The organism is Promicromonospora xylanilytica, from assembly GCF_054782895.1.
Map to the genome: position 1 here is coordinate 1 of NZ_BAAGRP010000064.1, position 51,997 is coordinate 51,997.

General features: G+C 71.9%; 39 protein-coding genes and 1 pseudogene. 27 read left to right on the forward strand and 13 right to left on the reverse strand.

What is annotated here, in order from left to right; all coding sequences use genetic code 11:
* Positions 1-80: 80 nt before the first annotated feature.
* Entirely contained in the window at positions 81-1,121 is a 1,041-nt protein-coding gene (locus tag ACYVK7_RS18690) for a hypothetical protein (RefSeq protein WP_460889218.1), read from the forward strand.
* Between the two features lie 182 nt (positions 1,122-1,303).
* On the opposite strand, the gene ACYVK7_RS18695 is transcribed toward ACYVK7_RS18690, so the two are convergent.
* Positions 1,304-2,059 (reverse strand): hypothetical protein, encoded by a 756-nt coding sequence (locus tag ACYVK7_RS18695; protein WP_460889219.1) that lies wholly within the window; start codon positions 2,057-2,059, stop codon positions 1,304-1,306.
* 209 nt (positions 2,060-2,268) lie between these two features.
* Between ACYVK7_RS18695 and ACYVK7_RS18700 the strand changes: the two genes are divergently transcribed.
* Positions 2,269-2,616, forward strand: a complete 348-nt coding sequence (locus ACYVK7_RS18700; protein ID WP_460889220.1) for a hypothetical protein — start codon at positions 2,269-2,271, stop codon at positions 2,614-2,616.
* A 389-nt stretch (positions 2,617-3,005) separates the two neighbouring features.
* Here the strand turns inward: ACYVK7_RS18700 and ACYVK7_RS18705 are convergent, their stop codons facing one another.
* Together ACYVK7_RS18705 and ACYVK7_RS18710 are read right to left on the reverse strand one after the other, a co-directional pair.
* A complete protein-coding gene (locus ACYVK7_RS18705; RefSeq protein ID WP_460889221.1) occupies positions 3,006-3,812 on the reverse strand; it encodes an ABC transporter permease in 807 nt (268 codons plus the stop codon).
* Positions 3,809-4,843, reverse strand: coding sequence for an ATP-binding cassette domain-containing protein (locus ACYVK7_RS18710; RefSeq protein WP_460889222.1), 1,035 nt, complete (start codon positions 4,841-4,843; stop codon positions 3,809-3,811). The genes ACYVK7_RS18705 and ACYVK7_RS18710 overlap by 4 nt, the downstream gene beginning before the upstream one ends.
* A gap of 237 nt (positions 4,844-5,080) precedes the next feature.
* Here ACYVK7_RS18710 and ACYVK7_RS18715 point away from each other — a divergent pair, with 237 nt between their 5' ends.
* From ACYVK7_RS18715 to ACYVK7_RS18725, 3 genes are all read left to right on the forward strand, one after another.
* Entirely contained in the window at positions 5,081-6,499 is a 1,419-nt protein-coding gene (locus ACYVK7_RS18715) for an MFS transporter (protein ID WP_460889223.1), read from the forward strand.
* Entirely contained in the window at positions 6,496-7,704 is a 1,209-nt protein-coding gene (locus ACYVK7_RS18720) for an FAD-dependent monooxygenase (RefSeq protein WP_460889224.1), read from the forward strand. Before ACYVK7_RS18715 ends, ACYVK7_RS18720 begins: the two co-directional genes overlap by 4 nt.
* Before the next feature lie 194 nt (positions 7,705-7,898).
* Complete coding sequence (locus ACYVK7_RS18725; protein WP_460889225.1) at positions 7,899-8,627, forward strand: LuxR C-terminal-related transcriptional regulator; 729 nt, start codon at positions 7,899-7,901, stop codon at positions 8,625-8,627.
* Positions 8,628-8,685: 58 nt separating this feature from the next.
* Here ACYVK7_RS18725 and ACYVK7_RS18730 read toward each other — a convergent pair whose 3' ends face one another.
* Both ACYVK7_RS18730 and ACYVK7_RS18735 read right to left on the reverse strand, forming a co-directional pair.
* Positions 8,686-9,213, reverse strand: coding sequence for a phosphoribosyltransferase (locus ACYVK7_RS18730; RefSeq protein WP_460889226.1), 528 nt, complete (start codon positions 9,211-9,213; stop codon positions 8,686-8,688).
* Between the two features lie 131 nt (positions 9,214-9,344).
* On the reverse strand, positions 9,345-10,331 hold the full coding sequence (locus tag ACYVK7_RS18735) for an FKBP-type peptidyl-prolyl cis-trans isomerase (protein ID WP_460889227.1): 987 nt from the start codon (positions 10,329-10,331) through the stop codon (positions 9,345-9,347).
* Between the two features lie 139 nt (positions 10,332-10,470).
* Between ACYVK7_RS18735 and ACYVK7_RS18740 the strand changes: the two genes are divergently transcribed.
* From ACYVK7_RS18740 to ACYVK7_RS18750, 3 genes are read left to right on the forward strand one after another with little or no spacing between them, the layout of a single operon-like run.
* Positions 10,471-10,770, forward strand: coding sequence for a hypothetical protein (locus tag ACYVK7_RS18740; protein WP_460889228.1), 300 nt, complete (start codon positions 10,471-10,473; stop codon positions 10,768-10,770).
* 48 nt (positions 10,771-10,818) lie between these two features.
* Positions 10,819-11,592, forward strand: a complete 774-nt coding sequence (locus ACYVK7_RS18745; RefSeq protein WP_460889229.1) for an alpha/beta hydrolase — start codon at positions 10,819-10,821, stop codon at positions 11,590-11,592.
* 28 nt (positions 11,593-11,620) lie between these two features.
* Positions 11,621-12,439, forward strand: coding sequence for an alpha/beta fold hydrolase (locus ACYVK7_RS18750; RefSeq protein ID WP_460889230.1), 819 nt, complete (start codon positions 11,621-11,623; stop codon positions 12,437-12,439).
* 101 nt (positions 12,440-12,540) lie between these two features.
* On the opposite strand, the gene ACYVK7_RS18755 is transcribed toward ACYVK7_RS18750, so the two are convergent.
* Positions 12,541-14,103: a DivIVA domain-containing protein gene (locus ACYVK7_RS18755; protein WP_460889231.1), complete on the reverse strand. Its 1,563-nt coding sequence runs from the start codon at positions 14,101-14,103 to the stop codon at positions 12,541-12,543.
* A 339-nt stretch (positions 14,104-14,442) separates the two neighbouring features.
* Here ACYVK7_RS18755 and ACYVK7_RS18760 point away from each other — a divergent pair, with 339 nt between their 5' ends.
* The 3 genes from ACYVK7_RS18760 to ACYVK7_RS18770 all read left to right on the forward strand — a co-directional run bounded on the left by ACYVK7_RS18760 (position 14,443) and on the right by ACYVK7_RS18770 (position 17,988).
* Positions 14,443-15,831 (forward strand): hypothetical protein, encoded by a 1,389-nt coding sequence (locus ACYVK7_RS18760; RefSeq protein ID WP_460889232.1) that lies wholly within the window; start codon positions 14,443-14,445, stop codon positions 15,829-15,831.
* The gene (locus tag ACYVK7_RS18765) at positions 15,831-16,838 is read left to right on the forward strand and encodes a hypothetical protein (protein ID WP_460889233.1); all 1,008 of its coding nucleotides are present in this window, start codon (positions 15,831-15,833) and stop codon (positions 16,836-16,838) included. The genes ACYVK7_RS18760 and ACYVK7_RS18765 overlap by 1 nt, the downstream gene beginning before the upstream one ends.
* A gap of 187 nt (positions 16,839-17,025) precedes the next feature.
* The gene (locus ACYVK7_RS18770) at positions 17,026-17,988 is read left to right on the forward strand and encodes a co-chaperone YbbN (RefSeq protein ID WP_460889234.1); all 963 of its coding nucleotides are present in this window, start codon (positions 17,026-17,028) and stop codon (positions 17,986-17,988) included.
* A 65-nt stretch (positions 17,989-18,053) separates the two neighbouring features.
* Here ACYVK7_RS18770 and glgB read toward each other — a convergent pair whose 3' ends face one another.
* The 4 genes from glgB to ACYVK7_RS18790 form a co-directional block, all read right to left on the reverse strand.
* Entirely contained in the window at positions 18,054-20,315 is a 2,262-nt protein-coding gene (glgB, locus tag ACYVK7_RS18775) for a 1,4-alpha-glucan branching protein GlgB (RefSeq protein ID WP_460889235.1), read from the reverse strand.
* A gap of 56 nt (positions 20,316-20,371) precedes the next feature.
* Complete coding sequence (locus ACYVK7_RS18780; protein ID WP_460889236.1) at positions 20,372-21,832, reverse strand: maltokinase N-terminal cap-like domain-containing protein; 1,461 nt, start codon at positions 21,830-21,832, stop codon at positions 20,372-20,374.
* Positions 21,829-23,598 carry a maltose alpha-D-glucosyltransferase gene (gene treS / locus ACYVK7_RS18785; protein ID WP_460889256.1) on the reverse strand — a complete coding sequence of 590 codons (1,770 nt, stop codon included), beginning with the start codon at positions 23,596-23,598 and terminating at the stop codon, positions 21,829-21,831. Before treS ends, ACYVK7_RS18780 begins: the two co-directional genes overlap by 4 nt.
* 86 nt (positions 23,599-23,684) lie before the next feature.
* Entirely contained in the window at positions 23,685-25,790 is a 2,106-nt protein-coding gene (locus ACYVK7_RS18790) for an alpha-1,4-glucan--maltose-1-phosphate maltosyltransferase (RefSeq protein ID WP_460889237.1), read from the reverse strand.
* A gap of 134 nt (positions 25,791-25,924) precedes the next feature.
* Between ACYVK7_RS18790 and glgP the strand changes: the two genes are divergently transcribed.
* Together glgP and ACYVK7_RS18800 are read left to right on the forward strand one after the other, a co-directional pair.
* Positions 25,925-28,510: an alpha-glucan family phosphorylase gene (gene glgP, locus ACYVK7_RS18795; protein ID WP_460889238.1), complete on the forward strand. Its 2,586-nt coding sequence runs from the start codon at positions 25,925-25,927 to the stop codon at positions 28,508-28,510.
* A gap of 67 nt (positions 28,511-28,577) precedes the next feature.
* Positions 28,578-28,775 (forward strand): ferredoxin, encoded by a 198-nt coding sequence (locus tag ACYVK7_RS18800; RefSeq protein ID WP_460889239.1) that lies wholly within the window; start codon positions 28,578-28,580, stop codon positions 28,773-28,775.
* Here ACYVK7_RS18800 and ACYVK7_RS18805 read toward each other — a convergent pair.
* Positions 28,750-29,052 carry a DUF6725 family protein gene (locus tag ACYVK7_RS18805; RefSeq protein WP_460889240.1) on the reverse strand — a complete coding sequence of 101 codons (303 nt, stop codon included), beginning with the start codon at positions 29,050-29,052 and terminating at the stop codon, positions 28,750-28,752. The genes ACYVK7_RS18800 and ACYVK7_RS18805 overlap by 26 nt on opposite strands.
* A gap of 138 nt (positions 29,053-29,190) precedes the next feature.
* On the opposite strand from ACYVK7_RS18805, the gene fdxA reads away from it, so the two are divergent.
* The 13 genes from fdxA (at position 29,191) to ACYVK7_RS18870 (ending at position 49,179) form a co-directional block, all read left to right on the forward strand.
* Entirely contained in the window at positions 29,191-29,508 is a 318-nt protein-coding gene (gene fdxA, locus ACYVK7_RS18810) for a ferredoxin (RefSeq protein WP_460889241.1), read from the forward strand.
* Between the two features lie 12 nt (positions 29,509-29,520).
* Positions 29,521-30,639: a succinyldiaminopimelate transaminase gene (gene dapC / locus ACYVK7_RS18815; protein ID WP_460889242.1), complete on the forward strand. Its 1,119-nt coding sequence runs from the start codon at positions 29,521-29,523 to the stop codon at positions 30,637-30,639.
* 112 nt (positions 30,640-30,751) lie between these two features.
* Positions 30,752-32,059 carry a citrate synthase gene (locus ACYVK7_RS18820; RefSeq protein ID WP_460889243.1) on the forward strand — a complete coding sequence of 436 codons (1,308 nt, stop codon included), beginning with the start codon at positions 30,752-30,754 and terminating at the stop codon, positions 32,057-32,059.
* A 164-nt stretch (positions 32,060-32,223) separates the two neighbouring features.
* A complete protein-coding gene (locus ACYVK7_RS18825) occupies positions 32,224-35,496 on the forward strand; it encodes an FtsX-like permease family protein (RefSeq protein WP_460889244.1) in 3,273 nt (1,090 codons plus the stop codon).
* A complete protein-coding gene (locus ACYVK7_RS18830) occupies positions 35,496-38,306 on the forward strand; it encodes an FtsX-like permease family protein (RefSeq protein WP_460889245.1) in 2,811 nt (936 codons plus the stop codon). Before ACYVK7_RS18825 ends, ACYVK7_RS18830 begins: the two co-directional genes overlap by 1 nt.
* 39 nt (positions 38,307-38,345) lie before the next feature.
* The gene (locus ACYVK7_RS18835; protein WP_460889246.1) at positions 38,346-39,374 is read left to right on the forward strand and encodes an ABC transporter ATP-binding protein; all 1,029 of its coding nucleotides are present in this window, start codon (positions 38,346-38,348) and stop codon (positions 39,372-39,374) included.
* Entirely contained in the window at positions 39,371-40,072 is a 702-nt protein-coding gene (locus ACYVK7_RS18840; RefSeq protein WP_460889247.1) for an ABC transporter ATP-binding protein, read from the forward strand. The genes ACYVK7_RS18835 and ACYVK7_RS18840 overlap by 4 nt, the downstream gene beginning before the upstream one ends.
* Before the next feature lie 249 nt (positions 40,073-40,321).
* Positions 40,322-42,001: a peptide ABC transporter substrate-binding protein gene (locus ACYVK7_RS18845; protein ID WP_460889248.1), complete on the forward strand. Its 1,680-nt coding sequence runs from the start codon at positions 40,322-40,324 to the stop codon at positions 41,999-42,001.
* Between the two features lie 155 nt (positions 42,002-42,156).
* Entirely contained in the window at positions 42,157-43,083 is a 927-nt protein-coding gene (locus ACYVK7_RS18850) for an ABC transporter permease (protein ID WP_460889249.1), read from the forward strand.
* A complete protein-coding gene (locus tag ACYVK7_RS18855; RefSeq protein WP_460889250.1) occupies positions 43,076-44,035 on the forward strand; it encodes an ABC transporter permease in 960 nt (319 codons plus the stop codon). Before ACYVK7_RS18850 ends, ACYVK7_RS18855 begins: the two co-directional genes overlap by 8 nt.
* Complete coding sequence (locus ACYVK7_RS18860) at positions 44,032-45,774, forward strand: dipeptide ABC transporter ATP-binding protein (RefSeq protein WP_460889251.1); 1,743 nt, start codon at positions 44,032-44,034, stop codon at positions 45,772-45,774. The genes ACYVK7_RS18855 and ACYVK7_RS18860 overlap by 4 nt, the downstream gene beginning before the upstream one ends.
* A 237-nt stretch (positions 45,775-46,011) precedes the next feature.
* A complete protein-coding gene (typA, locus tag ACYVK7_RS18865) occupies positions 46,012-47,955 on the forward strand; it encodes a translational GTPase TypA (RefSeq protein ID WP_460889252.1) in 1,944 nt (647 codons plus the stop codon).
* A gap of 96 nt (positions 47,956-48,051) precedes the next feature.
* The gene (locus tag ACYVK7_RS18870) at positions 48,052-49,179 is read left to right on the forward strand and encodes a PIG-L family deacetylase (RefSeq protein WP_460889253.1); all 1,128 of its coding nucleotides are present in this window, start codon (positions 48,052-48,054) and stop codon (positions 49,177-49,179) included.
* A 23-nt stretch (positions 49,180-49,202) separates the two neighbouring features.
* On the opposite strand, the gene ACYVK7_RS18875 is transcribed toward ACYVK7_RS18870, so the two are convergent.
* Positions 49,203-49,772, reverse strand: a complete 570-nt coding sequence (locus ACYVK7_RS18875; protein ID WP_460889254.1) for an LURP-one-related/scramblase family protein — start codon at positions 49,770-49,772, stop codon at positions 49,203-49,205.
* Positions 49,773-49,830: 58 nt separating this feature from the next.
* Between ACYVK7_RS18875 and ACYVK7_RS18880 the strand changes: the two genes are divergently transcribed.
* Positions 49,831-50,229, forward strand: a complete 399-nt coding sequence (locus ACYVK7_RS18880) for a hypothetical protein (RefSeq protein ID WP_460889255.1) — start codon at positions 49,831-49,833, stop codon at positions 50,227-50,229.
* 412 nt (positions 50,230-50,641) lie between these two features.
* On the opposite strand, the pseudogene ACYVK7_RS18885 reads toward ACYVK7_RS18880, so the two are convergent.
* Positions 50,642-51,997, reverse strand: a pseudogene (locus ACYVK7_RS18885) (hypothetical protein); the annotation flags it as partial.

Consider the following 51,997-nt stretch of genomic DNA (forward strand, 5'->3'; position numbering starts at 1 on the left):
GCATCACCGAGATCGCCGCAGCTGCACTCGTCCTGCTCCACCTTCAACGCCCCGTCAGCGAATGAGGCGAGAAAACCTCAGTGTCCGGCTTGTCGGCGGAGGACGAGCGCGAGTTGGCCTACCTCACGAACCTCAATTGGGAGGACTGGTGTGCTCAGCTCCGAGTCGCGATCGAGCGTGGTGATCGACTCGAAGAGTGGTGGGGGCCTCAGGAGCCTCGGGGAACCGCCTCGCGTTTGTTGGACATCTGGGATTACGAGCTGGAGGAAGGTGACTCCCGATACCGGCTCCGCAGCATCCTGGAGGTCCTGCCGGACGACGCCCAAATCACGTTGAATCTCGCAGACTTGATCGACGGTGGTTGGCTTGAGAATGCCGCCGAGCTCCACGAGGCTGACGACGGAAGATCAGACAGCCGTCAGCGAGTTGAACCTATCGACCCTCAAGCCGTCGGGCTACGGCAGGTTGTGGAGAACACGACGGGCCTACTACCGCCAGTGGTTCTCGTCGAGGGCAAGTTCGACGTCGAGGTCCTGACTGCAGCGCTTCGGATTCGTCGTCCGCATCTGATTCCTTACTTCCGGTTCCCCGACTTCAGTCACAAGAACGAAGGCGGGACCGGAGCTCTGCGTCAGACGATCCGTGCGTTCGCTGCTTCGGGGATCCCGAACCGGGTTCTTGCCCTGTTCGACAACGACACCGCGGCCCGGGACATGCTGCGGACCATCGACATGTCGCTGCTGCCGTCCAACATTCAGATCACCTGCCTGCCCGACCTCGATCTCGCCCGGCGGTACCCCACGATCGGTCCTCAAGGCGAGCACGTCATGGACGTCAATGGACTGGCAGCCTCGATCGAGATGTTTCTCGGCACGGACGTCCTGACGGTCGATGGCGCGCTCGTGCCTGTGCAGTGGAGCGGATACAGCAAGGGAGTGGGCGCGTACCAGGGCGAGTTGGCGGACAAGTCCGTCGTGCAAGAGCGCTTTCGACAGAAGGTGGCTCGGGCCAGCGGTTCTCCGCGGGCGCAAGACGCCCAGGACTGGTCGGCGCTCGACCTCGTGCTCGACCACATCGCCCAGCTCCTGGCGCAGTCACCCCTCCCGGAGGGTCAGGCCTGATGGGCGCGGGCACGTCTACTACTGACGCCGGCGGCCATGGACTGGTAACCACCTGGTTGTCGCCTAGGGCACTGGCGATATTGCCGTGGATGCGAACGGGAGGCGAGCAGATCGAGAAGGCGCTTGACGGAGCTTGACCAGAACTGGCAGCCACACCGGTGCCGCTCTCCGGGCGGACGAGTTCACAGGTTCGTGCCTTCCACCTTCGGAGCCCCGGGTTGCTCGACGAACGCGGGCACAGCGTTCGGAATCGGGACCGCCGCGGGCTGGCTTGCCGGTAGTTGCCGGCGTGTGAGACGCGCGGGCCCAGCGGCCTCGGCGTAGGTGCAGGGCACAGCGGTCCCGTGGTGCATGCCGGTGCAGGAGATATCACTGACTATGCGGTCCTCGCACGTCAGCGTGTGCCGGCTGGCGGCTTCTAGGGCGTCAATCGAGGAGCCGTCGAGCGCTTCGTGGTGTTGGGTGCGGTCGGTGATCGGCGGCATGTCGGGAAACGCAGTTTCCCACATCCGGAAGTAGAGGCCGGCAGCGGTCGAGTTCAAGGGAGCGGCCAGGCTGGCTTCGGATAACGCGCAACATACCTCGGCCGCCGTACCGGGGCGTGTGTCCATGCCGGTCGCCAGCCTGTCGAGGAGTTCTCGGTAGTGCGAGCGGCTCACGAACTCCGTGGCCATTAACCGATGCGTGGGCCTTAGGAGTCCGAACGCGTGATACAGGAGATCACCTTGGTCCGGGTGTCGGGTGATCGCGGCGTCGATCTCGCTCTCGGCCCACTCAATCTGTTCCAGTGTGGTGCCGATGAGGTTGGTGGACTCCTGCAGGATCGCGGACAGTGGATCGTTCTGGCTCGCTTTGACCATGACGGTCGACCTCTCTGGGCGGCGCCAGGACGCGGTGGCCGTGGTGGTCCCGTCCTCGGCGCAGTCGGGCTTTGTCATCCCAGAGGTGTCTGTCCTGCGCCACCGATCTGATCCATGCTTCGGCAGAGCAAGGGCGGTCGTGCTGATCTATGTGCCACCGCGGCACCGGGACTGCTACACGGATAGGTGACAACTGACGCGGTCGGGGCGGAGGCAGTACAGGGCGCCTACCGTTCATCGTCCGCAGATAGGAAGCGAGCGGGCGCGGGTGGTGGAATCGTTGCGCTATGACGCTCACACCCCGGCAGCCGGTCTCCGATAGCGCTGGCGTGGACTACGTTGGCGGGCTCGCGCAGGCGTGGGTCTCGCTCGAGGCCGTACAGCGGTGGTCCGACGACGTGCCTGACAGTCCTCGCACCCTGGACGAGATCGTGGGCGACTTCCTGCAGAGCGAGGATCCGTACCCGGCGGGCACCGCGGTGTTCGCGGCGCGCTGGCGGCCGGGGCGGTGGGGCCCGGGCATGATCATCGCGCGCGTCGACGTCGACGAGTGGGCGGTGGAGTATCTCGACGAGAACGGCCCCGTGTTCCGTGACCATGCCGAGCTGTGCCCCGCCCTCGGGCCGGCCATGTGACCTCATCGGGCGACCACGGGCATTGCGCGAGCCGAGCCCAGTGGCCCACTGCGCCGAGGGCGGCAGGCAGGCATATCATGATTTCGATCTATCCGGGCCCAGGATTGAACGGTCCGGACTTCAGCGAGAGTGGCACGTAGATGGCACGGCGCCCGATGGGCCTCCGCTGGATCTGCGGATTCACAGGCATCGAAGGGCCGTAGGGCGATAACTGGGACTTCTGACCTCGTGTCGGGAGCCCCTGGCGGCTGACGAGAGGCCCGGAACGCAGAATCCTGCGGATCCGGGCCTCTTTTCACGCCCGCTCCTCAGCTCCCTCACTACGAGGCCGACGGCGTCATCACCCTCCTGCTGGACGGGCTGCGCGTGCCGCCCACGGACGGCGGTCCTCAGGTCCTGGTGCGGTAGATCCGCATCGCGATCGGGCCCAGCACCGCCGTCAGGACGACGGAGGCGATCAGGACCCAGACGATCTCCGTGGTGTCAGGGTTGCCCGCCATCAGGCCGCGCACCGCGGTGACCAGGTGGCTCACCGGGTTGACGTCCACGAACGCGCGCAGGCCGGACGGCATGGTGGCCGGGTCCACGAAGACGTTGGAGGCGAACGTGAGCGGCATGAGCACCATCATCGACACGCCCATCACGGCGTTGGGCGAGCGCACCAGCAGCCCGAGGATGATGAAGGTCCAGCTCAGCGCGAACGCGAACACCAGCAGGAGCAGCACGCCGAGCAGCACGCCCAGGAAGCCGCCGTCGGGCCGGAACCCCAGCACGAGCCCCAGCGTGATGGTGATGATCGACGCGATCGTGTAGCGCACCGTGTCACCCAGCAGCGCGCCGACGACGGGTGAGGGCCGCCAGATGGGCAGCGAGCGGAACCTGTCGAACACGCCCTTGGAGATGTCGGTGTTGAGCGTGTAGCCGGTGTAGATCGTCACGAACAGGATGGTCTGCACAAGGATGCCGGGCAGCAGGAACTGGATGTACGCCTGCGTGGAGCCGGCCAGCGCCCCGCCGAACAGGTACGTGAACATCAGCGTGAAGATGATCGGGGAGACCAGCACGTCGAACAGCTGCTCCGGCACGTGCTTGATCTTCAGCAGCGCGCGCCAGCCGAACGTCAGCGTGGTCGACAGGGGAGAGGGTCGTGAGGGCCGATCCGTGAGGGCGACCGCGTCGCGCAGGCTGGTGGTCATCGGGGCACCTCCGTCGTCGCACGAGTGCCCGGCTCCGCGGGCGTCCCGTCGGCGCCCGGCGCCTCGTCGTCGGGCAGGGGCTGGCCGGTCAGGGCGAGGAACACCTCGTCGAGGCTCGGCTGGCCCAGGCTGAACTCGGGCACGCTGATCCCCGCCTCGGCCAGGGCGGGCAGCAGACCGGGCACGGCGCCGGCGCCGGCGTCGGGCACGCGGGCGGAGACGGCGTGCGGGTCGGAGCCGAAGGTGACCTCCGCGCCGAGCAGGCGTTCGGTGATCTCGGCGGCCCGGGCACGCTCCGCCACCTCGGCCACACGCAGGTGCACGGCCCCCTCGCCGACCGACCGCTTGAGCTCGCTCGACGTCCCCTCGGCGATGGTGCGCCCGTGGTCGACGACGGCGATGCGGTCGGCGAGCTGGTCCGCCTCGTCGAGGTACTGGGTGGTCAGCAGCACGGTCGCGCCGTCCTCGACGAGCACGCGGACGATGTCCCACACCTGGTTGCGGCTGCGCGGGTCCAGACCGGTGGTCGGCTCGTCCAGGAACAGCACGCGCGGGGCGAGCACCAGCGAGGCGGCGAGGTCGATACGCCTGTGCATGCCGCCGGAGTAGGTCTTGACCTGCCGGGACCCGGCGTCGGCCAGGTCGAACGCCTCCAGCAGGCCCTGGACGCGCCGCCGTGCGGCGGCCGGCGTGAACCCGTACAGCCGGGCGAGCATGAGCAGGTTCTCGGTACCGGTCAGGTCCTCGTCCACGGAGGCGTACTGGCCGGTGAGCCCGACGGCGGAGCGCACGGCGTCGGCGTCGCGCACCACGTCGTGCCCCAGCACGCTGGCGGTGCCCGCGTCGGGCCGCAGCAGGGTGGCGAGCATGCGGACCACCGTCGTCTTGCCGGCGCCGTTGGGGCCGAGCAGGCCGAAGACGCTGCCCTCGGAGATCGAGAGGTCGATGCCGTCGACCGCCTTGGTGACGGACCGACGGCTGGTGAAGTGCTTGACGAGGCCGTGCGCCTCGACAGCGAGCGAGCCGGACATGTGATTCCTCCTCGCTGTTCACTGTCGCACCGGAGGCGCCGACGCTCAATCCGATTCGACCTCGGTCGAATCGGCGGCACCGGCCACGGGTGCGGCCCAGGGAGGAGGAAAACCCCCGCACTGACGAGGGAGGGCACCCTTCCTGAGCCCAGCGCCCGAAATCTAGGTTCGAGGACATGGAGATGAGACCCGCCTCGTTCGTGTTCCTGTCCGCAACCACCTCCGAAAGGCCCTGAGATGTCCGTCGTCCTTGACCTCCCGGGCCCCGTCGAGAGGCCGGCGCCCGCACGGATCGGAAAGCCGGCGGTCGCCGCGCTGGGCGTCCTCGCGCTCGCCCTGGGCACCCTGCAGACGGTGGTCGACCCGGCGCGTCCGCTGCTGGAGCGCGAGCTCGGCGTCGACTCGGCAGCGGCGGCGCTCATCGCCAGCACGCTGCTGATCACCGGCGCGGTCGTCGCCCCCATCGCGGGCAAGCTCGGCGACCGGTACGGCGGCAAGCGCGTCCTGCTCGTCCTGATGGCGCTGGTCTCGGCGGGCGGGCTGCTGTCGAGCCTCGCGCCCAACCTGCCCGTGCTGCTGGTCGGCCAGATGCTCCAGGGCGCGATGGTGGGCGCGCTGCCCCTGTCGTTCATCCTGGTGCGCAAGAACTTCCCGAAGAGGCAGACGCAGGTGGCCATCGGGGTGGTCAGCGCGCTGTTCACCGCAGGAGGCATCGTCGGGACGCTGGTCGCCGGGCCACTGGCCGAAGGACTGTCCTGGCACTGGATCTTCGCGGCGCCGACGATCGTGATCGTCGCGGCGACGCTGGTCGTGCTCCGGCTGATGCCGAACGACCCGCCGAGCGAACAGCAGACCGCCATCGACTGGGCGGGGGTGGCCCTCCTGAGTGCCACGCTCGTCGCGCTCATGCTCGGCCTCCTCGTGGTGACCGGCGGCGGTGTACCGCCGCTCGCGGTCGGCGGCATCGTGCTGGTCGTCGCGGCGCTCGCCACGGCCTGGGTCGCCGTCGAGCGCCGAGCGGTCTCGCCGATGGTCGAGCTGCGCATGCTGGCGGCGCCCGCCCTCTGGAGCGCGGCTCTGCTCACGGTGGCCATCGCCGCCATCTCCGCGATGCTCCAGACCCTGGTCCCCAAGCTGTTCGAGGTCTCGGGCGACGGCTACGGCCTGGGGCTCGGCACCACCGACATCGGGCTGCTCATGATGCCCGCCTCCATCGCCGGCGTGCTCGCAGGCTCGATCGGCGGGCTCGCCGTGCAACGGTACGGCGCACGTGCCGTGGCGACCACGGGCGCCGTCGCCACCGCCGGCATCCTCGTCGCTGTCGCGGCGCTGCACGACACCGCCTGGCAGCTCGTCATCGCGCGGGCCCTGGCCGCCTTCGTCGGCGGCCTGATCACCACCGCGCTGCTCGCCAGCACCGCCACCGCCGTGGCGGCCAAGGACACCGGGATCGCCACCAGCCTGCTCGTGGTGATCCGCCTGATCGGTGCCGTCGCCGGAGGGCAGGTCGCCGGCTCGATCCTCGACGCCGGGAACGACCCGGCCTCGGGGATACCCGCCGAGTCCGCCTTCGTCACCGGCTTCGTCGTCGCCGGCCTCCTGGCCGCACTGTCCCTGCTCGTCGTCCGTCACCTGAAGAAGGAAGTCCAGTCATGACATCTCAGTCGAACGCCGCCCGGCGCACGGTCCTGATCGCCGGAGCGAGCCTCGCCGGCCCCACGCTGGCGTACTGGTTGCACCGGTACGGCTTCGCCGTCACGGTGGTCGAGAAGGCGAGCGCGCCCCGCGGGGGCGGCTACCCGATCGACGTCCGCGGCACCGCCGTCGACGTGGTCCGGCGGATGGGCGTCCTGCCGCAGCTGCAGGCCGCGCACATCGACACCGGACGCTTCACCTTCCTCGATGCGGACGGCGGCGAGGTGGCCTCCCTCCACCCCTACGCGGTCGCGGGGAGCGTCGAGGGCCAGGACCTCGAGGTGGGCCGCGGGGACCTGACCGCGGCCCTGTACGCGACGGTCCGGGACGACGTGGAGTTCCTGTTCGACGACTCCATCGCCACCCTCGACGAGCACGACCACGGGGTGGACGTCACCTTCCGCGGCGGCACGCAGCGCACGTTCGACGTGGTGGTCGGTGCCGACGGTATGCACTCGGGCACACGAAGGATCCTGTTCGGGCCCGAGGAGCAGTTCCACCGGTACCTCGGCTACGGCTTCGCCGTGTTCACGATGCCCAACACCTTCGGGCTGTCGCGCGAGCTCATGATGTGGAACACCCCTGGCAGGGCCGCCGCGTTGTACGCCACCGGGGACACCGACGACGAGCTGCACGCGTTCCTGAACTTCCACCAGCCGGAACAGCCGCTCGACGTGCTCCGCGACCCGGAGGCCCAGCGAGACCTGGTCGCCCGGACCTACGCCGGCGCCGGCTGGGAGGTCCCGGGCATCGTCAAGGCCATGGAGGAGGCCGACGACCTGTTCTTCGACACGGCGGGCCAGATCCGCATGCCCTGGTGGTCGAGCGGCCGGACCGCGCTCGTCGGCGACGCCGCCTACGCGCCGTCGTTCCTGACCGGACAGGGGTCCAGTCTCGCCCTCGTCGGTGCCTACATGCTCGCCCGGTCCTTGGCCACCTCCGGGGACCACGCCGAGGCCTTCGCCGCCTACGAGCGGGACACCCGCGAGTTCGTCACGGTGAACCAGGCGCTGGTCGACAAGGGCGGCGCCAGGCTCTTCCCCACCACCGCCGAGGCGCTGGAACAACGCAACGTCATGCTTCGTGACCTCGTCGCCATGCCCGCGACGACACCCCAGCCCGCCCACTCCGCCCTCGTGCTGCCGGAACCCGCACCGACACGGTGACCTCGGCCCGTGGCTCCGGCCCGGCACCCGGAGGAGCGCTCGACCACGCCCGGCGGTCGAGCGCTCCTCCGCGGAGGAATTCCCTACCGTCTCCGGAGGTACGCACCCTGTCCTGGCGGGGCCGCCCCGCGGGAGCGTGACGGCATGACGACGACGGCGCGCGACCCCATGGATCCACAGCCCGGGACGCGGCGATGACCGGGCCGGCGGCGACCGGGCCGGACGAGACGCCGCAGGGCGGTCTGCGGGTGGTGCTCGCCGAGGACTCCGGGATCCTGCGCGACGGGCTGGTCGCCCTGCTGACGCGCCGGGGGCACGACGTGACGGCCGTACGGGACGGCGAGAGCCTGGAGGGCGAGGTGGTGCGCCTCGCGGAGGAGTCGCTGCCCGACGTCGTCGTCGCGGACATCCGCATGCCGCCCACGTTCACCGACGAGGGTCTGCGCGCCGTGGCCGCGTTGCGGGAGCGGTTCCCCGCGCTGCCCGTGCTGCTCTTCTCGCAGTACGTCGAGACGCGGTACGCCGGCGTGCTGCTCCAGGGCGACGCACGCGGCGTGGGGTACCTGCTCAAGGACCGCGTGGTCGACGTGGGGGAGTTCACCCGGGCGCTCGCGCGCGTGGCCCGTGGCGAGACGGTGCTCGACCCGGAGGTCGTCTCCCAGCTCATGGGCGCGTCCGAGCGGGGCGTCGGCCGCGCGGGGCTGTCGAGCAGCGAGCTGTCCAGCAGGGAGCGCGAGGTGCTCGACCTGATCGCGCAGGGCCGCTCCAACGGTGCCATCGCGCGGACGCTGTTCCTCTCCCAGGGCGCCGTGGAGAAGAACGTCGCCGCGATCTTCCAGAAGCTGGGCCTGCCGCACGACGCCGCGGACAACCGCCGGGTGCTCGCGGTGCTGCGCTACCTGGGGGTCCGGGACGGGGCCTGAGATGGGGCCTGAGGCGGGGCCTGACGTCGGCCACGGCCGGGCAGGTGCCCTCAGCGCGTCACGCGTCGATCGACCTCGCGCCGGTCACCGGGGGCTCGGCGGACCACGGGAAGGTGATCCACAGATCGGTGTCCTTCCACGAGTAGTCCGGCTGGATGATCGTGCGCGGCTTCGTGAACAGCACCGCGGAGCGCGCCTCGGCCCCCTGCTTCTCCAGCAGGTCCATGACCAGGGCCAGGGTGCGGCCGGAGTCGGCGACGTCGTCCACCACCAGGACCTTCGCGCCGGGGAGCTCGGACGTGTCCATGAGCGGCGGCAGCACGCGGGGATCGTCGAGCGTCTTGCCGATGTCCGTGTAGAACTCGACGTTCAGCGTCCCGACGCCCTTGGTGCCGAGCGCGTACGCCATGGCACCGCCGGGCACCAGGCCCCCGCGCGCGACGGCGATCACCACCTCGGGCACGAACCCGCTGTCCACCACCTGGTGGGCCAGGTCGCGCACCGCATCGGGAAAGGTCTCCCAGGTAAGCACCTCGCGCTCCGGCACAGGAACGGACCCAGCGGCCGGGAGATCTGTCGATGTCATGGGATGACACTACGAGACGTGGCGGGCACCCGGCTCGGGTACCCGCCACGTCGAGGCCGTGACCAGCGGCGATGCGCACGTCGAGTGCGCGACATCTCAGCCGGCCCGCCGGGCGGGCCGAACGGGGAGGGTCAGGCGGCCTTCGCCTCGAGGATGTCGACCACGAACACGAGCGTCGAGTTCGCGGGGATGGCGCCGTTCGCCTGGTCGCCGTAACCCTGGTCTGCCGGGACGACGAGCAGCACCTGGCTGCCGACCTTCTGGCCGGCGATGCCGTTGGTCCAGCCCGGGATCACGCCGTTGAGCGGGAACGAGGTCGGGGTGCCGCGGCTCCAGGAGGAGTCGAACGACGTGCCGTCGAGCAGGCAGCCCGCGTACTGGACGGTGACCGTCTGGTCCTTGGTGACCTCGGCTCCGTCGCCCTCGATGAGGGGCTGCACGACCAGCTCGCTGGGCTCCTTGTAGTCCTTGGGGATGGTGACGGTGGGCTGGCCGTCGTCGGCGAGCTCGACGGTGGGCAGGCCCTCCTTCGGCGCGACCTCGGAACCCTCCGCGCGGTTCGGGGTCTCCTTCGGCGCCTCGGCCTTGGCGACCTCGACCATCGTGACCTGGATGGACTGGTCCATCGCGGTGCTGGCCATGAGCAGTCGCGTGCCGACCTTCTGGCCCATGAGCTGGTCGTTCAGCAGGTCGTACTGGGCGTCGCCGAGCTCGAAGGTCTCGGGCTCCTTGGTCTTCCAGGTGGACGCGGCCTGCGAGCCGTCCTTGCCGGCGATCACCACGTAGTCGATGGTGACCTGGTCCTTCTCCTTGAGCTCCGCGCCGGTGCCCTCGTCGACGACGCGGAACGTCGGCGCGCTGACCTCCAGCGGCGTCTTGAAGGAGACCTTCGGCTCCTTGCCGACCGGCCCGGAGACCTCGATCGCGTCGACGGCCTTGACGTCCGCCTCGGAGGGGCTCGGCGCGGGCGACGGCTCGGCGGCCGGCGTCACCTCGCAGACGTTTCCGTTCGAGGCGGCAGCACTGCCGTCCGCGGTGTCGTCGCCGCTTGCGCAGCCGGTGAGCGCGATGGATGCCAGCGCGACGGCTGCCAGGCCGGCAGTGGTGCGGTGCTTCACGAGTAGTCCTTCGGTCGGGTTTGCGCCTTGCTGGGGACCGCCACACTCTAGCGGGCGGAGGTGAGTGCGGTTCCCAGGTTCTGAGCAGGTTCGGGCAGGGATCGAGCCATGAGCTCCGCCCTGCGGAAGAATAGATGCCATGCCGTCAAACCGCCGCTCCAGCAAGCGTCCGTATGCCGCGGGCCACGTCCCGCTCGATGTCGACCGGGCGACGGGTGGCCGCCGCAGCGAGTCGGCGGCCGACGGCGAGTGGGTGGTCCAGCGGATCCGGTCGTCGGACAAGACCTACATCTGTCCGGCCTGCCGGCAGGAGGTCACTCCGGGCACGGCGCACGTCGTCGCCTGGCAGACGGACCTGCTGGGCGGTCCGGAGGCGGGCCTGGACGGCCGCAGGCACTGGCACAACAGCTGCTGGCAGCGGCGCGCGAACCTGAGATGACCCACCAGCGGGCGACGGGGGAGACGGACGGGGGAGACAATGGGACCGATGACCACCGAAGCGACGCCGGACGAGGCCTCCGGCCAGACGACCCATCAGATCCGCTCGCTCACCGTCCTGCCCGCGCAGCGTGAGGACATCGAGCTGCACACCGCCGACGGCCTGACGCTCGTCGGCGACCTCGCGCTGCCGGTGGACAGCGAGCCGGCGGCCACCCTGCTGACGTTCCACCCGCTGCCGACGCACGGGGGTTTCATGGACTCCCATGTCTACCGCAAGGCGGCCTGGCGCCTGCCCGCGCTGGCGAACCTCGCGGTGCTGCGGTTCAACACGCGCGGCACCTCGTCCCCGCGAGGCACGAGCGAGGGCGCGTTCGACGGCGGCGAGGCGGAGCGGTACGACGTCGCCGCCGCGATCGAGCTCGCCGAGTTCCGCGGGCTGCCGCGGCCGTGGCTGGTCGGCTGGTCGTTCGGCACGGAGCTGGTGCTCAAGCACGGCGCCGACCCGAGCATCGAGGGGGCGATCCTCCTGTCGCCGCCGCTGCACCGCGCCACCGACGAGGACCTGGACCGGTGGGCGGCGTTCGGCAAGCCGCTCGTGGTGCTGGTGCCGGAGCTCGACGACTACCTCCGGCCCGACGAGGCCCGCCGGCGTTTCGCGCGCGTCCCGCAGGCCGAGGTGATCGGCGTCGACGGCGCGAAGCACCTGTGGGTCGGTGAGCCGGCTGTCGCCCGCGCGCTGAACGAGATCGTCGCGCACGTTCTGCCCGACCATCCGCTACCGCTGCCGACGCACTGGGACGGACCGCTGGGCGATTCCTGAGAGTTCACCACCCACGAGGAGGACGACGATGACCTCACCAGCCCTGGCCACCTTCACGCTGCACGAGGGCGGCGGAGTACCGCTCGTGCTGCTGCACGGCTTCCCGCTCGACCACCGGATGTGGGCCTCCTGCGCCCAGCACCTGCCGCCGGGTGTCCGTGCCATCGGCGTCGACCTGCCCGGAGCCGGGCACAGCGATCTCGACGGGTACCAGCCCAGCATCGAGCACGCGGCGGACTGGGTGTACCGGACGATGGTCGCGGGTGGCGAGGGCAACGCGGTGGTCGTCGGTCACTCGATGGGCGGGTACGTGGCGCTCGCCCTCGCCGAACGGCACCCGGGGTTCGTCGCCGGACTCGGGCTCGTGAACACCAAGTCCACGGCGGACACGGAGGAAGCGCGTGCCAAGCGCCTCCGGATCGCCGCGGCCGTCGAGTCCGACCAGACCGTCGCCGCCGTGCTGGGCATGCCCGCCGACCTGGTCGGCAGCACGAGCACCGAGCACCGCCGCCACCTGTTCCCGCTGCTGGACTCGTGGATCCGCGCGCAGTCGCCCGCAGGCGTCGCATGGGCCCAGCGGGCGATGGCAGCCCGGCCCGACCGGACAGCGGTGCTCGAACGCTTCGACGGGCCGGTCGCCGTCGTGGTGGGGACGGAGGACACCATCGCGCCGCTGACCGAGGCCGAGCACATGGTCCTGGCCGCCGGGGCGCCCTCGACCCTGTCCGGCGGAGACGCGGCGCTCACGCTCGTGCCCCGAGTCGGCCACCTGAGCGTCGTCGAGGAGCCCCAGGCCGTCGCCGCGGCACTGGGCCTGCTGCACGCCCAGGTGGTGGCTCACCACTGATGCCGAGGTAGGGCCAGGGCGCGAGGTAGGACCAGGACGACAGAGAGCCGGGGCGGGACGAACCGTGTGGTTCGTCCCGCCCCGGCGCTGTCTCGGCAGCGTCAGCTCGAGGCGCCGGCCTTCTCGGCGACCTGCTCCTCGGCGTCCTCGCTCTCCGCGGGGGAGGACGCCGAGTCGGCGGCGTTCTGGCCGGCCTTCGTGCTCGCCTTGGTGCCCTTCACCGACGGGATGACGACGGTGGCGGTACCGACGGGCACGGGCGTCGGGTTGCTCGGCGGGATCGACGCGGGCATCGAGCCCGTGTCGGTCGACTCGGTGACGTCGGGCTCTGCCTCGGTGCCGTCGCCGACGACGGCGAAGCGCGCCTGCTGTGCGGGCGTCGCGCCCGACAGGCCCGCCGGCTTGGCCGGCGGGGTCGGCACCGGTGCCGACCCGGCAGCCGGGGTGGCCGGCGTACCGAGCATGCCGCGCAGCTCGTCCAGGTAGGAGTTGATGGAGTCGTGCTGCCGCGTGAGGTCCTCGAGCTGGTGCTGCGCGGCCGACCGGCTGGACTCCGCCTCGGCACGGGCGTCATCGATGGTCTGCTCGGCGAACTCCCTGGCCTCGGCCACGATGCGGTCCGCGGACTTGCGGGCGTCGGCCACGAGGTCCTTGACGTAGACATCGGACTCCGAGCGGATCTTCTCCGACTGCTCGAGGGCCACCGCGACGCGCTTCTCTGCCTCCGCCGCGTGCTCCTCCGCCGTGCTGACCAGCTTGGCGGTCTCCGCCTTTGCCGTCTCGTGCCGCTCGGCGAGCTCCTTCTCGACGCTCTCCTTGCGGGTGACGATGTCGAGCTCCGCCTGGGCGAGCGCCGCACGGGCCTGCTCACGCAGCTCCTCCATCTCGCTGGTGACGGCGTTCGCCGCCTCGGCCGCCTGGCGGCGTGCCTCGGAGAGGATCTGCTCGGACTCGGCACGGGCGCTGGCCAGCATCGCGGACGCGTCGCGCTCAGCGGTCTCCCGCTGCTCGGTCGTCTCGGCGTTGACCTTGGCGCGGAGCTGTGCGGCCTCCTGCTCGGTGCTGACCCGCAGCTCCGTGGTCTCGCGCTCGACCGTCGAGCGCAGGGTGCCGAGCTCGCGCTCCAGGCTGGCCCGGCGCTCGCTCTCCTCCGCGCTGATGGCGCTCGCGATCTGCGCGGACTCGCGCTCGGCGGAGCCCACGAGCTCCTCGGCGCGGCGCTGGGCGGCGAGCAGGTGCCCCTCCGCCTCGGCGGACGTGGTGGTGCGGATCTCCTCGGCCTCGCGGCGGGCGCTGGCGAGCATCTCGGCTACCTCGGACTCGGCGCGCGAACGCACCTGTCCCGCGGACAGCTTTGCCCGTGCCATGATGTCCGCGGCCTGCTGGTTGGCCTGGTTGATGATGTCTGTCGACTGGTCCTCGGCGGAGCGCAGCAGCAGCTCGATACGGGAGCCGAGGCCGGCGTACGACGGCTTCTCGGTCTCGCGCAGGTTGCGCTTCGCGTCGCTGAGGTCCTGTGTGAGCTGCATGGCGCGGCCGTCGGAAGCCTCGACCTGGCGGCGGGCTTCTTCGAGGGCGTGGTTCAGTCGATCCAGGTGGGCATGCACCTGGTCGCGGTCGTATCCGCGCATGGCAGTCGGAAAGAGCGAGCGCTCGTCGGACACGGTGCAGACCTCCAGTGTCGGGACTTGGTGAGGCGCGGGTCAGGCTCCCCCCTGGGACGCGGCTTATACCGCCCGTCCGGCGCCCAGGATACGTGCCTTGTGCGGATGTGGATACTCCGCGACAGGATGCAATGTACGTAATGCCTGGGATACTCTCCGCTGGCTCCAGCGGCCCGGGCCATGGTGGCGGTTCCGGCACACCCCAGTGAAGGAAGGGTGAGAATCCCGACCGAACCGCACAAGCACGCCCGTCATTGGACAGTGCTCCTCGTTCGGTCCCTATGCTGGAACATCCACCTGATCGACGGGCACGCGCCCAATATTCGAAGGGAATCGGTGGTGCAACGCATTCTGGCGACTCTCCTGATCCTCGCCGGCCTCGGCGGGATCGGTTACGGGGTCGCGACGGCGACCGTCCTGCGCGAGTCCGACACGGTCGTCGCGACCGCTACCCCCAGCGGCGACGGAACCATGGTCGTGACCGAGCCCGGTGTGCTCGGCCTGGTCGACGACCAGGTGACCGTGCGAGCCACGGTCCCGGAGGGGCAGAAGGTCACGCTCGCGCTCGGGTCCGACGTCGACGTGCTCGGCTGGGTGGGCGACGACCCCTACGACTCGGTGTCCGGTCTGTCCTCCTGGGAGACGCTGAGCGTCGCACCGGGTACCGGTGCCCCGACCGAGGGCGAGGAGGCCGACGACGCGCCGGCCAAGAAGCCCGGCTCCGGCCCCGACCCCGCGGGTTCCGACATGTGGATCTCCGAGGTGAGCGGCGAGACGACCGTCTCCATGCGCTGGACCGAGGAACCCGGCCGTGTGGTCCTGCTGGCCGCAGGCGTCGGCAAGGACGCGGAGGCGCCGACCCTCGAGCTCACCTGGCCGCGCCCCGTGACCACCCCGTACCTGTGGCCGGGCGTGCTGGGCGGTGGCTTCCTCCTCATTCTCGGTGTCTTCCTCGCCATCGGCGCACGCCGCAAGAAGAACCGCGGCAGCAAGACCCGCACTCCGTCCGAGGTCCGCACCCGCAAGCCCGACTCCGAGCTGCCGCGTCGCGACGCGGTCTTCGGGGTGGACGGCGAGCAGCCCGGCCCGTCCGAGCCCGTCGGCGGCTTCCCGCCCGCGCAGGGCGCACCGGTCGAGGGCGGCACCGCGGTCCTGCCCCCGACGGGTCCGGAGGCGCCCGGCCGTAGCCAGCCCACGCCGGGCGCGGCCGCCCCGGAGCCCGAGCAGCAGGAGCAGGCACGGTCCTGGGGGGCGCCCGCACCGTTCGGTGGTGCCGCGCCGATCACCCCGCCGCCGGCCGAGCCGGCTCCCGGACCGGTCGTCGCCCCAGCCGCGTCCATCCGTGGGATCCGCCGGCGCCGCGGCCAGGCCTCCGGAACGGCACCCGCCGCTCCTGCCACGCCCGCCACACCTGCTGCACCCGCTGCTCCCGCCGAGCCGGCTGCCCGGCCGGCACCCTTCGGCGGCGCCGCACCGGCTCCCGCGGCCCCCGCAGCCGCCCAGGCAGCACCCGCACCGGCGGCGTCGGACAAGCCGCTGACCCGGCGCGAGATGCGCATGCGCGAGCAGGCGCAGCGGCGGGCCGCGACGGGCGCGATGCCCGCCGTGCCCGCGTCCGAACCAGAATCCGAGCCCGCTCCAGAGGCTGAGCAGCCGCAGACACCCAGCAGCCGAGCTGCCGCGTGGCGCCAGACCTGGGGCGTCACCGGGAACGACGGAGGTAACTGATGAGACGCTCCACGACCCGCACCACGGCCGTGGTAGCAACCGTGCTCGCCACGGGTCTGCTCGCCGGCTGTGCCGAGGAGCTCCCGACGCCCAAGCCGGAGGCCCCGGTCGCGGCGGCGGTCGTCACCCAGTCCCAGGAGCGCAAGATCCTGGACAAGGTGGCCGGCGTCGTCGGCGAGGTGGAGAAGCCCAGCGACGCCGACAAGCTCGGCGCCCGGCTGACCGGACCCGCGCTCGACATCCGCGAGACCCAGCTCGACGTCGCCGCCGCACGTGGCGACAAGGAGCCGCTGACCGACCTGACCATGGAGATGCAGCAGGTCATCCTGCCGTCCGACCAGGAATGGCCGCGCAGCAGCTTCGCGATCACGGTGCAGCCCAAGGACCTCACCACGCCGGTGCTCATGGCCTTCGACCAGGCCACCGCACGTGATCAGTACAAGCTGTGGGGCTGGGTGCGCCTGCTGCCCGGGGTGACCATGCCGCAGTTCGCGGAGGCCGACCTGGGCAGCCCTGCCGTCCCGGAGGAGGACGAGAGCCTCAAGGTGACGCCCAAGGCGGCGATCCAGCAGTACGCGTCGGTGCTCACCGTCGACAAGGACTCCAAGCACGCCGGCAACTTCGCCGACGACGACCTGCGCCAGTTCTTCCGGGACTACGGCAAGCTCCAGGTCGACGCGATCAACAAGGAGGAGTGCGGCGGCGACTTCGAGGTCGCGTACGAGCCGACCAAGGAGCCGGTCAAGGCCGTCCGCACGGCTGACGGCGGCGCCCTCGTGCTCGCCTCGATGATCAGCAAGGAGACGATCACCGCCAACGAGGAGGGCTGCGAGATCGGCCCGCCGACCAAGACGACGCAGGCGCTCTGGGGCGATGCCGACGTCAGCAACGTGGTCGAGGTCAACTACAAGGACATGGTGGCGATGTACGTGCCGCCCAAGGAGTCGGACGACGAGATCAGCCTGGTCGGCTACGAGCACGTGCCGAGCTCCGTCTCGAACGGCTGACCCGCACTCGACGACCGACCGGTCGTCCCGCCGCTGGGGTGGCCCCCGTGAACCCACGGAGGCCACCCTTGCCGCGTCTCGACGAGGCGGGCTCGCTGGCGGCGTGCTTGTCCGGCCCGGCGCGGGCCGCGTCACGCCGAGAGCGGAGTCGACGGGTGCGCGGGCTGATGGTCATTAGGATTACCCCATGAGCAGTGCCACTCCTCCACCCGGGCCCGCCCGGAGCGCCCAGCCCGAGTTCGCGGTGCGCGGCGCCGTCGACCTGTCAGCCCTCAACCGTCCTCAGGCGCCACCGCCTGGTGAGCCCGGTGGCGCACCCCAAGCCGGTGGCTTCGTGGTGGACGTCAGCGAGGCGAACTTCGAACAGCTGGTCCGTGACTCGTCCACCTACCCGGTGGTCATGCTGGTCTGGATCCCGACCGACCAGGCGAACGCCGAGCTCGGCGCCACGCTGGGCCGCCTCGCCGAGGAGTACGGCGGGCGGTTCGTCCTGGGCCGCGTCGACGCGCAGTCGTCGCCGCAGGTCGCCGCCGCCTTCCAGGTGCAGGGCGTGCCCACCGTCGTCGCGGTGCTGCAGGGGCAGCCCCTGCCGCTGTTCCAGGGCGCGGCGGAGGAGCAGCAGATCCGCGGCGTGCTGGACCAGGTCCTGGCCGCCGCCGAGCAGAACGGTGTCACGGGCCGTGCCCCCGGCGCGGCGCCCGCGGCCGACGAGCCCGAGGCGGAGGCCGAGCAACCGCTGCCGCCGCTGCACCAGGAGGCGTACGACGCCATCGAGCGTGACGACCTGGAGGCCGCAGCCGCCGCCTACGCCAAGGCCCTGCGGCAGGATCCCAAGGACTCCGACGCGACGGCCGGCCTCGCGCAGGTGCACCTCATGCAGCGCACGCACGACACCGACCTCGCCACGGTGCGCCAGGCCGCTGCCGACGCGCCGTCCGACGTCGACGCGGCACTCGCCGTCGCCGACGTCGACATGCTGGGCGGCAAGGTGGACGACGCGTTCGCCCGCCTGCTCGACCTGCTGCCCGACGCCGACGCGGAGGGCAAGGAGAAGCTCCGCGTCCGGCTGCTGGAGCTCTTCGAGGTAGCAGGCACGGGTGATCCCCGGGTGAGCAAGGCCCGCAAGCGCCTGGCGATCAGCCTCTACTGACCGTCCTCCGTTGAGTGCTGGCTAATCGCCCCTGTCGAGGCGTCAGCGGGGCGAAAAGCCAGCACTCAACGAGGTTCCGGGATTAGGACCAGGGCGCCCAGGGGCGGGACCCGGACCGCGGCCGACCAGGCGCGGCCGTGGTGCGGCACCGGTTCGGCCTGGACGCGGCCCATGTTGCCGACACCGGAGCCCCCGTATACGTCCGCGTCCGTGTTCAGCGCCTCCCGCCACACGGACGAGGCGGTCGGCGTCGTCGCCGCCGACCCGGCGGGTGTGACCACCACGTCGGGCTCGGCCAGCGGCAGCGTCGGCAGCGGCAGCCGGTAGCCCTCGTGCGGCACACCGGCGAAGTTCACGACCACCACCACCGGGTCGCCGGAGCGTGACCGGCGCACGTAGGCGAGCACGTTGTGGTCGGCGTCGTCCGCCGTGAGCCACTCGAAACCCGCGGGGTCGAAATCGAGCTCCCACAGCGCGGGCGTCGCGCGGTAGAGCGCGTTCAGGTCCCGGACCAGGTGCTGCACGCCCGCGTGCCCGGCGTCGCCGAGCAGGTGCCAGGGCAGGCCGTCCGACTCGGACCACTCGCTCTCCTGCGCGAACTCGCACCCCATGAAGAGCAGCTGCTTGCCGGGATGGGTCCACTGGTAGGCGAGGAAGGACCGTACGCCGGCGAGCTGCTGCCACCGGTCCCCGGGCATCTTGCCCAGCAGGGACCCTTTGCCGTGCACCACCTCGTCGTGGCTGATCGGCAGCACGAACTGCTCGGTGAACGCGTACACCAGCGAGAACGTGAGCTCGCCGTGGTGGTAGCGACGGTTGTACGGGTCCTCCGCGAGGTACCGCAGGGAGTCGTTCATCCAGCCCATGTTCCACTTCAGGCCGAAGCCGAGCCCTCCGCTCGACGTCGGGCCCGTGACCTGGGGGAAGGCCGTCGACTCCTCGGCGATCATCATGACGCCGGGAGTACGGCGGTAGGCGGTCGCGTTCGCCTCCTGGAGAAAGGCGATGGCCTCGAGGTTCTCCCGCCCGCCGTGGACGTTGGGCGTCCACTCGCCGTCCTTGCGGGAGTAGTCGAGGTAGAGCATGGAGGCGACGGCGTCGACACGCAGCGCGTCGACGTGGAACTCCTCGAACCAGTAGGTCGCGTTCGCCACCAGGAAGTTGCGTACCTCCCGCCGGCCGAAGTCGAAGATCAGCGTGCCCCAGTCCTGCTGCTCCCCGCGCCGCGGATCCGGGTGCTCGTACAGGGGCGCGCCGTCGAAGCGCGCGAGCGCGAACTCGTCGCGCGGGAAGTGCGCGGGGACCCAGTCGAGGATGATGCCGACGCCGGCCTGGTGGAGCCGGTCCACGAGATGCCGGAAGTCGTCGGGCGAGCCGAACCGCGCGGTCGGCGCGTAGTAGCTGGTGACCTGGTAGCCCCACGAGCCGCCGTACGGGTGCTCCGCGACGGGCATCAGCTCGACGTGCGTGAACCCCTGCTCGGTGACGTACGCCGTGAGCTGCTCCGCGAGCTCGCGGTAGCCGAGGCCGGGCCGCCAGGAGCCCAGATGCACCTCGTACACGCTGAGCGGCGCCGAGTGGGGGTCGCCGGCCGTCCGGGCGGCGAGCCACGCCTCGTCGTGCCACTCGTGGACGGAGTCCGTGACGACGCTCGCGGTGGCGGGCGGCTCCTCCGTCGCCTTGGCGAGGGGATCGGCCTTGGCCCGCCAGACGCCGTCGGCCCCCAGGATCTCGTACTTGTACCGCAGGCCAGGGCCGACGTCGGGGACGAACAGCTCCCAGACCCCTGTCGCGCCGAGCGACCGCATGGGGTGGGTGCCGCCCCAACCGTTGTGGTCGCCGACGAGGCGCACGCCGCGGGCGTTCGGCGCCCACACGGCGAAGGCGACTCCCGCGATGTCGCCGGTGGCGCTGGGGTAGCGGCGCAGGTTGGCGCCGAGCACCTGCCAGAGCTGCTCGTGCCGGCCCTCGCCGATCAGGTGCAGGTCCACCTCGCCCAGGGTGGGCAGGAACCGGTACGGGTCGTCGGACGTCCAGGTGTCCGTGCCCGAACGGGTGCGGATGCGGTAGTCGGGAGCGTGCCGGGACCCGTCGGGATCCTCGGTGGCGGGCACGACGGCCGCCCAGACCCCCGCGCCCTGGTGGGTCGCGCTCGCCTCGCCGTCCGAGGTGGTCACCACCACCTCGTCGGCGAGCGGGCGCAGGGCGCGCACCACGGTCCAGGGCCCGTCGAGCAGATGGGGGCCGAGCACGGTGTGCGGATCATGGTGGGTTCCGGACGCGATAGCTGTCAGAACCTCGAGGTCGACGTCGGGCAGGTCTGCCATGGGTTCACCATTCCATGGGGGGCAGGTGACGTGCGACACGTCGGGGCTGGTCGAGGTCACGAGGTGAGCACTCGCTCCACGGCCGTCAGCGGGATGTGCATCCACGCGGGACGGTGGCGGAACTCGTAGACCACCTCGTAGAGCGCCTTGTCCACGACGAGCGCGCGCAGCAGGAGCTCCGCCGTGGCCACGTCGAGCTCGCTGCCCGCCGCGGCCGCTCCGGCCACCGCGTGCACCGGTCCGTCGTGTCCCTCGCCGCTGGCCTGGCGGTAACCCTCGAGAAAGCTGACCTGGGCGTGCGCGGCCCATTGGGGGTCGGCGGCCTGCCCTACGGCGGCCGCGTAGTCCAGCGAGCGGAGCATCCCGGCGACATCGCGCAACGGCAGGTCCGGGGCCACGCGCTCGGCGACCGGGCGTTGCGGCTCGCCCTCGAAGTCGAGCACCTTCCAGCCGCTCGGCGAGTGCAGGGCCTGGCCCAGGTGCAGGTCACCGTGGATCGGCTGCAGCGGGACGACGCCGCCCGTGCGCTCGGCGACGGCGGCAAGCCGCGCGCTCACGGCGTCGAACAGGGCGGTGACGCCGGCGCGCTGCGGCGCGAGGTCCGGGACGTCGGCGAAGGCCTCGGCGGCGCGGCGGCGCAGCACGCCCATGAAGCCGGCGGGCTCGAGCGGGGGTCCCGGGCCCAGCGCCTTGCGCAGGGCCGCGTGCAGGTGCGCGATCGTGGCGCCGAGCTCAGCGGCCGGCTCGCCGAAGTCCTCGTCGCGGGCGGCGTACGCGCAGGCCAGCTCGAACCCGTCGGTGGCGTCCGCGACGAGCTCGGAGAGCACGGCGAGGTGGGCCACGAGACCGCCGTCGTCGGGTGACGGCAGCTCGACGGCCCCGAGGAACCGGGGTACGCCCGCCCAGCCGGCCCTGGTCAGGGCCGCCGGGATCACGACGTCGGGGTGCGGGCCCAGCGCGACGGTCCGCAGGATCTTGAGCATCCCGCCGTGCCTTCGGGGTCCGTGGCCGGTTTCGTGCGTCATCGCGGGGAGCACCACCGAGGTGTTCGACTGCTCCCCGGAGATGCGGCCCGCTCCGGCGAGCGTGTCGCAGACCTCCGGCCCGCCGGCGTCGGGCAGCGCCGTGGCGAGGTAGGCGTGCCAGGCGGCCGGGTGCGCCCCGCCGTCGTGCACCGTGACGGTGCCCGACGCCGTGGTCACCGTGCCGATCAGCCCGGCCGCCTCCGTGTCGGCGGTGTCGGCCGTGGGCTCGGCGGTGGGCGTCAGCACCAGCGGCACCTGGATCACCAGCGACTCGTCGCCGGCGGCCAGCCCGGGTCCGTGCAGCCGCAGGAGCGCGACGACGACGTCGGCGACGCCGGGGAACGTGACGGTGAGCCACGGCTCGTGTGCCACGCCCTCCGTGGGCACCGGGTACCAGCGCTGCTCGGGCAGCCACGCGTCCAGCAGCCGCAGCACCTCGGGGGCGAGGTGCGCGGCTCCGGGGGATACGTGGACGTGTCGCGCCGCGCTCACACCTCTCGCGCCTGCCCGGCCGGCTCCGCCTCTGCCCGCACCGGTGGGGCCAGCACCAGCCAGTAGAAGTCCCTGGCGCCCCAGGTCATGGTCAGGATCCCGTCGTCACCGACGCTCGGGAACCCGGCCCCACCGAACACGTCGGTGAGCGTCCAGCCGGCGTAGCCGGGCAGCTTGATCGTTGAGGACCGTGCGGTGGCCGACAGGTTGGCGGCCACCAGCAGCGTCTCCTCGGACGAGGTGCGGGTGAACGCGATGATCGACTCGTCGTTGCAGTCGAGCGCCGTGAAGTCGCCGGTGCCGAACGCCGGATGGAGCCGCCGGAACGCCAGCATGTTGTGCGTCCAGTGCAGCAGCGACGTGGGCTGCGCGAGCTGCGCCTCTACGTTGGTGTGCTGGTAGTGGTGCACCAGCGACTGCACGAGCGGCAGGTAGAGCTTGCCAGGGTCGGCGGTCGAGAAGCCGGCGTTGCGGTCCGGCGTCCACTGCATGGGTGTGCGCACCGCGTCGCGGTCGGGCAGCCAGATGTTGTCGCCCATGCCGATCTCGTCGCCGTAGTACAGGCAGGGCGTGCCCGGCAGCGAGAGCAGCAGCGCGTTGGCCAGCTCGATCTCCTTGCGAGCGTTGTCCAGCAGCGGCGCGAGCCGCCGCCGGATCCCCACGTTGGCCCGCATCCGGGGGTCGGGCGCGTACCAGCCGTACATGCTGGCGCGCTCCTCCGTCGACACCATCTCCAGCGTGAGCTCGTCGTGGTTGCGCAGGAACGTGCTCCACTGACCGCCCGCGGGGATCGCCGGGGTGTCGGCGAGGATCTCCAGGAGCTGGCGTGCCCGCTGGTCGCGGATCGCGTAGAAGATGCGCGGCATCACGGGGAAGTGGAAGCACATGTGGCACTCGGGCTCGTCCTCGGTGCCGAAGTACTCGACCACGTCCGCGGGCCACTGGTTCGCCTCCGCCAGCATGATGCGGCCGGGGAACTCGGTGTCGAGCATCCGGCGCACCTTGCGCAGGAACCCGTGCGTCTCGGGCAGGTTCTCGCAGTTGGTGCCCTCTGCCTCGAACAGGTAGGGCACGGCGTCGAGCCGGAACCCGTCCACGCCGAGCTGCAGCCAGAACCGCCCGACGTCGAGCATCGCCTCGACGACGCGCGGGTTCTCGAAGTTCAGGTCGGGCTGGTGGTTGAAGAACCGGTGCCAGAAGTACTGCCGGCGCACGGGGTCGAACGTCCAGTTCGACGTCTCCGTGTCCACGAAGATGATGCGCGCGCCCTCGTACTGCGTGGGGTCGTCGCTCCACACGTAGAAGTCGCCGTACGGGCCGTCGGGGTCGGCGCGGGAGGCCTGGAACCACGGGTGCGCGTCGCTGGTGTGGTTCATGACCAGGTCGATCACCACGCGGATGCCGCGCTCGTGGGCGGCGGCCACCAGGGCGCTGAAGTCCGAGATGGTCCCGTACTGCGGGGCCACCGCGGTGAAGTCCGCGACGTCGTACCCGCCGTCGCGCAGCGGCGAGGGGAAGAACGGGGGCAGCCACAGGCAGTCGACGCCGAGCCACTCCAGGTAGTCGAGCCGTTCCGTCAGGCCGACCAGGTCGCCGGACCCGCCGTCGCCCGAGTCGGAGAACGACCGGATCATGACCTCGTAGAAGACCGCCTTCTTGTACCACTCGGGGTCGTCGACGAGGCCCTTGCGCCGGGCGTCGAGGCGCGGCTGGCGTCGCGGCGGCAGGGCCTGGACGGGTACGGGCACCGATGGCGGGTTGGGCATGCTGGGCCGCTCGGGCTGCGCGCCCACGGCCGGCTCGGGGTAGCCCTCCGGCGGCCCGACGGCGGGACCGCCCGGTCCGAACGTCGTCATGCCGGGCCCACCTGGAGGATGTGGGCCACGCGAACCTGCGGGTCGAGCCGGACCCAGGGATGCGCTCCCCAGCCGTACGTCTCGCCGGACAACAGGTCGTGCGCGACGAAGAACGGGGCATTCTCGTCGCCCTCGGGAGCACTGAGTCCGAGGGCTGAAAGGTCCAGGTGCACTACTGACTCCTGTGCGTTCCGCGGGTCCAGGTTCAGCACGACCACGATCACGTCGTCGTGCCGCGGGGCACGTCGATCGTTACCCCCTGCTCTCATGGTGCGGCCACGAGGCTTCGCTGTCGCGTCCGGCAGGTGATCAGCAGGGATCCGGCGGGAGAACGCGACAACCTGGTCGTTCGTCGTCGGGTGGACGGTCAGGTTCCGGAGCTGCTGGAGGGCCGGGTGCGCGCGGCGCACCTCGTTCAGCCTGCCCAGCAGGAGCGCGATCCCGTACTCGTCGGCGGCCGCCCAGTCCCGGGGCCGGTACTCGTACTTCTCGTTGTCGATCTGTTCCTCGGCGCCGGGCCGGGGGGTGCTCTCCACGAGCTCGTAGCCGGAGTAGATGCCCCACGTGGGCGAGCCGGTGGCGGCCAGCACGGCCCGCGCGGCGAACGCCGCGACGCCCCCGTCGGTCAGGTACGGCGGCAGGATGTCGTGCGTGGTGGGCCAGAACGAGGGGCGCAGCACGGAGCCCTGCGGGCCGCTGACCTCCGCCAGGTACTCCTCGACCTCCTCCTTGGTGTTGCGCCACGTGAAGTAGGTGTACGACTGGTGGAAGCCGATCCGGGCCAGCGTCTGCATCATCGCCGGCTTGGTGAACGCCTCGGACAGGAAGATGACCTCGGGGTTGGTCGCGTGCACCTGCGCGAGGAGCCACTCCCAGAAGTCCAGGGGCTTCGTGTGCGGGTTGTCGACCCGGAACAGCGTGACGCCGCGGTCGATCCACGTGCGGATCACGCCGAGCACTGCCTCGTACAGCCCGTCCGGGTCGGTGTCGAAGCTCAGCGGGTAGATGTCCTGGTACTTCTTGGGCGGGTTCTCCGCGTACGCGATGGACCCGTCCGCGCGCACCACGAACCACTCGGGATGCTCGGTCACCCAGGGGTGGTCGGGGGAGCACTGCAGGGCGATGTCGAGCGCGACCTCCAGGCGCTGCGCCCGTGCGGCGGCGACGAAGTCCCGGAAGTCGGCCTCCGTGCCCAGGTCGGGGTGGATCGCGTCGTGCCCGCCGTCCGCCGACCCGATCGCGTACGGGCTGCCCGGGTCGCCCGGCTGCGCGTCGAGCGTGTTGTTGCGTCCCTTGCGGAACGTGGTGCCGATGGGGGAGACCGGCGTCAGGTAGACGACGTCGAACCCCATCGCCGCGATGCCGGGCAGGCGCTTCGCCGCCGTGGCGAACGTGCCGGACACCCAGGTGCCGTCCTTCCTCTGGTACGCGCCCTCCGAGCGGGGGAACATCTCGTACCAGGAACCGGCCAGGGCCAGCCGCCGCGACACCCGCAGCGGGTACGTGTCCGACGCGGAGACCAGCTCGCGCAGCGGCGCGCGCCGCAGGGCCTCGGTGACCTCTGGCGACGTCGCGGCGGCGAACCGGGCCTCGGCCGGGCGGGTGGCGTCACCCAGGGCGCGCCGGGCGGCCGACAGCGCACGCGCGGCGCGGGTGGTCCGGCCCGGGGCGACCAGGGTGTCGTCCGGCACGTTCCGGCAGATCCGGTCGAACAGCCGCACGCCCTCCGCGAGCATCAGCTCGGTGTCGATGCCCGCCGCGATCTTGATCCCCGCGTCGTGCACCCACGTGGCGTACGGGTCGGACCAGCCCTCGACCCGGAACGACCAGTCGCCCTCGGCGTCCGGCTGCAGAAAGCCGCGGAAGTGGTCCAGGCCGGGCGCGATGTCGGTCATCGCGGCCCACGAGTGGTCCGAGCCGTCCGGGGCCACGAGCACGGCCGTCGCGGAGACGGCGTCGTGGCCCTCGCGGAAGACCGTGGCGTCGATCGGCACCACCTCGCCCACGGCGGCTTTCGCGGGCCACCGGCCGCCCTCCACGACGGGCGCGACCTCGAGGACGGGGATGCGGCCGATCCGGCCGGATGTCGTGTGCTGGCTCACCCGGACCACGCTATCGACCGGCCAGGGGGACGTGCGCGCCGGGCGCGCCGGAGTCTGGTGAACGTCGGCGGACCGGCCGGTGAAACCCTTGGCAACAGGTGTGCTCGCCAGGACATGTGCGTAGTCTTCCTCCAGTGAGAGCGATCCGCAGATTCACCGTCCGCACGGTCCTCCCCGAGCAGCTCGCCGCGCTCGACGAGCTGGCCCAGAACCTTCGCTGGTCCTGGCACGCGCCGACGCGCGAGCTGTTCGCGAGCATCGACCCCGAGCTCTGGTCCGACGTCCGCGGCGACCCCGTCGCGCTCCTCGCGGCCCTCGGCTCGGACCGCCTCGCGGCGCTCGCCGCCTCCGACGAGTTCACGGGCCGCGTCCGCGCCCTCTCGGACGACCTGCACCACTACCTGCGGGATCCGCAGTGGTACCAGGGCCGCACGACGGAGTCGGGGAGCGAGCTGCCGCGCGCGATCGCCTACTTCTCGCCGGAGTTCGGCATCACGTCGGTGCTGCCGCAGTACTCGGGCGGACTCGGCATCCTCGCCGGCGACCACCTGAAGAGCGCCTCCGACATGGGCGTGCCCATCGTGGGCGTCGGGCTGCTCTACGGCGCCGGCTACTTCCGGCAGTCGCTCACCCGCGACGCCTGGCAGGTGGAGACGTACCCGCTGCTGGACCCGGACGGTCTGCCGCTCGCGGTCCTGCGCGAGGAGGACGGCACGCCCGCCGTCGTCTCGCTCGACCTGCCCGGCGGCCGCACGCTGCACGCGCACGTCTGGGTGGCGGCCGTGGGCCGGGTGCCCCTGCTGCTGCTCGACTCGAACGTGCCGGAGAACGACGAGAACGCCCGCAAGGTGACCGACCGCCTCTACGGAGGCGGCGGTGAGCACCGCCTGCAGCAGGAGCTGCTGCTCGGCGTCGGCGGCGTACGGGCGCTGCGTGCCTGGTCCCGCCTCACCGGCGCGCCGGAGCCGGAGGTCTACCACACCAACGAGGGCCACGCGGGCTTCCTCGGCGTGGAGCGCATCCGCGAGCTCGTCGGTTCGGGCCTGAGCGTCGGCGAGGCGCACGAGGCGGTGCGCGCCGCCACGGTCTTCACCACCCACACGCCCGTCCCCGCCGGCATCGACCGGTTCCCGAAGGATCTGGTCAGCGCCTACTTCGGTGGCGACAACGCGATGGAGGGCGTGCCGCTGGAGAGCGTGCTGGCACTCGGCTCCGAGGACTACGACGGCGGCGACCCCACCGTGTTCAACATGGCGGTGATGGGCCTGCGGCTCGGCGGCCGGGCGAACGGCGTCTCGCTGCTGCACGGCCAGGTGTCGCGGGAGATGTTCGAGGGGCTGTGGCCAGGGTTCGACGCGCGTGAGGTGCCGATCAGCTCGGTCACCAACGGCGTGCACTCGCCCACCTGGGTGGCGCCGCGGCTGGCCGCCGTCGAGGCGGAGCGCATGGGGCTGGACCAGATCACGGCGCCGGACGCGTCGTCGGGCTGGCTGGACGCGACCAAGGTGTCCGACGCCGAGCTCTGGGCCCTGCGCGGCGAGATGCGCGGCGAGCTCGTGGCCGAGGCGCGGCGCCGCGTGCGCAAGTCCTGGCGCGAGCGCGGTGCGTCCCCGGCCGAGCTCGGCTGGATCGACGACGTCCTGTCGCCCGACGTCCTCACCATCGGGTTCGCCCGGCGGGTGCCCACGTACAAGCGGCTCACGCTCATGCTGCGCGACCAGGACCGCCTCAGGGCGCTCCTGCTCCACCCCGAGCGGCCGGTGCAGCTGATCGTGGCGGGCAAGTCGCACCCGGCGGACGACTCCGGCAAGCGGCTCATCCAACAGCTGGTCCGGTTCGCCGACGACGCGGAGGTGCGCCACCGCATCGTGTTCCTGCCGAACTACGACATCGGTATGGCGCAGTCGCTGTACCCGGGCTGCGACGTCTGGCTGAACAACCCGCTGCGTCCCCTGGAGGCGTCCGGGACGTCCGGGATGAAGAGCGCGCTCAACGGCGGCCTGAACCTCTCGATCGAGGACGGCTGGTGGGCCGAGTGGTACGACGGCGAGAACGGCTGGGGCATCCCGACCGCCGACGGCGTCGAGGACGCCGACCGCAGGGACGACCTCGAGGCCGCCGCGCTGTACGACCTGGTCGAGTCGCAGGTGGCACCGGCGTTCTACGACCGGTCCGCCGACGGCGTGCCCGGCCGGTGGCTCGAGATGGTGCGGCACACGCTCGCCACGCTCGGACCGAAGGTCCAGGCCACCCGGATGGTCTCCGAGTACGTGCACGGGCTGTACGCGCCGGCGGCCGAGGCCGGCCGGCTGCTCACGGCCGACGGGTTCGCCGCGGCGAAGGACCTGGCGGGCTGGAAGGCGCACGTGCGCGGTTCCTGGCCCCAGGTGCGCGTCGACCACGTGGAGTCGGCGGGGATCGGCGAGGCGGTCCAGGTCGGCGACCGGCTCACGGTCCGGGCCTACGTCTCGCTCGGCTCCCTGTCGCCCGACGACGTGGACGTGCAGGTGGTGCACGGCCGGGTCACGGAGGCCGACGTCATCGAGGAGTTCGCCGCCGAGCCGCTCGCGCTCACCGAGTCCTACGAGGCGGGGCGCCACGCGTTCGGCGGGGAGGTCGACCTGGACACGTCCGGACCGTTCGGCTACACCGTCCGGATCGTGCCGAGGCACGCGCACCTGGCGAGCGTCGCGGAGCTGGGCCTGGTGGCCAACGCCTGACCGGTCGTGGCTCGACCGTCCGTGGCTCGATTAGGAGAACTGCCCCTCGGGTAGGGAGAGTGGCCCCATGAAGATCAACGTGGACCGTGACGCCTGCTGCGGCGCCGGCCAGTGCGCCCTGCTCGCTCCCGACGTGTTCGGGCAGGACGACGACGACCGGGTCGTCCTGCTCGACGAGCGACCCGGCCCGGAGCACGACTTCGCGGTGCAGGAGGCAGTGAGCATGTGCCCGACAGGTGTCATCTGGGTGGACCAGAACGCCTGACGGGCCTCGGGGGGATCGGCTTGGCGGTCTCGATCTCGGCGGCCGGCACGGAGACCTCCCGCGGTTCGCCGCGGCCGGGCGCCGGATCGGTGCGCAGCCGCAGCCCGGCGTCGGAGACCTCCACGACGAAGCCGATCAGATCCGTCCAGCGGAACGCGGTGCCGCCCTCCGACACGACGGGGCCGGCGGGTGCGAGCCGGCGCCGCACCATCACCCGGGTACCGGGTCGGAGGGCGCGCCAGCCGCCCGCCGGGACCGGCGGTGTAGCGAACGTCACGTCGATTCTCCTTCCGCTGCGTGAGACCGGTGGGGATCTGCCGGTCTTCCGGGAGATACTAGGATCGCGCCGCAGGGCCCGTCCCGCGGACCGCATCGTGCATCATCCTCAGGCCTGAAGTGGAAGGACACCCTCGAAGTGACCTACGTGATCGCTCAGCCGTGCGTCGACCTCAAGGACAAGGCGTGCATCGAGGAGTGTCCCGTGGACTGCATCTACGAGGGCAGCCGCTCCCTCTACATCCACCCGGACGAGTGCGTCGACTGCGGTGCGTGCGAGCCGGTCTGCCCGGTCGAGGCCATCTACTACGAGGACGACGTCCCCGACGAGTGGAAGGACTACTACCGCGCGAACGTCGAGTTCTTCGACGACCTGGGCTCGCCCGGCGGCGCGGCGAAGATGGGCGTCATCGAGAAGGACGCCCCGATGATCGCGGCCCTTCCGCCCCAGGCCTGACGGCCCGCCGGCATGGGGCTGCACGACCTTTCGGACCTTCCGTACCCCTGGGACTCGATCGCCGACCTCTCGGCGACGGCGAGGGCCCATCCGGGCGGCCTGGTGGACCTCTCCATGGGTACACCCGTTGACCCGACGCCGGAGGTCGTGCGGCACGCGCTCGAAGCGGCGTCGAACGCGCCGGGCTACCCGCTGACGGCGGGTACGCCCGCGCTGCGCGAGGCCGTGGCGGGATGGTTCGCCCGACGCCGCGGGGTGCCCGGCCTCGATCCCGCCGCGGTGGTGCCGACGATCGGCTCCAAGGAGCTGGTCGGCCTGCTGCCCTCGCTGCTGCACCTCGGCCCGGGGGACGTCGTGGTGCACCCCGCCGTCGCGTACCCGACGTACGTGGCGGGGATCCGCGCGGCCGGCGCCACGCCGCTCGCGGCGGACGACGTCGCGGACTGGGCGGGCCGGGACGACGTGCGCATGGTGTGGGTCAACTCGCCCGGCAACCCGACGGGCCGGGTGCTGGACGTCGCGGCGCTGCGCGCCGTGGTCGCGGCCGCCCGCGACATCGGTGCCGTCGTGGTCTCCGACGAGTGCTACGCCGAGCTGGCCTGGGAGGCGCCCTGGGCAGACGGCGGGGTCCCGTCCGTCCTCGACCCGCGCGTGTGTGACGGTTCCCACGCCGGGCTGCTGGCGGCGTACTCCCTGTCGAAGCAGTCCAGCATCGCCGGCTACCGCGCTGCGTTCCTCGCGGGCGACGCCGCGGTGATCGCGGAGCTCACGCAGATCCGCAAGCACCTCGGCCTCATCGTGCCCGCGCCGGTGCAGGCGGCGATGACCGCCGCGCTGTCCGACGACGAGCACGTCGCCGCCCAGCGGGCGGTCTACGGAGCCCGGCGCCGGGCGCTCGCCGCCGCGATCGCGGCCGCTGGGCTCACCGTCGACGAGTCCGGTGCCGGTCTGTACCTCTGGGTGGCGGCCGGGGACGGCCGCTCCGGGCAGGAGGTCGCCGAGTGGTTCGCCCGCCGCGGCGTGCTGACCGCGCCAGGGCACCTGTACGGCGACGACACGCACACGCGGGTGGCGCTGACCGCCACTGACACGCAGATTGCCGACGCTGTGTCACGCCTCACAGAGGCTTGACCGACGGATTGGAAAAAAAAGAGCAGGGCGCGATACTGTCGTGCCCCAGGTCGACGCTGCCCGACAGCCTTTCTTCAGCAGCGTCCCTCGTGCGCCATCCAGGAAGGAACACATGACCTCCACACCGGTGGACGGCTCGAGCCGCGTCGAGCTCGCCGTCAACGGAACCTCTCACACCCTGCCTGTCGTTGCCGCGAGCGAGGGCAACGACGGCATCGTCGTGTCGTCGCTGCTCAAGGACACCGGCCTGGTCACGGTCGATCCGGGCTTCATGAACACGGCGTCGTGCGAGTCGGCGATCACGTACATCGACGGCGACGCCGGCATCCTGCGCTACCGCGGGTACCCGATCGACCAGCTCGCCGCGGGATCCGGCTTCCTCGAGGTGTCCTACCTCCTCATCTACGGTGAGCTGCCGACGCCCGCGGAGCTCGACGCGTTCACCGAGCGGGTCAACCGCCACACGCTGGTGCACGAGGACTTCCGCACGTTCATGGGTACCTTCCCCCGGAACGCGCACCCGATGGCGGTGCTGGCGTCCGCGGTGAACGCGCTCTCCACGTTCTACCCGGAGTCCCTCGACCCGGCGGACGACGACCAGGTGGACCTGGCCACCGTGCTGCTGCTCGCCAAGACGCGCACCATCACGTCGTACCTGCACCGGCGCCGGGTCGGCGAGCCGCTGCTGTACCCGGACTACTCGCGCGGGTACGTCGAGGACTTCCTCCGCATGACGTTCGCGACGCCGTACGAGGCGTACGAGGCCGACCCGATGATCGTGGACGCCCTCGAGAAGCTGCTCGTGCTCCACGCGGACCACGAGCAGAACTGCTCCACGTCCACGGTGCGCGTCGTCGGCTCCTCCAACGCGACCCTGTACGCCTCGGTCGCCGCGGGCGTGAACGCCCTGTCGGGTCCCGCGCACGGCGGGGCCAACGAGGCGGTGCTGTCGATGCTCGAGAAGATCCGTTCGGGCGGCGAGACCGTCGAGACCTTTATGGAAAAGGTCAAGAACAAGCAGGACGGCGTACGCCTGATGGGCTTCGGCCACCGCGTGTACAAGTCCTACGACCCGCGCGCCGCGATCGTGAAGAAGTCGGCCGACGAGGTGCTCGACAAGCTCGGCGCCAAGGACGAGCTGCTCGACATCGCGCGTGGTCTCGAGGAGATCGCCCTCTCGGACGACTACTTCGTGGAGCGCAAGCTCTACCCGAACGTCGACTTCTACACGGGCCTCATCTACAAGGCCATGGGCTTCGAGCCGGCCATGTTCACGCCGCTGTTCGCACTGGGCCGGATGCCCGGCTGGATCGCCCAGTGGCGCGAGATGATCAAGGACCCGCAGACCAAGATCGGCCGCCCGCGTCAGGTCTACACGGGCGCCACGGAGCGCCCGTACGTCCCGGGCTCCAGGCGCTGACCCCGCCGAGGTAGTCATCTGGCGAGGTAGTCACCCGGCTCGCGCGGGTGACTACCTCGCTGTTTGACTACCTCGCCAGATGACTACCTCGGCGTGATCGGATCGTTGCCCGGGGCGTTCCCTCTTTTGTCGTCAGCGGCACGGGGCACGGCTAGTTTGGCCCCGTGAGCAGAGCCGCCCTCCTTGCCCGCCGGTCGACGGCGCACCGCGGGCTGCTCGCGCTCGTGTGGCTGCTGGTCGCGGTGCTGACCGGCGCGCTCGGCGTGACCGTCGGCTGGACGCAGGCCGCAGCCACCGCGGAGGCACGTGACGGGCTCGCGGCCGCCGAGCCGTCGGGCCGGGCCCTGCAGCTCGCCACCCGCCTCGCGGACGACGGCGGGGCCGAGGCCCAGGACGCCCAGGTCCAGCGGGAGCTCGCCCGCCTGCTCGACGGCGTGCCGCACCGGGTCGCCTACGGCGTGCGGACCGAGCCGCAGTACACGAGCGGCAGCGACGGCGAGGACCTGGGCCGCTGGTCCGTGGCCCTCCTTCCCGCCCCGTCGCGGGCCCAGGCCCTGGCAGGGGAGGGCGCGTCCGGCGTCACGCTCGTCGACGGGTCCTGGCCCGCCGGTGCCGGCGAGGCGGCGGTACAGGCGGACGCCGCGGCGGCCGCCGGACTGGCGGTCGGCGACACGATCCGCCTGGGCGTCGATCCCGACGACCCGGCCGGCACGGGCACGCCGGTCGCCGTCGCGGCGACCTGGCGGGTCACCGACCCGGACGACGCCGTGTGGCTCGGCGAACCCTCCGTGCTCTCCGGGGCCGACGGCGGGCACCACGGCCCGGTGGTCGTGAGCCAGGACGTCGTCGCGGGCCTGGACACCGACCCCTTCGCCCGCTGGACGGTCGTACCCGACCGCACCGCACTCGCGCCTGTGCATCTGCCCGCGCTCGCGGCGCTCACCGCCGAGGTCGAGCGTGGCCTGGGCGAGGACGACTCCGTGGCGCCCCGCGGGCTGACCCTCACGGGCACGCTCGGTGCGACGGCCGCAGCCCTCGACGCCGCGCTGCGCGCAGCGGACGCCGTGGCGCTGGTACCGCTCTGCCTCCTGGCGCTCGTCGGCCTCGTCGCGCTGGTGCAGGTGGCGCGCCTCCTGGCGGCCACTCGCGAGGCGGAGGTCGCGCTCCTCGTCTCGCGCGGGGCCGCGCCCGGCACGGTGGCGGCGGCCGCGCTCGTCGAGGGGCTGCTGCTGGCGCTCACCGCGGCCGCGGCGGGTGGTGCAGGGGCGTGGGCGGCGCTGCGGCTGGTGACCAGCGCGGACGCCGGCGCGGCGGTTCCCGCCATGACGCCGGTGACGGTGGCCCTGGCGGTCGCGGCGGTGGCCGCGGCGACCCTCGTGCTCGTCGCGGCGCTGCAGGCGCGGGCGGCGGCGCGCCGGCAGGTGACGGACCGGTCGGGGCGGGTGCGCCAGGTGGCGGCCCTCGGCACGGTGGTGCTCACGGTGGCGGCCGCCGCGGTCAGCGTGACCCAGCTGCTGCGCTACGGTTCGCCGCTGCTGACCACGCCGGACGGCGTGCGCACCGATCCGACGGCGGCAATGGCGCCCGCGCTGGCCCTCGCGGCTCTCGCGGTGGCGGCGATGGCGTTGCTCGGCCCGGCCACTCGCCTGTGGGCAGGGCTCGCCGGCCGGTCGCGCGGCGTCGTCGGTCCGCTGGCGGCACGGCAGGTGGCCCGGCGGCTCGTGGTCTACGTCGTGCCCGTGGTGCTGCTCGTGCTCGCCGGTGGCGCCGCGACGCTCGCCGGCGGCTACGCCGGCACCGCCGAACGGCTGCGGGCCGACGTCGACGTGCTCGCGGGCGGCGCCGACGTGCGGGTCACGGCGCCCGAGTCGGGCCGTCTCGACCCGGCGCCGTACCTGCGGGGCGGCGACGGCGCCGGGGCGCACGCGGCCGCCGCGGCTCCCGTGCTGTCGGCCACCGTGTACTCCGACGGCCGCCCCATCACGATGCTGGCGATGCCCGCGGCAGCGATCCCGGCGGTGATGCGTGCACCGGCGGAGGTGCTCGACGTCGGGCGCGTGGCCGGCGACCTGGCGAGCGACGCGTTCGCCGCGGCGCCCACGCTGCCGGACGGCGTCCGCGACGTCGGCCTCACCATGAGCGGCCGCATCAGCCAGGGGGCCGGCACGACGCCGCTGCCGGAAGCCGCCGGGCACCGGATCGACGTGTCGCTCGTGCTCGCGACCCCGGACGGGAGTCTCGCCACGGTCCAGCTCGGGCAGCTGACCGAGGGCGACGGCACCGAGGGCGACGGCACCGGTGGCACGCTGGGCGCCGACCTGGCGACCCTGGAGCTGTCCGGCGCGGTGCCGCCGCCTCCGGAGGGACAGACGTGGCGGGTCGCCGCCCTGGACGTGGCCACGGTGCCCGGTTGGATCACGGCGGAGGCGACGGTGTCCGTGGACGGGCTCACGGCGGACGGGGAGCCCGTCGACGGTGCCCGGTGGACGCCCTCCGAGAGGCTCGACGGCTCCGGCCTGACGGTGGGCGCGGGGACGGCGCCCGAACAGGTCGATCTCACCATCCCGCTCGGCGACGAGGCGGGCGGGCCAAGCAAGCTGCGGCTCCTGACCACGCCCGACACCGGGCCGATCCCGATGGTGGCGTCATCCTCCCTGTTCAACGACCTGGGCATCACCACGGACGACACCCTCGAGCTGACCCTTGGCGGCACGCGCCTACCGGTGGTGGCCGTCGGGTCGACGGGCACCGTCCCCGGGGCGCTCGAACCGTACGCGGCCCTGCTGGACCGTGGAGCGCTCGCCGCGACGCTCGTCCGCGAGGTGAGCGACCCGGTGCTGACGAGCGAGGTCTGGCTGGCGGCAGGCCCGCCCGGTGCCGCGGCTCCGCACGGCGCCGTGACCCGGCTCGCCCAGGACGTGAGCGCCGCGGCGGAGGCCGCGGGCGCGAGCAGCCGCGAGCGGCCGGCCGTCAGCACCCCCCACGACGGCTCGACCGACCCGGCGGCCCCGGTCCGGGTCTCGTTCTGGCTGGCAGCCGCCGGGGCGGCGCTGCTGGCGCTGGCGGGCGTGCTCGCCGTCGCCGTGGCGACCCTGCGCGAGCGGCGTGGCGAGGTCATCGTGCTGCGGGCCGTGGGACTCGGCCCGGCGGCGCAGGCCAGGGCCCGGTCCGCCGAGCTGATCGCGGTCGGCGTGGCGGCGCTCGCCGTGGGTGCCGTCGCGGGCTGGGCCGTCGCCCGGTTCACCGCCGGCGGGCTCGCCGCCGCGACGCTCGCCGGCGTCGCCGCCGCGCCACCCGCCCGGTTCGTCCTGGCGACCACGGGGACCGGCCTGGTGCTGGCCGCCGCCGTGGCAGGGCTCGTCCTGGTCGCGATCGGGGTGGGTGGGCGCGTGGCGGCGCAGGCCCGCGACACCACCTACCGCGAGGAGGTCCGCTGATGGGTTCGCTGTCCGGGCTCGGGCTGCTCGCGCGGCGGCAGCTGCGCACGTCCTGGGGCGTCACGGCGACGCTCGGGGTGGTCGCCTTCCTCGCGGCGGGCGTCCTGTCGACCGCACCACGTGCCATCGCGACGATGCACGCCGACCAGGTGACCTACGAGACGGCGGCCGCCTCCGGGCCGGCCCGTGACGTGATCTCGGTGGCCGGGGCGATCCCGGGGGAGCCGATCGGCGGCATGTACTACGAGCCCGGCGTCGTCGCGGAGGGTGTGCCGCCGGAGCCCGACTGGGCGCCGTTCCACGCGAACCTCGACACCGTCCGCACCGAGACGCCCGACCCGCTGCGCTCCGTGATGGGCGCCCCCCACTTCCACGTGACCTCGGCGGACCCCGCGTACACCGACCCGGTGCCCAGCTCGGAGCTGTCCGAGGCCAAGGTCTTCCTCCGGTCGGCCACCGACCTGGCGGAGCACGGCGAGCTCCTGGAGGGGCGCTGGCCGGAGGCGACCGCTGCACAGCCTGCAGGACGCCCCCCGGCGTTCGAGGTGGCCGTCTCGCGCGCCGTCGCCGAGACGTACGGCTGGGAGCTCGGCGGCCGCTACGACAACCTCGGCGGCTCGGGCATCATCTCCCTGGCCGAGCGGTACCCGGACCTGGTCGTGACCGGGATCTTCGAGGCAGGCGACCCGGACACCGACTACTGGCTGCACCACGCCCAGGCGGCCAGGGCCTCGGTGATCACCGACCCGAACCGCGGCCTCCTGGCCACGGCCTCCGTCTACGTCAGCCCCGCGATGATGACGCCGATCACCCTCGGCTTCGCCAAGACAAGGGTCTGGTACCCCGTGGACACCGACGGGGTGACCGCCGCCGACGTGCCGCTCCTCCTCGCCCAGGCCAACGGCCAGCCGGCCCAGACGTTCCGCGTCCCGGCAGGCCCTGACGACCAGGTCCCGGTCGAGCTGCGCCCCGACACCCGCCTCAGCGAGATCCTGGAACGCCTGCTCGCGCAGCGGACGGGCGTCGACGCGATCGTCGCCGTGCTCGCCGTCGGACCCCTCGGCGCCACGATCGCGGTGCTCGCCCTCGGCGCACGGTTCGTCGTCGACCGACGGCGGCCCGCGCTCGCCCTGCTCCGCGCCCGTGGGGCCTCCGGGACGCAGCTCCGCCTGCTCATGGGCGGCGAAGGCCTCGTGGTCGGCCTCGGATCGGCGGTGGCCGGGTTCGCCGCGGGCCTCGCCCTCTCCACCGGCCTCGGTCTGGACGCGCCGGTCACCGTGAGCCAGGTGGCGCTCGCCCTCGCGGCGGGCCTCGCCCCGGCGACCGCCCTGGCGCTCGCCACCTCACCCGCGGGACTGCGGACCACCCGGGCCGACCTCGCACCCCGCTCGCGCAGCCGCGTCCGGTGGGTGCTCGAGGTGCTGGTCGTCGCCGGCGCGGCGCTCGCGACCTGGCTGCTGCTCTCGCGCGGGGTCGTGGCGGGCTCGGGGGCCGGCTCCGGCGTCGACCCGCTCGTCGCCGCCGCACCCCTGCTGGTCTCGCTCGCCCTCACCCTGCTCGCCGTGCGGGCCTACCCGTGGCTCGCGCTCGCGCTCGAACGGACGCTCGCGCCCCGGCGTGACCTGGTCCCGTTCCTCGGCGCGGCACGCGCCACCCGTGACCCGGCGGGCGGACCCGTGCCGGCGGTGGCACTCGTGCTGGCCGTGGCCGTCGCGGCGACGTCGGCCGTGCTGTACTCGACGGTCTCCGGCGGCGTGGTCCGTGAGGCCTGGCGGGCCACCGGTGCCGACGTGCGCGTCTCCGGCCCGATCATCGACGAGCCGGCGGCCGAGCGGGTCGCAGCCCTCGACGAGGTCGAGGCGATCACCCCGGTCGGCGACGTCGGTGACGGCGTCCTCGACGGCACGGCGGCCTCCCCGCGCACCGAGGTGTACACGGTCGACGCCGCGGCGCTCGCGGTCGTGCAGCGGGACGTGTCCGGCGCGCCCGAGACGCTCGGCGACCTGACCCGTGAGACCGGCTCCGGCGGGGCGGACGGCGCCCTGCCCGTGATCCTCACCGCGGCGGCCGCCGGACCCGGGGTCGGGCCGGGTAGCACGGGGATCACGCTCACGACCCAGGAGGGCAGCGTCCCGGTCAGCGTGGTCGACGTGGTCGACGACCTGCCCGGCCTGCCCGCCGGCCGCTCGCTCGTCCTGGCGGACACGGAACGGCTCACCGCGAGCACGGGGGACAGCAGCTACGCGCGCCTCGCGCTCGTCGGCCTGGCGGACGACGCCGACCGCGCGGCGGTCACCACCGAGATCTCGAACCTGCTGCCCTCGTCCTTGGTGGAGGACCCCGACCAGGAGGCGGACGCGCTGCTCGCGGCCCCCGTCTCGGGCGGGCTCGTGATCGCCTTCGTGCTGGCCGTGCTCCTCGCGGGTCTGCTCTGCGCGGCGGCGGTGGTGATGACGCTCATGCTGGCGGCGCCCGCCCGCGCACGGCTGCTCGCCGTGCTGCAGACGCTCGGCCTGTCGGCGCGCCAGGGACGCGGCCTGGTCGGCTGGGAGATCGGGCCGTGGGCGGTGGTGGCGCTCGCGATGGGCGCCGTGCTGGGCGTGGCCGTGCCGTCGCTCGTGCTGGCCGCCGTGGACGTGACCGCCCTGACCGGGGGTCTCACCGAGCCCGACCCGGCGTACGACCCGCTGCTGCTCGGCGCGGCCGCCGCCGGCTTCGTCGTGGTGGTGCTGGCCGCCGTGGGCGTCGCCGCGGCGCTGAGCAGGCGCGGCGAGGTAGCCGCTCAGCTCCGGATGGGCAGCAATGACTGACAAGACGGCGGCGCGCACCGGCGTTCGAGAGGAGACCCGATGAGCACGACCATCGAGCTGACGGACGGCGGCGCGCAGGCGCCCGCCCGGCCGGTGACCGACGGCGGCGAGATCCGGTGCGGGGACCTCGTCCGGATCTTCGCCACGGACGGCGTGGAGGTGCAGGCGCTGCAGGGCCTCACGCTGAGCGTCGACCCGGGGGAGATCGTCGCCGTCGTCGGCGCGTCCGGTTCGGGGAAGTCCACGCTGCTGACCATCCTCTCCGGCCTGGACACGCCCACGGGCGGGTCCGCCGTGGTGGCAGGCACCGACCTGCTGACCATGGGGCACGCCGAGCGGGTGCGTTACCAGCGCTCCACCGTGGGCTTCGTGTGGCAGCAGACCTCGCGCAACCTGCTCCCGTACCTGACGGCGAGCGAGAACGTCCGGCTCCCGCTGGAGCTGGCGAACACGCTGCCCCGGCGGGAGCGGCAGCGCCGCGTCGAGGACCTGCTCGAGCTGCTGGAGGTGGGTCATGTGGCCGGGCGGCGGCCGGGCGAGATGTCGGGCGGCGAGCAGCAGCGGACGGCGATCGCCGTCGCCGTGGCCAACAGCCCGCGCGTGCTGCTGGCGGACGAGCCCACCGGCGAGCTCGACGAGGCCACCTCCGTCGAGGTGCTGGAGGCTCTGCGCGGCGTGAACCGGGAGACGGGCGTGACCACCCTGATCGTCACGCACGACCCGACGGTCTCCGAGCACGTGGCGCGCACCGTCCAGATCCGTGACGGCCGCACCTCGACGGAGACGCTGCGGCGCACGGAGCTCGACGAGCACGGCGCCGAGCGGCACGTCGCCGAGGAGTTCGCGGTGCTCGACCGGGTGGGCCGCCTGCAGCTGCCGCAGGACTTCGTGCACGCGCTCGACCTGCGCGACCGCGTGCGTCTCGCCCTCGAGCCGGACCACGTGGGCGTCTGGTCGGCGACACCGGGTCAGACGGCGGAGTCCGGCCGGCCGGCCGGAACCACCGAGGTTCCGGCCGAGACTCCTGCCGAGACACCCGCCGAGACCCCCACCGAGGAGGACCGATGACTGCGACGGCCTCGCGCACCGCGCTGCGCGCCCAGCGCCTCACCCGCGTGTTCGGCACCGGCGCCGGCGAGGTGCGCGCGCTGACCGACGCCGAGCTGCGGGTCGCGGCGGGCGAGCTGCTCGTGGTGCGTGGCCCGTCCGGCTCCGGCAAGACCACGCTGCTGAACCTGCTGGGTGGCCTGGACCGCCCGACGTCGGGCAGCGTCTGGCTCGGCGACGCCGAGCTGACCGCGCTGGGGGAGAAGGAGGTCCTCGCGGCCCGGCGAGAACGGATCGGCTACGTGTTCCAGTCGTTCGGGCTGGTGCCGGTGCTGTCCGCGGCGGAGAACGTCGAGGTGCCGCTGCGGCTGCGGCGCACCCCGCCGGCCGAGCGGGCGGAGCGGGTGGCGGCGGCGCTGGACGCGGTCGGGCTGTCGGGCCATGCGAAGCAGCGCCCCTACGAGCTCTCGGGCGGGCAGCAGCAGCGCGTCGGCATCGCCAGGGCCCTCGTCGCGGACCCCGAGGTGCTGCTCGCCGACGAGCCCACCGGACAGCTCGACTCGGGGACGGCCGCCGTGGTGATGGAGCTGCTGGCGCGGGTGGCGCACGAGCGTGGTGTGGCCGCCGTCGTGTCGACGCACGACCCGGAGCTGATGGCTCGTGCGGACCGCGTGGTCGAGCTGCACGACGGGCAGGTGGTGGACCGGGGCAACGGGTGAATTTCCTGGTGAACGCCCTCTCCGCGTGATTGTTACGGGTGTGAGAACCACCTGGTCAGAACTGTTACCTGGTGTTACTCCCACATACCGAGATGGTCACAACTCGGTGGAGTTTCCCTTACGGTGGTCATCGGCATCTGGGTGGAGCGACTACGTTAGGTCTGTTATCACTGGGCGCAAAGATGCGCCCGCATCGCTCCGGAGGACAACTCCGTCGGACGGAGTGGGCACAACGAACCAGGAGGACACGTGACACCTCGAAAGCGACTCATGGGAGTGGGAGCATTTACGCTCGCCACGGCTCTGGTGCTCTCGGCTTGTGGTGGCGGCGGCGGCAGCGACGAGGGCGAGGGTTCCGGCGAGAGCGCCGGCATCGTGACCGTCGGTAGCGGCGAGCCGCAGAACCCGCTGATCCCGACGATGACCAACGAGGTCTACGGCGGCCTCGTCGTCCGGAACATCTTCGCCGGACTCGTGCGCTACGAAGAGGACGGTGGCATCGCGAACGAGGTCGCTGCCTCGATCGAGTCCGAGGACAACAAGGTCTGGAACATCACCCTCAACGAGGGCTGGGAGTTCACCGACGGCACCCCGGTGACGGCGCAGAGCTTCGTCGACGGCTGGAACTACGGCGCCTACGGCCCCAACGGGCAGAACCTGAGCTACTTCTTCACCCCGATCGAGGGGTTCGAGGACGTGCAGTTCGCCGAGGACCAGCTCAAGGCGGACGGCACGCCCAAGGAAGGCGCGAAGCCGAAGGCCGAGACGCTGTCGGGTCTCGAGGTCGTCAGCGACACCGAGTTCACCGTGACCCTCTCGCAGCCCGAGGCCGACTTCCCGGTGAGCCTCGGCTACGCGGCGTTCTTCCCGGTGCCCGAGTCCTTCAACGAGGACCCGGAGGCCTTCGGTGAGAACCCGGTCGGCAACGGCCCGTACACGCTGGCGAACTGGGAGCACGACTCGGTCCTCGAGCTGCGCCCCAACGAGTCCTACCAGGGTGGTGCCACCGTCCAGAACGGCGGCATCGACCTCCTCGCGTACACGGAGGAGGACGCCGCGTACAACGACCTGCTCGCGGGTGACCTCGACATCGTCACCAACGTCCCGTCGTCGGCCTTCGCCACGTTCGAGGAGGAGCTGGGCGACCGCGCGGTGAACCAGCCCGCCGCGGTGATCCAGGTCATCAACGTCCCGGAGTACAACGACAAGTTCTCCGGTGAGGCGGGCCTGAAGCGCCGCCAGGCGATCTCGATGGCCATCGACCGTGAGGCCATCACGGAGACCGTCTACCACGGTGCTCGTACGCCGGCCACCGACTACACCTCGCCGGTGATCAACGGCTGGACCGAGGACCTCGAGGGCAACGAGGTGCTGCAGTACAACCCGGAGGAGGCCAAGAAGCTCTGGGACGAGGCCGAGGAGATCGAGCCGTGGGGTGACGAGCCGTTCTACATCTCGTCCAACGCGGACAGCGACCACCAGTCGTGGATCGACCCGACCTGCAACGGCATCCGCGACGTGCTCGGCATCGAGTGCGAGTTCGACCAGTACCCGGTGTTCGACGAGTTCCTCGACGCGCGTGACAACAACGCGATCCCGGCGACGGGCATGTTCCGTGGTGGCTGGCAGGCGGACTACCCGTCCATGGGTAACTTCCTCGGACCGATCTACGGCACCGGTGCCGGCTCGAACGACATGGGCTACTCCGACGAGGAGTTCGACGCCAAGCTGGCCGAGGCGGCCGGCGCGGAGACCCCGGAAGAGGCCACCGAGCTGTACAAGGAGGCCCAGACCATCCTCCTCGAGGACCTGCCGGGCATCCCGCTCTGGTACCAGAACTCCACCGGTGGCTACTCGGAGGCCGTCGACAACGTGGCGTTCGGCTGGGACAGCGACCCGATCCTGACCCAGGTGACCAAGTCGGAGTGATGGTGATAACGCCCGGATCCCGGGCGTAGCCCATTACCCCAGGTGAGAGGCGGGGCGTGCAACACTGCACGCTCCGCCTCCCCCTGTGCCGCTGTCCTGGCTCCCAAGATGTTCCGGGATAATGGGCGGCGGAAACTTACCAAGGAGATTCAACGATGCTCTGGTACATCGGACGCCGACTGATGCAGGTGATCCCCGTGTTCCTCGGCGCCACGCTGCTGCTCTACGCGCTGGTGTTCTTGCGACCAGGTGACCCCGTCGCGGCACTAGGCGGTGAACGGGGCCTGCCCGAGGCCGTGCAGGCCCAGATCCGCGAACAGTTCCACCTCAACGAACCGTTCATCATGCAGTACTTCTACTTCCTCAAGGGCGTCCTCACGTTCGACATGGGGAACGACTTCACGGGCCGGCCGGTGTCGGAGACCATCGCCAACGCGCTGCCCGTGACCTTCCAGCTGGCCATGATGGCCATCGTGATCGAGGCAGTGCTCGGTGTGGCCTTCGGCCTGTGGGCCGGCATGCGCAAGGGCAAGCTCTTCGACTCCGTCGTGCTGGTGTGGAGCCTGCTGCTCATCTCGGTCCCCACGTTCGTCACCGGCCTGCTGCTGCAGATCGTGGTGGGTGTCCAGCTCGACTGGCTGCCCGTCACCGCCGGCCGAGATCCGGACTTCTACAGCCTGCTGCTGCCCGCGATCGTGCTGGCGACCACCTCGTTCGCCTACGTGCTGCGCCTGACCCGCACGTCGGTCGTCGAGAACATCACCGCCGACTTCGTGCGCACCGCGCGGGCCAAGGGCCTGTCCCGCGCCGTGGTGACGCGGCGGCACGTGCTGCGCAACTCGCTCATTCCCGTGGTCACGTTCATCGGTGTCGACCTGGGTAACCTCATGGCCGGTTCGATCGTCACCGAGGGCATCTTCAACATCAACGGCGTGGGCGGCACCCTCTTCGAGTCGATCCAGCGCGGTGAGAACACCACGGTCGTCGCACTGTCCACGGTGCTCGTGATCGTCTACATCGTGGCCAACCTGCTCGTGGACCTGCTGTACGCCGTCCTGGACCCGAGGATTCGCTATGCCTGACAACACCCGACCAACGCCCCGTCCGGGCCAGGAGCACTTCGTCGCGGCGCCCGACGCCGTCCAGCTCCAGGTCGTCGACTCGGTGGACACGAGCGAGGCGCCGTCGAGCATGTGGCGCGACGCCTGGCACGAGATGCGTCGCCGCCCGATGTTCTGGATCTCCGCCGTCATGATCGTCGTGGTCGTCATCGTGGCCATCGTTCCTGGCCTGTTCACGTCACAGCTGCCGCGCGCGGGCTGCGACCTGGCCAACGCGTTCGCCTCGCCGTCCCCCGAGCACGTGTTCGGCACCAACCAGAACGGGTGCGACGTCTTCGCCCGGACCCTGTACGGCGCCAAGGCATCGGTGCTCGTGGGCATCCTGACCACCACGTTCGTGGTGATCCTCGGGACTGCCGTCGGGGCGATCGCCGGCTACTACGGCGGGTGGATCGACACCATCCTGTCGCGGATCACCGACATCTTCTTCGCCGTGCCGTTCGTGCTGGCCGCCATCGTGATCCTGAGCCTCGCCCAGGACCGTACGGCCCTCACGGTTGCGGTCGTGCTGGCCGCCTTCGGGTGGACCTCGATCGCCCGCATCGCCCGCGGTTCGGTGCTCAGCGTGAAGAACAACGAGTTCGTCACCGCGGCCAAGGCTCTCGGCATGGGCCGGTTCGCCATCATGGTGCGGCACGCGCTGCCCAACGCCGCCGCGCCGATCATCGTGTACGCCACGGTGGCCCTCGGTACGTTCATCGTGGCCGAGGCCACCCTGACGTTCCTCGGCATCGGCCTGGACCCGTCCACGGTCTCGTGGGGCGGCGACCTGTCGAGCGGGCGCCGGGCGATCCGCTCGAACCCCGAGATCATGTTCTACCCGGCGGCGGCGCTCGGCTTCACCGTGCTGAGCTTCATCCTCCTGGGTGACGTGGTCCGGGACGCCCTGGACCCGAAGGCGAGGAAGCGATGAGCACCACCGTCTCCCTGAACGACGCCGTCGAGCAAGAGCCGGAGCCCTGGGACGCCCAGGACGCTTCGAGCCCGCTGCTCGAGATCAAGGGCCTCCAGATCGCCTTCACCACGGGGCAGGGCGAGGTGCAGGCCGTCCGCGGCGTGGACCTCAACGTCTACCCGGGGCAGTCCGTCGCGATCGTGGGCGAGTCCGGTTCGGGCAAGTCCACCACCGCGCACGCGATCATCGACCTGCTGCCGGGCACCGGCAAGGTCACCGGCGGGTCCATCAAGTTCGGCGGGCGTGAGCTCGTCGGGCTGGGCCGCCGGCAGACCGAGGACCTGCGGGGCCGGGAGATCGGCCTCGTACCGCAGGACCCGATGTCGAACCTGAACCCCGTGTGGCGCGTCGGCACGCAGATCGACGAGGCCCTGGTGGCCAACGGCTTCCAGGGCGACCGTGTGGCGCGCAAGGCGCGCGTCGCGGAGCTGCTCGGCGAGGCAGGCCTGCCGGACGCCGCGACGCGCGCCCAGCAGTACCCGCACGAGTTCTCCGGCGGTATGCGCCAGCGCGCGCTCATCGCCATCGGTCTGGCCTCGCGGCCCAAGCTGCTGATCGCGGACGAGCCGACGTCGGCGCTCGACGTGACGGTCCAGAAGAAGATCCTGGACCACCTGGAGGGTCTGACCAGCGAGCTGGGCACGGCCGTCCTGTTCATCACGCACGACCTGGGCCTGGCCGCCGAGCGCGCCGAGCACCTCGTGGTGATGTACAAGGGCAAGATCGTGGAGTCCGGCCCGGCGCGCCAGATCCTGCAGGACCCGCAGCACGAGTACACGAAGCGGCTGGTCGCCTCGGCGCCGTCGCTGGCCTCGCGCCGCATCCAGTCGGCGCACGAGCGCGGCACGACGGCCGAGGAGCAGCTCGCCGCCCACGCGGACGAGACGGCGACCGCCGCGCCCGACGTCGTCGTGGCGAAGGACCTGACCAAGGTGTTCCGCCTCCGCGGTGCGCGCCCGGGCACGCACACGGACTTCACCGCGGTGGACAACATCTCGTTCACGTTGCCGAAGGGTCGCACGATCGCCCTGGTGGGGGAGTCCGGCTCGGGCAAGTCCACGGCGGCGAACATGGTGCTGGGACTGCTGGAGCCGACGTCGGGCGCCGTGACCATCAACGGGCAGGACATGGCGACGATGTCGGGCAAGGAGTCGTTCGCCATGCGCCGCCGGGTGCAGCCGGTGTTCCAGAACCCGTACGGGTCGCTGGACCCCATGTTCTCGGTGTTCTCCTCGATCGAGGAGCCGCTGCGACTGCACCGGGTGGGCGACCGCAAGTCCCGCGAGGCGCGCGTCCGCGAGCTGCTCGACATGGTGTCGCTGCCGCAGGCCACCATGCGCCGGTTCCCGAACGAGCTGTCCGGCGGTCAGCGGCAGCGCATCGCCATCGCGCGTGCGCTGGCGCTCAAGCCGGAGGTGCTCGTGCTCGACGAGGCCGTCTCGGCGCTCGACGTGCTGGTCCAGGCGCAGATCCTGACGCTGCTCAACGACCTGCAGGCCGAGCTGGGGCTGTCCTACCTGTTCATCACGCACGACCTCGCGGTGGTCCGGCAGATCGCCGACCTCGTGGCCGTGATGAAGGACGGCAGCATCGTGGAGCACGCGACCACCGACGAGGTGTTCGACAACCCGCAGCAGGAGTACACGCGGGATCTCCTGGCGGCCATCCCTGGCGCGAGCCTGGAGATCGGCGGCTGACGCCCGCACTGCCCCCGCCGAGGTAGTCATCTGGCGAGGTAGTCGCGTAGCGAAGTAGTACTACTTCGCCACGCGACTACCTCGCCAGATGACTACCTCGGCGGGAGTGTTCTCGGAACAGTGACACGGCCGACACCTGAGGATTTCGATTCACGGGTAAGATAGTGCTGCCGCGAGACCGGTCCTTTCGGATCAGCGTCCGCGCACCTTGACTCCCCTTCTGGAAATGAGTGCTCCGTGACCGTGCCTGCAACCGCGCCGACCTCGGTCCGTGCGACCCGTTCCGACCTGCGAAATGTCGCGATCGTGGCCCACGTCGACCACGGCAAGACCACGCTCGTGGACGCCATGCTCAGGCAGTCCGGGTCCTTCGGCGCCCGCCAGCACCTCGAGGACCGCGTGATGGACTCGGGCGACCTGGAGCGTGAGAAGGGCATCACGATCCTCGCCAAGAACACCGCGATCCGGTACTCCGGCCCGGCAGCCGCGGCGAGCGGCGAGCCCGACGGCATCACGATCAACGTGATCGACACCCCCGGTCACGCCGACTTCGGTGGCGAGGTCGAGCGCGGCCTCTCGATGGTCGACGGCGTCGTGCTGCTGGTCGACGCGTCCGAGGGCCCGCTGCCCCAGACGCGCTTCGTGCTGCGCAAGGCCCTGGCCGCGAAGCTGCCGGTCATCGTCGTCGTGAACAAGGTGGACCGCCCGGACGCACGCATCACCGAGGTCGTCGCCGAGACCACCGACCTGCTGCTCGGCCTGGCCAGCGACCTGTCGGACGAGGTGGAGGACCTCGACCTGGACGCCATCCTCGACGTCCCCGTCGTCTACGCGTCGGCCAAGGCCGGCCGCGCCTCCACGGAGCAGCCCGCCGACGGCGGCCTGCCCGACAGCGAGGACCTCGAGCCGCTGTTCGCGACCATCCTCGAGAAGACCCCCGCGCCGACGTACGAGGAGGACATGCCGCTGCAGGCGCACGTCACCAACCTCGACGCGTCGCCGTTCCTCGGCCGTCTCGCCCTGCTGCGCATCCACAACGGCACCCTGGTCAAGGGCCAGAACGTCGCGTGGGCCCGGCACGACGGCTCGCTGCAGACCGTGAAGGTCACCGAGCTGCTGGAGACCAAGGCGCTCGACCGCGTGCCGACGGACAAGGCGGGCCCCGGCGAGATCGTCGCCGTCGCCGGTATCGCGGACATCATGATCGGCGAGACCCTCACCGACATCGACGACCCGCGCCCGCTGCCGCTCATCGCGGTCGACGACCCCGCCATCTCGATGACCATCGGTATCAACACCGCGCCGCTGGCCGGCAAGGGCGGCAAGGGCCACAAGGTCACCGCCCGCCAGGTGAAGGACCGCCTGGACGCCGAGCTCATCGGTAACGTCTCGCTCAAGGTGCTCCCGACCGAGCGCCCCGACGCGTGGGAGGTCCAGGGCCGTGGCGAGCTGGCCCTGGCGATCCTCGTCGAGCAGATGCGCCGCGAGGGCTTCGAGCTCACGGTGGGCAAGCCGCAGGTCGTCACCAAGACGATCGACGGCAAGGTCCACGAGCCCATGGAGCGCATGACCATCGACGTGCCCGAGGAGTACCTGGGCGCCGTCACGCAGCTCCTCGCGCAGCGCAAGGGCCGCATGGAGACCATGACGAACCACGGCACCGGCTGGGTCCGCATGGAGTTCATGGTCCCGGCGCGTGGCCTCATCGGCTTCCGCACGCAGTTCCTCACGGACACGCGCGGCACCGGCATCGCCGCGTCGATCGGTGACGGCTACGAGCCGTGGCACGGCCCGATCGAGTCGCGGATGACCGGCTCGCTCGTCTCGGACCGCGCCGGCAAGGTCACGCCGTTCGCCATGATCAACCTGCAGGAGCGCGGCTCCTTCTTCGTGGACCCCACGCAGGAGGTGTACGAGGGCATGATCGTCGGCGAGAACTCGCGGAACGAGGACATGGACGTCAACATCACCAAGGAGAAGAAGCTGACGAACATGCGCTCCGCCAGCGCCGACAACTTCGAGAACCTGATCCCGCCGCGCAAGCTGACCCTCGAGGAGTCCCTGGAGTTCGCTCAGGAGGACGAGTGCGTCGAGGTGACCCCTGAGGTGGTCCGCATCCGCAAGGTGCTGCTCAACGCGACCGACCGCGCCCGCGCGGCCGCCCGCGCCAAGCGCAGCTGACGTCCCCCTCTACTTCCTTCGCTGAGTGCTGGATATTCGCCCATGAACGGTCGTTCTGAGGGCGAAGATCCAGCACTCAGTGGTTGTGGGGGTGGCGTGCTGGCCGTGCACGCGCATCCCGATGACGAGTCGCTGGCCACCGGGGGGCTGCTCGCCACCTTCGCGGCGGCCGGGCTGCCTGCCTGCGTCGTGACGTGCACGCGAGGGGAGCGGGGCGAGGTCCTCGCCCTTCGCGGTACGACGTCGGAGGGGCTGGCCGGACTCGAGGGCGACGGGCCGGCGCTGGGCGCCCACCGGGAGACCGAGCTGGCCCGGGCCCTGACCGCACTGGGCGGTGGTGTCGCCGACACGGTCGAGCATGCGTTCCTCGACGCCCTCCCGCCGGCGGACCCACGATCCGGCGGGTCGGGTCAGGTGCGGTACGAGGACTCGGGGATGGCCTGGGTGGCGCCGGGTGTCGCCGGCCCGGCACCGGACTCCCCGCCGACGGCGTTCGCCCGGGTGCCGCTCGACGAGCCCGCCGGCCGGCTCGCGGTGCTGATCCGTACTCGGCGCCCCGCCGTCGTCGCCACCTACGAGCCCGGCGGCGGGTACGGGCACCCGGACCACGTGCGTGCGCACCAGGTGGCGGTCCGCGCTCTCGAGCTCGCGGCGGACCCGGCCTGGCGGCCCGGCGGGGCGTCGCCGGGCGCGGGCACGCCGGGCGGGGAGGCCGCACCGGGTGGGGCGGCTGAGCCGGCAGGTGCGGGTGGGCCGGGCGCCGTCGTCGGACGGAGGGGCCTGCCGTGGGCCGGTGCCGAGCTGTGGCAGGCCGTCGCCCCGGCCGACGAGCTGCGTGCGGCGCGGGCGACGCTCGCCGCGATGCCGGACGCGGTCACACTGGCCGCGGCCGAGGGTCTGACCTTCGCGCCCCCGGAGCATCTGCCGCCGCTGGCGAGGCGCGGCTTGACCGTGCGGTCGGCAGAACGTCAGGAGATCGGCAGCCCGAGTTGCCGACTTCCTGACGAACTACCGATCACCCGCTCCGGGCAGGTTGTCCGGATGCACACCGGTGGCGTGGTCGGGAGCGTGGTCGGGGCGCTGCGGGCTCATGCCACCCAGGTGCAGCACGCGACCGGGCTCGCACGCCCCGAGGGGGCGGTCGCCGGGTGGTATGCGCTGTCCAACGATGTGCTGGCCCCGATTCTCACCGTCGAGACCTACCTCGTCGCGGAGATCGGATAGAGCGGTCCGGCTGGAGCCGGGAGTCAGCGCTCCTGGAGCGCGTCCAGGCCGATCGCCATGGCGGTCACCAGGCGCCGGTCGAGCCCGGGGTCCTGAATGTTCACGATGTACCGGTCGCGCAGACCCCACTTCTTCTCCACGGAAAAGGCGGGCCGGCCGTCGATCAGGAAGTCGAAGTGGTACGGCAGCCAGGCCGCCTCGACCAGTGGGCGGAGGATGGCGACCGTCATGTTGCGCTCGGCCCCGGTGGCCGTGCCCAGTCCGGGCTGCTCGACGTGCCAGGTGCTGCGCAGCAGCGACTTGGCGAAGTCCTTGCGGAACGAGCCGATCGGGGTACCACCAGCGTCGACGACGTCGTAGGTGGCGCCGAGGTCGATGACCTGGCGGGCCTTGAACCCGAGGACGGGCTCGCGCTTGGTGTCGTCGGAGTAGAGCGTGACCTCCTCGCGGAACGCCATGCGCTTCTGCTGGGCGAAGGCGAAGAGCTCGCCCTCGGAGCCGTCCGGCTGCGCGCCGCGCACCTCGTACTGGTTGACCATCAAACGGATGCGCTGTCGAACGATGAGCTGCGTCTGAGCCTGGAGGGTATTCACCCGCCGGAGTGTTGCACATGTGCAGGGTCCTCCCAGGTGAATGCTGGACAATGGCTGGGTGAACTCACGCGGACGACACCTCGGACGTACGATCGTGCGCACCCTGCTCGCGGTGCTGCTCGGCGTGGTCATGGGCGGTCTCGGAACGGTGGTGCACCGGTTCGGGGACGAGTCCTGGTACCTCGGTCTGCTCCTCGCGCTGGCCCTGACGGCAGCTGCCGGTGTGCTCGCCCGGGCCTGGGCCGGCTACGGCACGCTGCTCGGGTTCGGGGTCGGCTGGGTCGGCGTGGTGCAGGCGCTGTCGCTGCCGGGTTCCGGTGGCGACGTCGTGGTCCCGGCGGGCACGCTGGGCATCGTCTGGTCGTACGTGGGCGTGGCGGTCCTGGCGGTCGTCGCGTTCCTGCCGCCGTCGTGGTTCGCAGAGGTCCCGGCACGCCGCGATCGGCCTGCTGCCTGAGCTCTGCGGTTCTTCGCAGAGTGGTTCAGGATGGGGTGAAGGATTGATACACAACCTCCACCTCGGGGCGTCCACTACGCGGCCTTGGGCATGATTCTCGCTGGATAGGATGCCCGGCAGGGCGGCCGCGTCCGGCGGATTCGCCGCAGGTCAGGTGCGCCCTTGGGGGACGCGGAGAGCCCGCGTCTCGGGTAGTTGCACGGAGCGTGCCGATGGGTCAGCCGACCGAGCGTGACGAACCGCTCGAGCCGACGTCAGACGAGAACACCGGGCCACGATCTGCCCCGGTGACACCTCCCCGCTTGTCCCAGACACGCCCTGGCAGCGTGCCGAGACCGGCAGCAAAGCCCCCGTTGCGGCCGACGGACCCCGGGGCAGCGCAGTCCGCAGTACCGGCCGGTCGTCCGACCGCTCAGCCGGCTCCCCGATCCCCAGAGAAGGCCCAGCCAGTGACCCCTTCGGAGCAGTCCGAGGCCCCCCAGGCCCCGCGCCCGCCCGTCGTGCCGCCCGCCCCAGCGCCCGCGGCAGCCGAGAGCACCCCCAGCAGCGCAGACCCGGCCGCACAGGTGCCGGACGGCGCCCCGCGCGCCCCCGAGTCGTCGGCACCGCCCGCGTCGGCACCGCCCGCGTCGGCACCGCCCGCTTCCATCCCGCCGGCGTCCGCGGCGAGCAGGCCGGAGCCGCCGGCCAAGCCTGAGCCGACGGTCAAGCCTGCCCCGAGCAAGCCTGAGCCTGCGAGCAAGTCCGAGCCTGCTAGCAAGTCCGAGCCTGCTAGCAAGTCCGAGCCGTCGGTCGAGGCTGCCCCGAGCAAGCCCGAGCCTGCGAGCAAGCCAGGGCCCGCGAGCGGTCCGACCGCACCGGATACGGCGGGCCCCGACCAGGTAGAGGTGCTGCAGACCGTCGTGGAGAAGCTCGCGACGCCGTCGACCACGTCGACCGCGGCGCCGAGGAACGGGTACACACCGCGCGTCTTCGCGTTCGACCGTCCGCCCAAGAAGGCCCCTGCCGCGAGCAGCGACGCGGCTCCGAGCGCGGCGCAGCAGGGTCCCGCTGGGTCGGCCGCGCCGCAGGCAGCCTCGTCGGCGGCCCAGCGCCCGGCCGAGCCGGTCCAGAGCGCGTTGCCTGCTCCGGCAGGAACGGGCACGTCCGCCGCGGACAAGGCGCGGACGGCAGACGCCGGACAGGCGTCCAACGCCCCAGCAGCACCCGGTGCCGCTGGCGCCGCTGCGGCTGGCGCCGCCGCTGGTGCCGTCGCCGCGGGTTCCGCGGCAGCCGGTCGCGCAGTTGCTGCCCCTGCGACCGAGGGCTCCTCGTCCACTGCCTCGACGACCCCGGCCACCGCGCCGGACTCCGCTGCCCCCGCCGGGACGGCGCCCGGTGGGGCCTCCGCGACGCCGGCGGCCCAGAGCCCGGCACCGGCGAACTCCGCGCCCGAGAAGCCGACCACCGACGGTCCTGGACCGGACCGGTCGGCGGCAGAGAAGTCCGCGTCCGCGCAGCAGGCACCGCGCCCGGCTTCCGCCGGCCCGGCTTCCGCTGGCCCGGCTTCCGCTGGCCCGGCTTCCGCTGGCCCGGCTTCCGCTGGCCCGGCTTCCGCCGGCCCGGCCTCCGCGAGCCCCGCTCCGGCCGCACCCGGGCGCCCGGCAGCATCCGGCTCGAACCGCCCGGCCCCCGCCGGCTCACCCGCCAGCCAGGCCCCCGCCGGCCCCGCACCCGCAGCAGGCCCGGCCGCAGCCGCTGGTGCAGCGGCGGCCGGCGCGGCCGCCGC

Bases quoted from the DNA above. Each gene is read 5' to 3' on its own strand.
- ACYVK7_RS18695 (WP_460889219.1), bottom strand. From the start codon at position 2,059: ATGACAAAGCCCGACTGCGCCGAGGACGGGACCACCACGGCCACCGCG.
- ACYVK7_RS18700 (WP_460889220.1), top strand. From the start codon at position 2,269: ATGACGCTCACACCCCGGCAGCCGGTCTCCGATAGCGCTGGCGTGGAC.
- ACYVK7_RS18705 (WP_460889221.1), bottom strand. From the start codon at position 3,812: ATGACCACCAGCCTGCGCGACGCGGTCGCCCTCACGGATCGGCCCTCA.
- ACYVK7_RS18710 (WP_460889222.1), bottom strand. From the start codon at position 4,843: ATGTCCGGCTCGCTCGCTGTCGAGGCGCACGGCCTCGTCAAGCACTTC.
- ACYVK7_RS18715 (WP_460889223.1), top strand. From the start codon at position 5,081: ATGTCCGTCGTCCTTGACCTCCCGGGCCCCGTCGAGAGGCCGGCGCCC.
- ACYVK7_RS18720 (WP_460889224.1), top strand. From the start codon at position 6,496: ATGACATCTCAGTCGAACGCCGCCCGGCGCACGGTCCTGATCGCCGGA.
- ACYVK7_RS18725 (WP_460889225.1), top strand. From the start codon at position 7,899: ATGACCGGGCCGGCGGCGACCGGGCCGGACGAGACGCCGCAGGGCGGT.
- ACYVK7_RS18730 (WP_460889226.1), bottom strand. From the start codon at position 9,213: ATGACATCGACAGATCTCCCGGCCGCTGGGTCCGTTCCTGTGCCGGAG.
- ACYVK7_RS18740 (WP_460889228.1), top strand. From the start codon at position 10,471: ATGCCGTCAAACCGCCGCTCCAGCAAGCGTCCGTATGCCGCGGGCCAC.
- ACYVK7_RS18745 (WP_460889229.1), top strand. From the start codon at position 10,819: ATGACCACCGAAGCGACGCCGGACGAGGCCTCCGGCCAGACGACCCAT.
- ACYVK7_RS18750 (WP_460889230.1), top strand. From the start codon at position 11,621: ATGACCTCACCAGCCCTGGCCACCTTCACGCTGCACGAGGGCGGCGGA.
- ACYVK7_RS18765 (WP_460889233.1), top strand. From the start codon at position 15,831: ATGAGACGCTCCACGACCCGCACCACGGCCGTGGTAGCAACCGTGCTC.
- ACYVK7_RS18770 (WP_460889234.1), top strand. From the start codon at position 17,026: ATGAGCAGTGCCACTCCTCCACCCGGGCCCGCCCGGAGCGCCCAGCCC.
- glgB (WP_460889235.1), bottom strand. From the start codon at position 20,315: ATGGCAGACCTGCCCGACGTCGACCTCGAGGTTCTGACAGCTATCGCG.
- treS (WP_460889256.1), bottom strand. From the start codon at position 23,598: ATGCCCAACCCGCCATCGGTGCCCGTACCCGTCCAGGCCCTGCCGCCG.
- ACYVK7_RS18800 (WP_460889239.1), top strand. From the start codon at position 28,578: ATGAAGATCAACGTGGACCGTGACGCCTGCTGCGGCGCCGGCCAGTGC.
- dapC (WP_460889242.1), top strand. From the start codon at position 29,521: ATGGGGCTGCACGACCTTTCGGACCTTCCGTACCCCTGGGACTCGATC.
- ACYVK7_RS18820 (WP_460889243.1), top strand. From the start codon at position 30,752: ATGACCTCCACACCGGTGGACGGCTCGAGCCGCGTCGAGCTCGCCGTC.
- ACYVK7_RS18830 (WP_460889245.1), top strand. From the start codon at position 35,496: ATGGGTTCGCTGTCCGGGCTCGGGCTGCTCGCGCGGCGGCAGCTGCGC.
- ACYVK7_RS18835 (WP_460889246.1), top strand. From the start codon at position 38,346: ATGAGCACGACCATCGAGCTGACGGACGGCGGCGCGCAGGCGCCCGCC.
- ACYVK7_RS18840 (WP_460889247.1), top strand. From the start codon at position 39,371: ATGACTGCGACGGCCTCGCGCACCGCGCTGCGCGCCCAGCGCCTCACC.
- ACYVK7_RS18850 (WP_460889249.1), top strand. From the start codon at position 42,157: ATGCTCTGGTACATCGGACGCCGACTGATGCAGGTGATCCCCGTGTTC.
- ACYVK7_RS18855 (WP_460889250.1), top strand. From the start codon at position 43,076: ATGCCTGACAACACCCGACCAACGCCCCGTCCGGGCCAGGAGCACTTC.
- ACYVK7_RS18860 (WP_460889251.1), top strand. From the start codon at position 44,032: ATGAGCACCACCGTCTCCCTGAACGACGCCGTCGAGCAAGAGCCGGAG.